Annotated in this window: 46 protein-coding genes, 1 tRNA gene and 3 pseudogenes (2 of these 50 cut by a window edge); 23 read left to right on the top strand and 27 right to left on the bottom strand. The window is 68.5% G+C overall.

Annotated features, from left to right (window positions below):
• From CLV01_RS07940 to CLV01_RS07920, 5 genes are all read left to right on the top strand, one after another.
• Nucleotides 1-25, top strand: partial view of a pirin family protein gene (locus CLV01_RS07940; protein WP_012203489.1) — the 3' end only. 680 nt of this gene lie to the left of the window's left edge; only the last 25 of its 705 coding nucleotides appear in the window; the start codon falls outside the window, past its left edge; its stop codon occupies nucleotides 23-25.
• A 197-nt stretch (nucleotides 26-222) separates the two neighbouring features.
• On the top strand, nucleotides 223-921 hold the full coding sequence (locus tag CLV01_RS07935) for a hydrolase (protein ID WP_013804042.1): 699 nt from the start codon (nucleotides 223-225) through the stop codon (nucleotides 919-921).
• A gap of 40 nt (nucleotides 922-961) precedes the next feature.
• Nucleotides 962-1240 carry a XapX domain-containing protein gene (locus CLV01_RS07930; protein ID WP_099734597.1) on the top strand — a complete coding sequence of 93 codons (279 nt, stop codon included), beginning with the start codon at nucleotides 962-964 and terminating at the stop codon, nucleotides 1238-1240.
• A gap of 122 nt (nucleotides 1241-1362) precedes the next feature.
• Nucleotides 1363-3261, top strand: coding sequence for an amidohydrolase (locus tag CLV01_RS07925; protein ID WP_199136762.1), 1899 nt, complete (start codon nucleotides 1363-1365; stop codon nucleotides 3259-3261).
• A gap of 11 nt (nucleotides 3262-3272) precedes the next feature.
• Nucleotides 3273-4946, top strand: coding sequence for an MFS transporter (locus CLV01_RS07920; protein ID WP_099734599.1), 1674 nt, complete (start codon nucleotides 3273-3275; stop codon nucleotides 4944-4946).
• 50 nt (nucleotides 4947-4996) lie between these two features.
• Here CLV01_RS07920 and CLV01_RS07915 read toward each other — a convergent pair whose 3' ends face one another.
• The 9 genes and pseudogenes from CLV01_RS07915 to mdlC all read right to left on the bottom strand — a co-directional run bounded on the left by CLV01_RS07915 (nucleotide 4997) and on the right by mdlC (nucleotide 17618).
• A complete protein-coding gene (locus tag CLV01_RS07915) occupies nucleotides 4997-5635 on the bottom strand; it encodes a response regulator transcription factor (protein ID WP_013804046.1) in 639 nt (212 codons plus the stop codon).
• Nucleotides 5628-6728, bottom strand: coding sequence for a sensor histidine kinase (locus CLV01_RS07910; RefSeq protein WP_099734600.1), 1101 nt, complete (start codon nucleotides 6726-6728; stop codon nucleotides 5628-5630). Before CLV01_RS07910 ends, CLV01_RS07915 begins: the two co-directional genes overlap by 8 nt.
• Before the next feature lie 62 nt (nucleotides 6729-6790).
• Nucleotides 6791-8109, bottom strand: a pseudogene (locus tag CLV01_RS07905) (TolC family protein).
• An 11-nt stretch (nucleotides 8110-8120) separates the two neighbouring features.
• Nucleotides 8121-11293, bottom strand: a pseudogene (locus CLV01_RS07900) (efflux RND transporter permease subunit).
• Entirely contained in the window at nucleotides 11290-12525 is a 1236-nt protein-coding gene (locus CLV01_RS07895) for an efflux RND transporter periplasmic adaptor subunit (RefSeq protein WP_099734603.1), read from the bottom strand. The pseudogene CLV01_RS07900 and the gene CLV01_RS07895 overlap by 4 nt, the downstream one beginning before the upstream one ends.
• A gap of 447 nt (nucleotides 12526-12972) precedes the next feature.
• A complete protein-coding gene (locus CLV01_RS07890; protein WP_013804051.1) occupies nucleotides 12973-13971 on the bottom strand; it encodes a Bug family tripartite tricarboxylate transporter substrate binding protein in 999 nt (332 codons plus the stop codon).
• A gap of 70 nt (nucleotides 13972-14041) precedes the next feature.
• Nucleotides 14042-15016, bottom strand: a complete 975-nt coding sequence (locus tag CLV01_RS07885) for a Bug family tripartite tricarboxylate transporter substrate binding protein (protein ID WP_099734604.1) — start codon at nucleotides 15014-15016, stop codon at nucleotides 14042-14044.
• Nucleotides 15017-15058: 42 nt separating this feature from the next.
• Nucleotides 15059-15997: a ketopantoate reductase family protein gene (locus CLV01_RS07880; RefSeq protein ID WP_099734605.1), complete on the bottom strand. Its 939-nt coding sequence runs from the start codon at nucleotides 15995-15997 to the stop codon at nucleotides 15059-15061.
• 28 nt (nucleotides 15998-16025) lie between these two features.
• Nucleotides 16026-17618, bottom strand: a complete 1593-nt coding sequence (gene mdlC, locus CLV01_RS07875) for a benzoylformate decarboxylase (protein ID WP_218968203.1) — start codon at nucleotides 17616-17618, stop codon at nucleotides 16026-16028.
• Between the two features lie 184 nt (nucleotides 17619-17802).
• On the opposite strand from mdlC, the gene CLV01_RS07870 reads away from it, so the two are divergent.
• Together CLV01_RS07870 and CLV01_RS07865 are read left to right on the top strand one after the other, a co-directional pair.
• Nucleotides 17803-18732 carry a LysR family transcriptional regulator gene (locus CLV01_RS07870; protein WP_016453174.1) on the top strand — a complete coding sequence of 310 codons (930 nt, stop codon included), beginning with the start codon at nucleotides 17803-17805 and terminating at the stop codon, nucleotides 18730-18732.
• 157 nt (nucleotides 18733-18889) lie between these two features.
• Entirely contained in the window at nucleotides 18890-19672 is a 783-nt protein-coding gene (locus tag CLV01_RS07865) for a 3-hydroxybutyrate dehydrogenase (protein ID WP_012203473.1), read from the top strand.
• A 16-nt stretch (nucleotides 19673-19688) separates the two neighbouring features.
• Here the strand turns inward: CLV01_RS07865 and CLV01_RS07860 are convergent, their stop codons facing one another.
• The 8 genes and pseudogenes from CLV01_RS07860 to CLV01_RS07825 form a co-directional block, all read right to left on the bottom strand.
• Nucleotides 19689-20693: a tripartite tricarboxylate transporter substrate-binding protein gene (locus tag CLV01_RS07860; RefSeq protein WP_043824861.1), complete on the bottom strand. Its 1005-nt coding sequence runs from the start codon at nucleotides 20691-20693 to the stop codon at nucleotides 19689-19691.
• Nucleotides 20694-20842: 149 nt separating this feature from the next.
• On the bottom strand, nucleotides 20843-21724 hold the full coding sequence (gene nadC / locus CLV01_RS07855) for a carboxylating nicotinate-nucleotide diphosphorylase (RefSeq protein WP_016447964.1): 882 nt from the start codon (nucleotides 21722-21724) through the stop codon (nucleotides 20843-20845).
• A gap of 124 nt (nucleotides 21725-21848) precedes the next feature.
• Complete coding sequence (locus CLV01_RS07850; protein WP_034390572.1) at nucleotides 21849-22799, bottom strand: NUDIX hydrolase; 951 nt, start codon at nucleotides 22797-22799, stop codon at nucleotides 21849-21851.
• A gap of 198 nt (nucleotides 22800-22997) precedes the next feature.
• Nucleotides 22998-24147 (bottom strand): annotated as a pseudogene (locus tag CLV01_RS07845) (PDDEXK nuclease domain-containing protein).
• A 431-nt stretch (nucleotides 24148-24578) separates the two neighbouring features.
• Nucleotides 24579-25457, bottom strand: coding sequence for an SMI1/KNR4 family protein (locus CLV01_RS07840; protein WP_099734606.1), 879 nt, complete (start codon nucleotides 25455-25457; stop codon nucleotides 24579-24581).
• Between the two features lie 5 nt (nucleotides 25458-25462).
• Nucleotides 25463-26005 (bottom strand): CbrC family protein, encoded by a 543-nt coding sequence (locus tag CLV01_RS07835; protein WP_099734607.1) that lies wholly within the window; start codon nucleotides 26003-26005, stop codon nucleotides 25463-25465.
• A gap of 159 nt (nucleotides 26006-26164) precedes the next feature.
• Nucleotides 26165-27259: a redox-regulated ATPase YchF gene (ychF, locus tag CLV01_RS07830; RefSeq protein ID WP_012203464.1), complete on the bottom strand. Its 1095-nt coding sequence runs from the start codon at nucleotides 27257-27259 to the stop codon at nucleotides 26165-26167.
• Between the two features lie 69 nt (nucleotides 27260-27328).
• Nucleotides 27329-28195, bottom strand: a complete 867-nt coding sequence (locus CLV01_RS07825; RefSeq protein WP_099734608.1) for an MOSC domain-containing protein — start codon at nucleotides 28193-28195, stop codon at nucleotides 27329-27331.
• Between the two features lie 174 nt (nucleotides 28196-28369).
• Here CLV01_RS07825 and CLV01_RS07820 point away from each other — a divergent pair, with 174 nt between their 5' ends.
• The 5 genes from CLV01_RS07820 (at nucleotide 28370) to CLV01_RS07800 (ending at nucleotide 33488) form a co-directional block, all read left to right on the top strand.
• Nucleotides 28370-29515: an FAD-dependent monooxygenase gene (locus CLV01_RS07820; RefSeq protein WP_170962085.1), complete on the top strand. Its 1146-nt coding sequence runs from the start codon at nucleotides 28370-28372 to the stop codon at nucleotides 29513-29515.
• Between the two features lie 146 nt (nucleotides 29516-29661).
• Nucleotides 29662-30378, top strand: coding sequence for a DsbC family protein (locus CLV01_RS07815; protein ID WP_034390564.1), 717 nt, complete (start codon nucleotides 29662-29664; stop codon nucleotides 30376-30378).
• A 130-nt stretch (nucleotides 30379-30508) separates the two neighbouring features.
• On the top strand, nucleotides 30509-32428 hold the full coding sequence (locus CLV01_RS07810) for a M61 family metallopeptidase (RefSeq protein ID WP_099734609.1): 1920 nt from the start codon (nucleotides 30509-30511) through the stop codon (nucleotides 32426-32428).
• A gap of 74 nt (nucleotides 32429-32502) precedes the next feature.
• Complete coding sequence (locus CLV01_RS07805; protein ID WP_012203459.1) at nucleotides 32503-33282, top strand: enoyl-CoA hydratase; 780 nt, start codon at nucleotides 32503-32505, stop codon at nucleotides 33280-33282.
• A 129-nt stretch (nucleotides 33283-33411) separates the two neighbouring features.
• Nucleotides 33412-33488 (top strand) — tRNA-Met (locus CLV01_RS07800).
• 94 nt (nucleotides 33489-33582) lie between these two features.
• Here the strand turns inward: CLV01_RS07800 and CLV01_RS07795 are convergent.
• The 4 genes from CLV01_RS07795 to CLV01_RS07780 all read right to left on the bottom strand — a co-directional run bounded on the left by CLV01_RS07795 (nucleotide 33583) and on the right by CLV01_RS07780 (nucleotide 38675).
• Entirely contained in the window at nucleotides 33583-34785 is a 1203-nt protein-coding gene (locus CLV01_RS07795) for a DUF1513 domain-containing protein (protein WP_099734610.1), read from the bottom strand.
• Complete coding sequence (locus CLV01_RS07790) at nucleotides 34769-35863, bottom strand: imelysin family protein (RefSeq protein ID WP_099734611.1); 1095 nt, start codon at nucleotides 35861-35863, stop codon at nucleotides 34769-34771. The genes CLV01_RS07795 and CLV01_RS07790 overlap by 17 nt, the downstream gene beginning before the upstream one ends.
• Complete coding sequence (locus CLV01_RS07785) at nucleotides 35863-37374, bottom strand: di-heme oxidoreductase family protein (RefSeq protein ID WP_099734612.1); 1512 nt, start codon at nucleotides 37372-37374, stop codon at nucleotides 35863-35865. The genes CLV01_RS07790 and CLV01_RS07785 overlap by 1 nt, the downstream gene beginning before the upstream one ends.
• A gap of 104 nt (nucleotides 37375-37478) precedes the next feature.
• Entirely contained in the window at nucleotides 37479-38675 is a 1197-nt protein-coding gene (locus CLV01_RS07780; RefSeq protein WP_013804069.1) for an imelysin family protein, read from the bottom strand.
• A gap of 727 nt (nucleotides 38676-39402) precedes the next feature.
• Here CLV01_RS07780 and CLV01_RS07775 point away from each other — a divergent pair.
• A complete protein-coding gene (locus CLV01_RS07775; RefSeq protein ID WP_224986381.1) occupies nucleotides 39403-40560 on the top strand; it encodes an MFS transporter in 1158 nt (385 codons plus the stop codon).
• Between the two features lie 94 nt (nucleotides 40561-40654).
• Here CLV01_RS07775 and CLV01_RS07770 read toward each other — a convergent pair whose 3' ends face one another.
• The 3 genes from CLV01_RS07770 to CLV01_RS07760 all read right to left on the bottom strand — a co-directional run bounded on the left by CLV01_RS07770 (nucleotide 40655) and on the right by CLV01_RS07760 (nucleotide 42466).
• On the bottom strand, nucleotides 40655-41065 hold the full coding sequence (locus CLV01_RS07770) for a hypothetical protein (protein WP_099735201.1): 411 nt from the start codon (nucleotides 41063-41065) through the stop codon (nucleotides 40655-40657).
• A gap of 107 nt (nucleotides 41066-41172) precedes the next feature.
• Nucleotides 41173-41448 (bottom strand): hypothetical protein, encoded by a 276-nt coding sequence (locus CLV01_RS07765; protein WP_012203452.1) that lies wholly within the window; start codon nucleotides 41446-41448, stop codon nucleotides 41173-41175.
• A gap of 190 nt (nucleotides 41449-41638) precedes the next feature.
• Complete coding sequence (locus CLV01_RS07760) at nucleotides 41639-42466, bottom strand: TOBE domain-containing protein (RefSeq protein ID WP_099734613.1); 828 nt, start codon at nucleotides 42464-42466, stop codon at nucleotides 41639-41641.
• A 103-nt stretch (nucleotides 42467-42569) separates the two neighbouring features.
• Between CLV01_RS07760 and modA the strand changes: the two genes are divergently transcribed.
• From modA to CLV01_RS29950, 9 genes are all read left to right on the top strand, one after another.
• On the top strand, nucleotides 42570-43331 hold the full coding sequence (gene modA, locus CLV01_RS07755; RefSeq protein ID WP_099734614.1) for a molybdate ABC transporter substrate-binding protein: 762 nt from the start codon (nucleotides 42570-42572) through the stop codon (nucleotides 43329-43331).
• A gap of 151 nt (nucleotides 43332-43482) precedes the next feature.
• Nucleotides 43483-44163: a molybdate ABC transporter permease subunit gene (gene modB, locus CLV01_RS07750; protein ID WP_013804076.1), complete on the top strand. Its 681-nt coding sequence runs from the start codon at nucleotides 43483-43485 to the stop codon at nucleotides 44161-44163.
• On the top strand, nucleotides 44160-45290 hold the full coding sequence (gene modC / locus CLV01_RS07745; protein WP_099734615.1) for a molybdenum ABC transporter ATP-binding protein: 1131 nt from the start codon (nucleotides 44160-44162) through the stop codon (nucleotides 45288-45290). Before modB ends, modC begins: the two co-directional genes overlap by 4 nt.
• Nucleotides 45291-45342: 52 nt before the next feature.
• Nucleotides 45343-46275, top strand: coding sequence for a formate dehydrogenase accessory sulfurtransferase FdhD (gene fdhD, locus CLV01_RS07740; protein WP_012203447.1), 933 nt, complete (start codon nucleotides 45343-45345; stop codon nucleotides 46273-46275).
• A gap of 73 nt (nucleotides 46276-46348) precedes the next feature.
• Nucleotides 46349-46747 carry a hypothetical protein gene (locus CLV01_RS07735; RefSeq protein WP_099735202.1) on the top strand — a complete coding sequence of 133 codons (399 nt, stop codon included), beginning with the start codon at nucleotides 46349-46351 and terminating at the stop codon, nucleotides 46745-46747.
• 144 nt (nucleotides 46748-46891) lie between these two features.
• The gene (gene miaB, locus CLV01_RS07730; RefSeq protein ID WP_012203445.1) at nucleotides 46892-48220 is read left to right on the top strand and encodes a tRNA (N6-isopentenyl adenosine(37)-C2)-methylthiotransferase MiaB; all 1329 of its coding nucleotides are present in this window, start codon (nucleotides 46892-46894) and stop codon (nucleotides 48218-48220) included.
• Nucleotides 48221-48423: 203 nt separating this feature from the next.
• Nucleotides 48424-50712, top strand: a complete 2289-nt coding sequence (locus tag CLV01_RS07725; protein ID WP_099734616.1) for a tetratricopeptide repeat protein — start codon at nucleotides 48424-48426, stop codon at nucleotides 50710-50712.
• On the top strand, nucleotides 50709-51947 hold the full coding sequence (locus tag CLV01_RS07720) for a hypothetical protein (RefSeq protein ID WP_099735203.1): 1239 nt from the start codon (nucleotides 50709-50711) through the stop codon (nucleotides 51945-51947). Before CLV01_RS07725 ends, CLV01_RS07720 begins: the two co-directional genes overlap by 4 nt.
• A complete protein-coding gene (locus CLV01_RS29950; protein WP_099734617.1) occupies nucleotides 51944-52618 on the top strand; it encodes a DUF1266 domain-containing protein in 675 nt (224 codons plus the stop codon). The genes CLV01_RS07720 and CLV01_RS29950 overlap by 4 nt, the downstream gene beginning before the upstream one ends.
• Nucleotides 52619-52666: 48 nt before the next feature.
• On the opposite strand, the gene CLV01_RS07710 is transcribed toward CLV01_RS29950, so the two are convergent.
• The 3 genes from CLV01_RS07710 to ffh form a co-directional block, all read right to left on the bottom strand.
• The gene (locus CLV01_RS07710; RefSeq protein ID WP_099734618.1) at nucleotides 52667-53071 is read right to left on the bottom strand and encodes a helix-turn-helix domain-containing protein; all 405 of its coding nucleotides are present in this window, start codon (nucleotides 53069-53071) and stop codon (nucleotides 52667-52669) included.
• A 62-nt stretch (nucleotides 53072-53133) separates the two neighbouring features.
• Nucleotides 53134-53688 carry a C40 family peptidase gene (locus CLV01_RS07705; RefSeq protein WP_099734619.1) on the bottom strand — a complete coding sequence of 185 codons (555 nt, stop codon included), beginning with the start codon at nucleotides 53686-53688 and terminating at the stop codon, nucleotides 53134-53136.
• A 106-nt stretch (nucleotides 53689-53794) separates the two neighbouring features.
• Nucleotides 53795-55189, bottom strand: a complete 1395-nt coding sequence (ffh, locus tag CLV01_RS07700; RefSeq protein ID WP_099734620.1) for a signal recognition particle protein — start codon at nucleotides 55187-55189, stop codon at nucleotides 53795-53797.
• A 257-nt stretch (nucleotides 55190-55446) separates the two neighbouring features.
• On the opposite strand from ffh, the gene CLV01_RS07695 reads away from it, so the two are divergent.
• On the top strand, nucleotides 55447-57671 hold the 5' portion of the coding sequence (locus CLV01_RS07695; protein WP_099735204.1) for a response regulator. It continues 1627 nt past the right edge of the window; 2225 of the gene's 3852 nt are visible here — the first part of the coding sequence; the start codon lies at nucleotides 55447-55449; the stop codon falls past the right edge of the window.

Raw genomic sequence — 57671 nt, 5'->3', positions numbered from 1 at the left:
GGTGCTCGTCGACACGGCGCGCTGAAGCGCCATTGCCCCTCCCGGAGCCGCCCCGGCTCCGGCCGGGGCCCGGTGCGCAAACGTTCAAAAACCGCGCAAATCATCTATCCCAAGTTGAGAACGGTTCTTAATATTCACCGCTCTCCGGCAGGGCCTGTCCGGCCCGCCTGTCTTCCTCGAAAAATTTCCCCTACCCGTCCCAACTGCCTCCAGGAGATCACCATGACCGACCGCAAGTACCTCGAAGTCCTGACCCCCGCCAACAGCCAGATCATCTTCATCGACCAGCAGCCCCAGATGGCCTTCGGCGTGCAGTCCATCGACCGCCAGGTGCTCAAGAACAACGTGGTGGGCCTGGCCAAGGCGGCCAAGGCCTTCGGCATTCCCGCCACCATCACCACGGTGGAGACGGGCAGCTTCTCCGGCCACACCTATCCCGAACTGCTGGCCGTGTTCCCCGAGCACCAACTGCTGGAGCGCAGCTCCATGAACTCCTGGGACGACCAGAACGTGCGGGACGCACTGGCCAGGAACGCCGCCCAGGGCCGCAAGAAGATCGTGGTCTCCGGCCTGTGGACCGAGGTGTGCAACACCACCTTCGCCCTGTCGGCCCTGCATGACACGGACTACGAGATCTACATGGTGGCCGACGCCTCGGGCGGCACGTCGCTGGACGCGCACAACTACGCCATGGACCGCATGGTGCAGGCCGGCGTGGTGCCCGTCACCTGGCAGCAGGTGCTGCTGGAATGGCAGCGCGACTGGGCCCGCCGCGAGACCTACGACGCGGTGATGGACATCGTGCGCGAGCATTCCGGCGCCTACGGCATGGGCGTGGACTATGCCTACACCATGGTGCACAAGGCCGCCGAGCGCGTGCAGCATGGCGAGACCATGGGGCCCAACCCCGCCAAGGTCTGAGCACCAGCGCCGCCGCCGGCCCCGTCCACGGAGTGACACCATGAAGCTCTACGCACTTTCCCTTGGGGCCGGCCTGCTGGTCGGTGTGGTCTACAGCCTGCTGCAGGTGCGCTCGCCCGCACCGCCGCTGGTGGCCCTGGTCGGCCTGCTGGGCATCCTGGCCGGCGAGCAGATCGTGCCCGTGGGCCGGCACCTGCTGCAGGGCATGGACCTGCGCAGCGCCTGCAGCAAGACGCAGGCCACCGAGCATGTGCTGGGCCAGCTGCCCGGCCGCAAGAACGCCGATGCCGATGCCGATGCCGATCGGCACCACGGCTGACCCCTCCCCCTCTCCAAGAAAACTGCACCATGACCACGCGCAGAAAAGTCCTGGGCTCCGCCGCCACCCTTGCCATGGGTGGACTGCTGGGTTGCACCACCAACGCTCGCCAAGGAGCCTCCATGTCCGATTCCACGCCCGAAGTCATCTTCCACAACGGCCGCTTCACCACGCTGAACAAGGCCCAGCCCACCGCCACCGCCGTGGCCGTGAAGGACGGCCGGTTCATCGCCGTGGGCTCGGACGCCGAGGTGCTGGCCCTGGCCGGCAGCGGCACGCGCCGCATCGATCTGCAGCGCCGCAGCGTGCTGCCCGGCCTGTTCGACAACCACACGCACGTGATCCGTGGCGGCCTGAACTTCAACCTGGAGCTGCGCTGGGACGGCGTGCGCTCGCTGGCCGACGCGCTGGACATGCTCAAGCGCCAGGTGGCCATCACGCCTGCGCCGCAGTGGGTGCGCGTGGTCGGCGGTTTCACCGAGCACCAGTTCGTGGAAAAGCGCCTGCCCACCATCGACGAGATCAACGCCATCGCGCCCGATACGCCGGTCTTCCTGCTGCACCTGTATGACCGCGCCTTGCTCAACGCCGCCGCCCTGCGTGCCGTGGGCTACACCCGCGACACGCCCCAGCCTGCAGGCGGCGAGATCACGCGCGATGCCAACGGCAACCCCACGGGTCTGCTGCTGGCCAAGCCCAACGCCACCATCCTCTACAGCACGCTGGCCAAGGGACCCAAGCTGCCGCTGGACTACCAGGTCAATTCCACGCGCCACTTCATGCGCGAACTCAACCGCCTGGGCGTGACCGGCGTCATCGATGCGGGCGGGGGCTTCCAGAACTACCCCGACGACTACGACGTGATCCAGAAGCTCAGCGACGCCAACCAGATCACCGTGCGCCTGGCCTACAACCTGTTCACGCAAAAGCCCAAGGAGGAGAAGGCCGACTTCCTCAACTGGACGCAAAGCGTGAAGTACAAGCAGGGCAACGACTATTTCCGCCACAACGGCGCGGGCGAGATGCTGGTGTACTCGGCCGCCGACTTCGAGGACTTCCGCCAGCCGCGCCCCGACATGCCGCCCAGCATGGAGGGCGACCTGGAGGAAGTGGTGCGCGTGCTGGTGCAGAACCAATGGCCGTGGCGCCTGCACGCCACCTATGACGAGACCATCTCGCGCGCGCTCGATGTGTTCGAGAAGGTGCACCGCGACACGCCCATCGACGGCCTGAACTGGTTCTTCGACCATGCCGAGACCATTTCGGACAAGTCCATCGACCGCATTGCGGCGCTGGGCGGCGGCGTGGCCGTGCAGCACCGCATGGCCTACCAGGGCGAATATTTCACCGAACGCTACGGCGCACGCGCCACCGAGGCCACACCGCCCGTCAAGAAGATCCTGGAGCGCGGCGTGAAAACCTCGGCCGGCACGGACGCCACGCGCGTGGCCTCCTACAACCCCTGGGTGTCGCTGTCGTGGATGGTGACGGGCAAGACCGTGGGCGGCCTGCAGATGTACCCCCAGCGCAACCTGCTGGACCGCGAGACCGCGCTGCGCATGTGGACCGAGAACGTGGCCTGGTTCTCCAACGAGGAAGGCCTGCGCGGCCGCATCCAGGTGGGCCAGCTGGCCGACATGATCGTGCCCAGCAAGGACTACTTCGCCGTGCCCGAGGACGAGATCTCCTTCCTCACCTCCGAGCTCACCGTGGTGGGCGGCCGCGTGGTCTATGGCGCAGGCCCCTTCCAGCAGCATGACGACAACCCGCTGCCGCCGGCCATGCCCGACTGGTCGCCCGTGCGGCGCTTTGGCGGCTACGGCGCCTGGGGCGAGCCCGAGGGCGCGGGCAGGAACTCGCTCAACCCCGCGCGCTACCGCAGCCTGGCGGCAGCCTGCGGCTGCGGCACCAGCTGCGGCATGCACGGCCACAGCCATGCCGACGCATGGGCATCGAACGTGCCGGCCTCCGACCCCAAGAGCTTCTTCGGCGCGCTGGGCTGCTCCTGCTGGATGGCCTGAGGAGCAAGGCCATGTCCATCGATTCCAAGCCGTCTGCCCCAGCTGTTTCCGGCAGTTCCTCCGGCAGCTTCGCGCCGCTGCGCCAGCCCGTGTTCGCCGTGCTGTGGGCCGCCACGGTGCTGGGCAATATCGGCAGCTTCATGCGCGATGTGGCCAGCTCCTGGATGGTGACCGAGCTGTCGGCCAGCCCGGCCGCCGTGGCCCTGATCCAGACGGCGGCCACGCTGCCCATCTTCCTGCTGGCGATTCCGGCCGGCGTGCTGTCGGACATCCTGGACCGCCGCCGTTTCCTGATCGGCATCCAGATCCTGCTGGCCGCCGTCAGCGCCAGCCTGCTGCTGCTGGCACGCACCAACACGCTGACCGTGGAGTACCTAGTGGCGCTGACCTTCGTGGGCGGCATAGGCGCGGCGCTGATGGGGCCGACCTGGCAGTCCATCGTGCCCGAGCTGGTGCCGCGCAGTGACCTCAAGAACGCGGTGGCGCTGAACTCGCTGGGCATCAACATCGCACGCGCCCTGGGCCCTGCGGCCGGCGGCCTGCTGCTGGCCAGCTTCGGCGCGGCGGCGGCCTATGGCGCGGACGTGGCCAGCTACGTGTTCGTGATCGCCGCGCTGGTCTGGTGGAAGCGCCCCAAGGCCGAGGCCTCGGCCCTGAATGAGCAGTTCTTCGGCGCATTCCGCGCAGGCCTGCGCTATGCCCGCTCCAGCCGCGAGCTGCATGTGGTGCTGCTGCGCGCCGCCGTGTTCTTCCTCTTCGCCAGCTCGGTCTGGGCCCTGCTGCCGCTGGTGGCGCGGCGCATGCTGGGCGGCTCGGCAGGCTTTTACGGCGTGATGCTGGGCGCCGTGGGCGCAGGCGCCATCCTGGGCGCCCTGCTGCTGCCGCGCCTGCGCAAAAGGCTGGATGCCGATGGCCTGGTGCTGCTGTCCTCCGTGCTCAGCGCCGCCGTGATGGCCGCGCTGTCCACGGCGCCGCCGCAATGGGCCGCCGTGCTGCTGATGCTGGTGCTGGGCCTGGGCTGGATCATTGCGCTGACCACGCTCAACGGCGTGGCCCAGGCGGTGCTGCCCAACTGGGTGCGCGGCCGCGGGCTGGCCATCTACCTGATGGTGTTCAACGGCGCCATGGCGGGCGGCAGCCTGGCCTGGGGGCTGTTCGCGCAGGGCGTGGGCATTCCCACGGCACTGCTGATCGGCGCGGCGGGCCTGGTGGCCATCTCGCTGGTGTTCCACCGCATCAAGCTGCCCACGGGCGAGGCGGACCTGCAGGCCTCCAACCACTGGCCCGAGCCACTGCTGGCAGAGCCCGTGGCCCATGACCGTGGCCCGGTGATGATCCAGGTGGAATACCAGGTGCGCCGCGACGACCTGCCAGCCTTCATCGAGGCCATGCAGCATGTGGCGCGCGAACGGCGGCGCGACGGCGCCTATGCCTGGGGCATTGCCGAGCACACGGGCGAGCCGGGCCGGGTGATCGAGTGGTTCCTGGTGGAGTCCTGGGCCGAGCATCTGCGCCAGCACCAGCGCGTGTCCAAGGCCGATGCCGATCTGCAGGCCCAGGCGCTGCGCTTTCACATCGGCCCCGAGCGGCCCGTGGTCCACCACTTCCTGGCGCTGGATGCCGCCAGTGCTGCCAGTGCCGCAAGCGGGCCTGCGCAGGCACCGGCGCACGGCCACGCCCACTGAAGCGTTGCGGCAGGCCTGCCCCTGGCCTGCGCCCGGCCTGCCAGGACACCTCAGCGGATATCCAGCCGCTCCAGCGCACGCACCAGGTCGGCCAGCGTGCGCACCTGCATCTTGCGCATGGCCTGGCCACGCCGCACCTTCACCGTGATCTCGCTCACGCCCAGGTCCGCCGCGATCTGCTTGTTCAGCAGGCCGCGCACCACGCCCACGACCACTTCCTGCTCGCCCGGCGACAGCGACTGCCAGCAGGCGCGCAGCGCCTGTTCGCCGGCCTCCAGCGCGCGGCGCTGGCGGTCCAGGGCAATGCCCTGCTGGATGGCGTCCAGCAGGTCCTGGTCGCGGAAGGGCTTGGTCAGGAACTCGATGGCGCCGGTCTTCATGGCCTCCACGCTCATGGGAATGTCGCCATGGCCGGTGATGAAGATGGTGGGCAGCTTCAGGCCCATCTCCAGCATCTGGCGCCGGAAGTCCATGCCGCTTTGGCCCGGCATGCGGATGTCCAGCACCAGGCATGCAGGCCCCGCGGGCGGCTGCCGCTGCCAGTGGTCCAGAAACTCGCGCGTGGCGCCGAAGGCGCGCACGCACAGGCCTACCGAAGCCAGCAGGTCCTCGATGGCGGCACGCACCGAGGCGTCGTCATCGACGATGTAGACAAGTGCCTCGGCTTCGGCGGTGGAAGGTTCAGCCATGGCGCAATCCCGTGGAAGACCTGTCGCCCGTGGCCGGGGCGCAGGCAATGGTGATGTGAAAGACCGTGCCGCCGCGCATGTCCTCGCGGTCCGTGGCCCAGATGCGGCCGCCGTTGGCCTCGGCCATGTGGCGGCAGATGTTCAGGCCCAGGCCCATGCCGTCGGGCTTGGTGGTCCAGAAGGCATCGAACAGGTGGGTGCGGGCCAGCGGCGACAGGCCTTCGCCCGCATCGGCCACGGTCAGTACCAGTTGCTGGCCCAGGGCCTGGGTGGTGACGGTGATGCGCCGCTGCGCGGCCGGCGTGCCCTGCATGGCATCCATGGCATTGAGCAGCAGGTTGGCCAGCACCTGCTGGATGTGCACGCGGTCGGCCCAGGCCGGCTGCAGCGCGGGCGCCAGTTGCAGGTCCAGGGCCACGCCGCGCCGGTCCAGCTCGGCGTCCGACAGGCGCGCCATCTCGCGCACGGCGTCGTTGAGGTCGAAGGACTGGCGGCTGGGCACCTCGCCGCGCGCCATGCTGCGGATGCGGGCAATGACATCGCTGGCGCGCTGCGCATCGCCCAGGATGCGCTCCAGCGCCTGGCCGGCCTTGGCCAGATTGGGCGGCTCCTGGGCCAGCCAGCGCTGGCAGGCATTGCCGCTGGTGACGATGGCCGCCAGCGGCTGGTTGACCTCATGGGCGATGGAGGCCGTCAACTGCCCCAGGCTGGTGGTCTGGGTGATGCGCATCAGCTGGGTGCGCGCCTCATGGGCCGCGTTCTGGGCCGCCACCATCTTCAGGCCCAGATAGGCCGTGATGGCAATGGCCAGGATGCTGATCACCATGTTGATCAGTCCGGTGCGATAGGCACCGGCAGGCGTGAGCGCAAAGCTGGCCAGGGTCAGCACGATGCACAGCGCCGTGAGGCCGATGACCACGCGCGGGCTGAACCAGCGCACCGCCACCAGGATGATGGCGGTATGGAACACGGCGGCCGCCACGGCGTAGTCGGTCAGCGTGTCCAGCGCGAAGATCGCGGCCATGGCAGCCACCATGGCCGCCAGGATCAGGGCGCGGGGCCAATGGGGAAAGCGGCGCAGAGCGGTGGTCATGGCGTGCAGGGCTGCGATGAGGGCGTGTCGATTGTGTCGCAAGATGCCCTGCCCTCCCGCGATCAGAGGGCGGGTCGCCGGCCCACGCTCAGTTGGAGCTCCACCGTGGCCTTGGCCAGCTCGGTCTCTGCTTCCAGCGATCCAAGGTAGGCGTCGTCGGCCGAGCGCTGGGCGGACAGCAGCTCCAGCAGCGAAGCCTCGCCATGCCGGTAGGACAGGCGTATGCCCTCGAGCACGCGCTGCGCATCGCGCAGCACGCCGTCGCGGTAGCGCTGCACGTTCTCGCGCGCGGCGGTCAGGCGAAAACGCGCGCCGCGCACATCGGCCTCGGCCCGGTTCTGGGCCTGCTGCAGGGCCAGCATGGCCTGGGTCACGGCCGCCTCGGCCTGCACCAGATCGCCCCGGTCCAGGCGCGACAGCGGCAGCGGCACGCTGACCGAGACCGACAGCGTGCGCGAGCGCCCGCCGCCATCGAAGGGATTGCCCTGGGCATCGGTGCCGGCCGCCGTGGACGGCACGGCGGCCATGCCCACGGCCAGCGTGGGATTGACCCAGCGGTTGGCCTGGGCCAGGCCCGCGTTGTCGCGTGCATGCTCCAGCGCCGCCTGGGCGATGCGCACCTCGGCGCGCGACTGCAGCGCCTGGGCGACCAGGGCGTCGGCATCCTCCAGCCCCGAGTCTTCGGCCAATTCCATGAAGCCGCATTGCAGCGTGTCGCTGGCAAAGACTTCGGACAGGCGGCGCCCCAGCGGGACGGACAGCGCCAGCCGCGCGGTCTGCGCCTCGGCACGCGCCTGCACCACCTCGGCCTGGAAGCGGTCGCGCTCCACGCGCGACTGCAGCCATTCCACGCCGCCGATGTCGCCGGCCTTGCGCCGCAGCTCGTTGGCCTGCACCACGTCGCCCAGCGCCTTCAGCGTCTGCTGCTTGCGCTCCAGCGCCAGCGAGTCGCGGCAGGCCTGGGTGTAGTCCTGGGCGGCATCGGAGAACAGCTGGCTGCGCACGCCTTCAAGGCCGGCCTCGGACAGGCGCACCTGGCTGCGTGCGGACTGGATGCGCGCGGCGCGCTTGCCGCCCGTCTCCAGCTCCATGCTGATCTCGTAGTTGCGCGTGGTGGGCCGGGGCTGGCCGGTGCGCACCTGTTCGCGCGAAGCGCCCAGCGTGAGGCTGGGGTCGGGGCGTATGCCGGCGATGCCGATGCCGGCACGCGCGGATTCCACGCCCTGCTCCTCCGAGCGCAGCAGGGGCTGTGCTGCTCCACGGCGTTGAGGTAGTCGGAAAAGCGCAGGCCGGCGGACGGCGCCGTCTGCGCCTGGGCTGCGGCGCCAAGGCACAGCAGCACGGCCAGGGCCTGCCTGGGGAAGAAAAGGGTCGTTTGCATGGCGACTCGCATCAATGGGGTTGGCTCGTTGCGGTGTGCCGGCGGCCCTCGTCCTCGGCGGCATCCGGTTCGCCGCTCTCACCGCGTTCAGCGGCGCGGCGCTGGCGGCGCTCGGCCGCGCGGGCGGCACGGGCCTCGATCACGTAGTAGAGGTTGGGCAGCAGCAGCAGGGTCAGCAAGGTGGCGCTGAACAGGCCGCAGACCACGACGGTGGCCAGGGGCCGCTGCACGTCGCTGCCCAGGCCCGTGGCCAGCATGGCCGGCGTGAGGCCGAAGGCGGCGACGGTGGCCGTCATCAGCACGGGGCGCATGCGGCTGGAGGCGCCTTCGAGCACGGCTTCGCGCAGGCCCAGGCCGTCCTCGCGGCGCAGCCGGTTGATCTGCGAGACCATGAGCACGCCCGAGAGCACGGCCACGCCGAACAGCGCGATGAAGCCCACGGCGCTGGAGACGTTGAGCGTCATGCCGCGCAGGTGCAGGCCCGCAAAGCCGCCGATCATGGCCAGCGGCACCACGCCCAGCACCAGCAGCGGCTGGCGCAGGTTGCCGAACTCGCCGAACAGCAGCACCAGCATGATGCCCAGCGTCAGCGGCAGAATCATGAGCAGCCGCGCCTCGGCACGCTGCAGGTTCTCGAACTGGCCGCCCCACTCGATGTGCAGCTTCTGGCGGTCGTAGTCCAGGTGCTGGTCGATGGCGGTGTGCGCATCCTTGAGGAAGCCCGCCAGGTCGCGGCCGCGCACATTGAGCTTGACGAGGATGTGGCGCTCGCCGCCCTCGCGCACGATGACGCTCTGGCCCACGGTGGTGGTGATGCGCGCCACGTCGGCCAGCGGCACCTGGGCGCCGTTGGCGGCCGACAGGCGCAGCGCGCCGATGGCCTCGGGGCTGCTGCGCGTGTCGGGCGTGAAGCGCACGGCCATGTCGTAGCTGCGCTCGCCCACGTAGAGCTGGCCGATGGAGGCCCCGCCCACGCCGGTGGAGATGAGCTGCGCCACCTCGGAGGCATTGATGCCGTAGCGCGCAGCAGCCGCGCGGTCCAGCGCAATGCGCAGGTTGGGCAGCGGCGGCTCCACGTCCACGGCCACGTCGGCCGCGCCAGGCACTTTCTCCAGCACGGCCACCAGGGCATCGGCCACGCGCCGGTCCTCGGCCAGGTCCTGGCCGAAGACCTTCACCGTGAGGTCGCTGTGCGCGCCGGACAGCTTGTCCTGTACGCCGTCGATCATGGGCTGCATGAAGCCCACGGAATAACCGGGCAGCTGGTCGAAGCGCGCGGCCATCTTCGCGATCAGCTGCTGCTTGGTCAGGCCCGACTTCCATTCGCCATAGGGATGCAGGCCCACGCTGGCCTCGATGTGCGAGGGCGTCCAGTAGTCGGTGCCGTCATCGTTGCGCCCGGTCTGGGTGACGATGTAGGAGACCTCGGGGAACTCCAGCGCGGCGCTGCGCAGCGCGTCGGCCATGTCGCGCGCCTTGTCCAGCGTGATGCCGGGCGGCATCTGCACCTGCAGCCAGATGGAGCCTTCGTCCAGGTACGGCAGGAAGTCGCGGCCCATGGTGCCCGCCAGCACGCCCAGCGCCAGCAGCGATGCCGCCACGGCCCCGCCAGCCAGCGCACGCGGCCCACGGCCACGCCCAGGAAGCGGTCATAGCCCACGCCCAGCCGGTGCAGCACGGGGTTGTGGAAGATCTTGCGCGGCCTGCGGAAGGCCAGCCAGGCCAGGGCCGGCGTGAGCAGCAGGGCCACGGCCAGCGCCCCGACCAGGGCCGCGCCCACGGCGCTGGCCATGGGCGAGAACAGCTTGTACTCGATGCGCTCGAAGGCGAACAGCGGCAGGTAGGCAGCCGCGATCACGCACATGCCGAAGAAGATGGGCCGCGCCACCTGCAGCGTGGCCGTGATGGCGTCCCTGGGCGTGAGCGGCCGGTTCTGGTCGGCCTCGCGGCGCCGCAGGATGTTCTCGACCACGACCACGGCGCCATCCACCAGGATGCCGAAGTCGATGGCGCCCAGCGACAGCAGGTTGGCCGGAATCTTCGCGTGGTGCATGAAGATGAAGGCCAGCAGCAGCGCCATGGGAATGGTCAGCGCCACGATCAGCGCCGCGCGCGGGCTGCCCAGGAAGACCAGCAGCACCAGGGTGACGACGATCAGGCCTTCGGCCAGGGTCTTGCCCACGGTGTGGGTGGTGCGCTCGATCAGCGTGGTGCGGTCCAGGTAGGGCACGACCTTCACGTCGGGCGGCAGCAGCTTGCCGTTGAGCTCCTCCACGGCGGCGTGGATGCCCTCCAGCGCCTGCGAGGGGTTGGAGCCCTTGAGCAGCAGCACGATGCCCTGCAGGGTGTCGGAGTTGCCGTCCTTGCCCAGGATGCCGCGCCGCTCCACGTTGCCGTAGGTCAGCCGCCCCAGGTCCTTGACCAGCACGGGCGTGCCGCTGTCCGTGGTCTTGACGACCACGTTGCCCATGTCGTCCAGCGAGCCCAGCAGGCCCACGCCACGCACCACATAGGAGACATCGCCCCGGTCGATGACGCTGCCGCCGCCGCTGGCGTTGTTGGCATTGATGGCCTCGATCACCTGGGACAGCGCCAGCCCGTACTGCAGCAGCCGCGCGGGGTCCAGCTCCAGCATGAACTGCGTGGTCAGGCCGCCGAAGTTGGTCACGTCCACCACGGACTGGGCCTTCTTCAGGCGCGGGATCACCACCCACTGCTGCAGCTCGGACAGCTCGCGCAGGCTGCGCACCGGGCTTTCCAGCGTGTAGCGGTAGACCTCGCCCGTGGGCGAGCTGTAGGGGTCCAGCCCGGCGCGGGCGCCATAGGGCAGCGTGACCTCGTCGATGCTCTCCTTCAGGCGCTGGCGCGCCCAGTAGCCGTCCACGCCGTCCTCGAAGACCACGGTGATCAGCGACAGCGCGAACAGGCTGCGCGAGCGCAGCACGTGCATGCCGGGCGTGGCCAGCAGGGCGCGCTCCAGCGGAATGGTGATCTGCTGCTCGATCTCCTCGGCCGCAAGGCCTGGCACCTGGGTGACGATCTGCGAGGTCACGTCGGCAATGTCGGGATAGGCCTCCAGCGGCAGCTGCTTCCAGCTGAACACGCCATACAGGGCCGCGAAGCAAAAGACCAGCCAGACCACGCCGCGGCGCGAAAAGCCGATGTTGACGATGCGCTCGATCATTGCAGCAGCACTCCCCCGTTGACCACCACGCGCTCGCCGGCCGCCAGGCCCGAGAGGATCTCGGCCTGGCCGTCCTGCTGCGCGCCGACCTGCACGTCGCGCGGCTCGAAGCGCCAGCCGCCCTTGTCCACGAAGACGCGCGTGCTGACCTGGCCCTGCAGCAGGGCCGCGGCCGGCACCATCACGGCCTGGCGCGCCGGGGCGTCGAAGCCCACGCGCGCAAACATGCCGGGGCGCAGCCGCCCTTCGGGGTTGTCCACGGCCACGCGCACCTTGACGCTGCGCGTGGCGGTGTCCACCAGCTCGCCCACGTACTGCACGCGGCCCTGCAGCTGCAGGTCGGGATAGGCGGCCAGCGCGATGTGGGCCTGCTGGCCCACGTCCACATGGGCCAGGTCGCGCTCGCTGACGCTGGCGCTGAGCCAGACCTTGCGCAGGTCGGCCACGGTCATGACGGAGGCATTCACATCGTTCCAGTAGCCGCCCTGCGAGCCCGCCATCTCCACCACGCGCCCGCTGATGGGCGACTTGACCACGTAGCTGCCGCGCGAGCCTTCCTGCACGGCTGCGCCCAGCTGGGACAGATGATCGGAGGCGGCGCGCGCGTCGGCCCCCGCGGCGGCCAGCGACTGCTGCGCGGCCTCGTAGTCCTTGCGCGCGGCGATCTCGGCATCGAACAGCAGCTTCTGGCGGTCGAATTCCTGGCGCGCGTGCAGCAGCGCGGCCTGGGACTTGGCGTGCTCGGCACGCACGCTGGAGATCTCGGAGGAGTCCATGGTGATCAGCGCATCGCCGGCCTTCACCGCATCGCCCAGCTGGTGGTGCAGGCGCACCAGGCGGCCCGCCACGGGCGGCGTGATGCGGACCAGCTTTTCGGGCTCGGCCTCGATGGTGGCGGGGGCCGACAGGCGGGTCTGCAGCGGCTGCAGGGCGATCTCGGCCACCTGCAGGCGCTCGCGCAGCGGCGAGCCTTCGGGCACCACGATGAGGTTGCCTTCGCGGCGCACGGGGGCCGGCTGCGGGGCGGCGGTGGCGGGGGTTGCCACTGCAGCCTGGGTTTCGGCCGGGCCGTTGCAGGCGGCCATGGCCACGCTGATCAGCAGCCCGCCCACAGGCCAAGCGGCCGCCAGCAAGGGATGGCGCGGGTGCAGGCCATGGGGTCGGTCATGGGGTCGGCCATGTGGTTGGCCATGGGGTCGGCCTGGTCGTTCAGAAGCGAGAAAGCGGGTCATCCTGAGGTCTCCGGGCGCCACGGACCCGCGCAGACCTCTCGCCCCTTCAGGCGATCACAGGCCTCCGCCCGGGTCCGGGCAGATCAAGAAATGGAAGAAGGGAAAGACGGAAAGGGACGGCGCGGCAGCGCCTGGCAGGATCGGGATCGGAATCAGGATCGGGGTCCATGGGGTACTCCTTTGCGTGTGGGTGGCGCAGTCCCCGTGCAGGCCGGGAGTCCTGTTTGCTGCAGTGCAATATGTGCCCGGAATTATCAAAGGCGAAAGTGCCAGCGGCCAGCCTTTGTTGGGAAGGCTGGCCTGTTCATTGGTGGATGCGGGATATACCTTCGTATAGAAGATGGCCGGCACAAGGCCCCTCGGCCTGGCCCGGCCCGGCCCGGACCGGAAAGCAAAAAGCCGCCAGCGCGGAGCGGGCGGCTTGCGGACGATGGCCTGCAGGAAAGCTCAGTCCACTTTCAGGCCGATGGCTTTCACCAGTTCGCCAAAGCGCTCGCGCTCGGTGGCGTGGTGGTCGATGAAGGCCTTGCGGCTCAGCGGCGCGGGCGTGGCGCCCAGGGTGAGGATGACGTCGTTGACGTTCTTTTGCTCCAGCGCCTTGGCCACGGCAGTGCGAACGGCCTCGATCACCGATTCGGGCGTGCCCGTGGGCGCGTAGATGCCGAACAGCGTGTCCGCATCAAAGCCCGGCAGGCCGCTTTCGGCCAGCGTGGGCACGTTGGGGTACTGCGGCGAGCGGTGCGGGCTGCCGATGGCCAGCAGGCGCAGCTTGCCCGCCTCGACCTGCTTGAGGCCCGGACCCGGGTCGAACCAGAACTGCAGCTGCCCGCTGAGCACGTCGCTGAGCGCCGGGCCCGCGCCCTTGTAGGGGGCGTGCACGGCATCGACACCGGCCATGCGCTTGAACATCTCGCCGGCCAGGTGCGGCGAGCTGCCCTGGCCCGGCGAGCCGTAGGACAGCTTGCCGGGGTTGGCCTTCAGGTGCTTGATGAACTCGGCCACGTTGGTGGCGGGCACGGCGGGATTGGTCTCCAGGAACACATGCACGCGCGCCACGGCAGCCACGGGCGTCAAATCCTTTTCGGGATTGAAGGCCAGCTTGCTGTAGATCATCGGGTTGATGGTGATGGCCCCGCCCGAGCTGAGCAGCAGCGTGTAGCCATCCTTGGGCGCGCGCACGGTCTCGCTGATGCCGATGTTGCCGCCCGCACCGGGCTTGTTGTCCACCACCACCGACTGGCCCAGCACCTGGGACATGGTGGGCGTGATGGCCCGCGCCAGCACATCAGCCGCGCCGCCGGGCGCGAAGTTCACCACCAGGCGCACGGGGCGCTCTGGCCATTTGTCGCCGGCCTTCTGCGCCAGCGCAGGGACCGAGGCCGTCGCGCCCAGCAGGGCCAGCAGGCCCAGGCGGCGCCAGCGGCTGAAGGGGGTTGTCTTGTGCATGAGCTATGTCTCCTTGGGTTATGAGTTCTTGAAAACGGTGAGGGCGCCTGAAGCAGCAGCGGCGCTACGGTCAATCCAGCCGTATGCCCGCCGACTCGATGACCTGGCCCCAGCGCCGGCTTTCGCTGCGCCAGTAGTCACGCATCTGCGCAGGCGTGCCGGGCAGCGGCTCCAGCGACAGCGCCTCGAAACGCGCCAGCACGGCAGGCGAGCGCAGCGCCTGCTGCAGCGCCACGGACCAGGCCTGTACGGTGGCGTCGTCCGTGCCTGCGGGTGCCACCAGGCCCTGCCATGCATGGGCCTCGAAGTCCTTCACGCCCTGCTCGGCCAGCGTGGGCACAGACGGGTGGCTCTTGAGCCGCTCGGCGCTGGCCACGCCGATGACGCGCAGCTTGCCGGCCGCAATGTGCTGGGCCGCCGCCGCACTGTCGGCCAGCATGAAGGGGATCTGGCCGCCGATCACATCGATCAGGGCCGGCCCCGCGCCGCGATAGGGCACATGGGACATCTTCAGGCCCAGGCGCTGCGACAGCAGTTCGGTGGCCAGGTGGTGGGGCGTGCCCAGGCCCGGGCTGCCGTAGCTGACGGGGCCTGGCTGGGCCTTCACCCACTGCGTGAACTCCTGCAGGTTGTGCACCGGCAGCTGGTTGCCGACCACGAGGAACAGCGGAAATCGCGCCAGCAGGCCGATGGGCACGAAGTCCTTCTCGGCGTTGTAGGCCAGCTTGCGAAACAGGTGGGGATTGGCCGCCAGCGTGGCGAAGTCGGCCGTGAAGACCAGGCTGCCCAGCTCGCGCGTGCGCGCCGCGTATTCGGCGGCGATGTTGGTGCCGGCCCCGGGCTTGTTCATGACGACCACGGTGCGGCCCAGGGCCTTGCCAAAGGACTCGCCCACGGTGCGCGCCACGGCGTCCGAGCCGCCGCCTGCGGCAAAGCCCACCACCCATTCGACGGGCTTGCCGGTCTGGGCGCGTGCCGCGCCCATGCCCAGCAGGGGCGGGGCGCCTATGGCCAGTGCGGCCTTGAGTGCTTGTCTGCGCAGCATCTTGTCTCCTTCTTGTAGTGGCTCGTTTTGCCTTGAGCGCGTTCAGCGCGGTGCGACGGCGCCCGCGTTCTCCGACAGGCTGACCAGTGCGTGCAGCGTGCGCGTCACGGGCACGGCAATGCCCAGGCGGTCGGCCACCTGCAGCACGGCGCCGTGGATGGCGCCCGTCTCGGTGGCACGGCCGGCCAGCAGGTCCTGCAGCATCGAGGGCTGGTGGCCCCGGTGGTGGTCCAGCGCATCGCGCACCGCCGCGCCCACGCGCTCGGCGCTGGCGGCGACGCCATGGGCATGGGCGACGGACAGCACCTCGTCCAGCACGCGCTGCAGCAGGGCCTCGCCCTGCGGATTGGCCAGTCCGTCCACGGTCTGGCGCGTCACGGCGCACACGCCGTTGAAGGCGGCATTGAAGGCCAGCTTCTCCCAGATGGCTTCCTGCACCTGCGGGTCGATGCTGCAATGCATGCCTGCGCGGTTGAGGTCTTCCGCCAGCAGGTCGAAGACCGCGCTGCGCTGGCCGTTGCAGGGCATGAAGCGGATACCGCCCTGCCCCATGGAGCTGACCTCGCCCGGCGACATCACGCGCGCAGGCCAGGTGGTCACGCCCACGGCGATGCGTTCGAGCGGCACCATTTCACGCAACACATCGGCATGGCCTATGCCGTTTTGCAGGCTCAGGAAGTGCGTGTCCGGCCCGATGAGATGGGCAATGCCCTGCAGTGCAGCGCGCGTGTGGGCCGACTTGGTGAAGACCAGCCACAGCGCGGGCCCGGCCGTGAGCTGCTCGGCCCGCGCCGCATGCACGCGGGCCTTGAGCAGCCCCTCATCGGTGTGGCAGCGCGCGCCTTCGCGGTTCAGGGCCTGCAGCAGCTCGTCGTTCACGTCGACCAGGGTCACGTCCAGGCCGATGCGGGCCAGCCGCGCCCCGAACAGGGTGCCCATGGCGCCTGCGCCGAGGATGCCTATGCTTCTTGTGTTTTCCATTGCCGTGTCTCCTGCAGGGGGCTTCGCCTCAGGCGACTTCGACCTCGACCACGATGGGCTTGGGATGGGCCAGCGCGCGCTCCAGCACATCGGCCAGCTCGGCCGCGTTCTCCACATGCACGCCGTCGCAGCCCTGGCCACGGGCCAGCGCCACGAAGTCGATGTCGGGCAGTTCCGTGCCCTCGACCTTCTCGCCCTCGCGGTAGCCGAAGACATGGGCGAAGTCCTGCAGCGCTGCGTAGCGGCGGTTCTTGAGGATCACGAAGCTGATGGGCAGGCGCAGCTGGGCTGCGCTCCAGAGGGCCTGGATCGCATACATGGCCGAGCCGTCGCCGATGACGGCGACCACCTTGGCCTCGGGCTGCGCCAGCGCCACGCCCACGGCGGCCGGCATGCTGTGGCCCAGGCCGCCGCTGCACATGGTGTAGAAGGTGCCCGAGTGGAAGATGGGCAGGTAGGTCTGGATGGTGGAGCGCGAGCTGGGCGCCTCTTCCACCACGATGCTGTGGCGGTCGCGCACCTGGGCCAGCGTGTGCATGGCAAAGGCCACCGACATGCGCTCGCCTGCGGCGGGCGCGGCCGGCACGGGCGCTGCGGGCCGGGGTGCGGGCGCCTGGCGCGGGGCGGGTGCGGGGCGCTGCAGCAGCTCCTCCACGCCCATGCGCACATTGCCCACGGCAGCCGTGCCCACGGGGGCCCAGGCGGCAATGGCCGGGTCTTCGATCAGTTGGTAGAGCGCCGTGCCTTCGGGGATGTGCGGGCCCTCGCCTTCCACGTGGTAGGTGAAGGCGGCCGCGCCCACGGCGAAGACCACGTCATGGCCGGACAGCAGTTGCACGATGCGCTCACGCATGGCGGGCAGGAAGCCGGCGAACAGGGGATGGTCCTCGGGGAAGCTGCAGCGCCCGCTCATGGGGGCCACGAAGACGCGGGCCTGGTGGCGCTCGGCCAGCGCGACCACGGCATCCCAGCCCTGGGCCCGGTCCACGGCCGCGCCCACGACCAGGGCCGGGGCACGCGCGGCGTCCAGCGCCTGGCCTATGAGGTCCAGCGTGCGCGGATCGGGCCGCGTCTCGAAGCCCACATGGCGCAGCGTGACGGGCTCGGCCGGCTTGTCCCAGTCATCGGCGGGAATGGAGACCAGCACGGGGCCGCGCGGCTCCTGCATGGCGATGTAGTAGGCGCGCGCCAGCGCCTGGGGCACGTCTTCGGCGCGCGCGGGCTCGCAGCTCCACTTCACATAGGGCTTGGGCAGCTCGGCGGCCTGGTTGGAGTGCAGGAAGGGGTCGAACTGCAGCAGCGAGCGCGCCTGCTGGCCCGCCGTGATCACCAGGGGCGTGCGGTTCTTGAAGGCCGTGAAGATGTTGGCCATGGCGTGGCCCACGCCCGCAGCCGAATGCAGGTTCACGAAGCTGGCATTGCGCGTGGCCTGGGCGTGGCCGTCGGCCATGCCCACGACGACGGTTTCCTGCAGGCCCAGCACATAGGAGAAGTCTTCGGGGTAGTCGCGGAACAGCGGCAGCTCGGTCGAGCCCGGGTTGCCGAAGATGCGCGTCATGCCCAGCTCGCGCAGCATGGCGATCACGGCATGGCGCACGGTGTAGGTCGCGGTGGAGGTCACGGTGGAAGGGGATGCCTCGGCGGGCTGGCTGCGCGGTGTGGTGGGTGCTTGCAAGATAGGGTCTCCTGGGGAATGGGCCGGCCGCCCGGTGCGTGCCGCGCGGTGGCCATGGAAGTCGGTGCCCATGGTGCAGGTGCTTATGATTTCCAGCAATTGAATAAACTATCTAAGAGATATTCACCAAATGGATATCAAGAACCTGGACCTCAACCTGCTGCGCGTCTTTGACGCCGTGTACCGCCACTGCAGCGTCAGCCGCGCGGCCGAGGAGCTGGGCATGTCCCAGCCCGCCGCCAGCCAGGCCGTGACGCGGCTGCGCCTGCTGCTGGGCAATCCGCTGTTCGAGCGCGCGCACGCAGGCGTGCGCCCCACGCCGCGTGCCGAGCGCCTGGCGCTGGCCGTGCGCCAGGCGCTGGAGGTGCTCGAAGTCGCCATGTCCGAGGCCCAGAGCTTCGAGCCACTGCAGGCGCGCCAGCGCTTTCGCATCCACCTGAGCGACATCGGCGAGGCGCGCTTTCTGCCGCCGCTGATGCAGGCGCTGCACCAGCGCGCCCCGCATGTGCAGCTGGAGACCCTGCCCATGCCGCTGGACGGCATTGCCGATGCGCTGGACCGGGGCACGCTGGACATCGCCATCGGCTTTCTGCCGGGTGGCACGCGGACCCGGCAGACCGTGCTGCTGTCCGACCACTACGGCGTGCTGCTGCGCAGCGGCCACCCCGCGCTGGCGCACCTGCCCGAAGACGCGCCACTGGCGCTGGCCACGCTGCGCCAGCTGGATTTCGCGGCAGTGCGCTCGCATTCGGAGACGCTGCGCATACTGCAGGCGCTGCGGCTCGATGAGCGCATCCGCCTGTCGGCCGCACACTTCATGGCCGTGCCCTCCATCGTGGGCAAGACCGACCTGGCGGTGATCATGCCGGCCGAGATCGCGGCCGGCTTTGTCGAGCGCGGCGGCTATGCGGTGCGCGATGCCGACCTGCCCGATCACCGCTTCGACGTGTCGCTGCACTGGAGCTGGCGCTTCGAGCAGGAACCGGCCAAGCGCTGGCTGCGCGAACTGGTCTGCGAGCTGTTCCAGCAGCCCCGGCACCGCGAGGCCGCCGCGCCCTGAAGGGCCGGCCGTCACGGGCATGACTTGCGGGCCTGCCGACTCAGTTTCGTCTAAGAAACCGGCGCCAGACTGGTCCCTGCGCCGACAAGGGCACGCGGCCGGCCGCGCCAAAGATGGACACCGGCCTGTTTCATCCACTCTCCAGGAAAGACTCACCATGCAACTCAAGGACAAGGTCGCCTTCATCACCGGCTCGGCCAGCGGCATCGGCAAGGAGATCGCCACGCTGTTCGCCAGCGAGGGCGCGCGCATCGTCATTGCCGACCTCAACAAGGAGGCGGCCGATGCCACGGCGGCCGAGCTGCGCGCCACGGGAGCGCAGGCCATGGGCGTGGCCGTGGACGTGACCGACGAGGCCCAGGTCAACGCCTCGGTCGAGGAGGCCGCCCGGGCCTTCGGCGGCATCGACATCCTGGTCAGCAATGCCGGGATACAGATCGTGCATCCGGTGGAGGAATTCAGCTTTGCCGACTGGAAGAAGATGCTGGCCATCCACCTGGACGGCGCCTTCCTCACCACGCGCGCCTGCCTCAAGCACATGTATGCGCAGGGCCGCGGCGGCAGCGTGATCTACATGGGATCGGTGCACTCCAAGGAGGCCTCGCTGCTCAAGGCGCCCTATGTCACGGCCAAGCACGGCCTGATCGGGCTTGCCAAGACCGTGGCCAAGGAAGGCGCCAAGCACGGCGTGCGCGCCAATGTGATCTGCCCGGGCTTCGTGCGCACGCCGCTGGTGGACAAGCAGATTCCCGAGCAGGCCCGCACGCTGGGCATCAGCGAGGACGAGGTCATCAAGAACGTGATGCTCAAGGAAACCGTGGACGGCGAGTTCACCACCACCGAGGACGTGGCCCGCGTGGCCCTGCTCTTCGCGGGCTTTCCCAGCAATGCGCTGACCGGCCAGTCGCTGGTGGTCAGCCACGGCTGGTTCATGCAGTAAGTCGCCAGTCGGCCACTCAATCGGCCTTCAGGCCCAGCGCACGCGTCACGGCCGCATAGCGGTCGATGTCGGCCGCGATCAGCGCCTGGAATTGGCCCGGTGTCTGCCGCGCCAGGGTGTAGCCCTGGTCGCGCAAGCCAGCGCTGACGGCGGGATCGGCCAGCGCCTGCTCCAGCGTGTCATGCAATGCCTGCACCGTGGCCCGGGGCGTGGCGGCAGGTGCCAGCAGGCCATGCCACTGCTCCACCGCAAAGCCCGGCAGGCCGCGCTCGGCCACCGTGGGAACGCCGGCCAGCTGCGGCAGCCGCTGCGGCGCCGTGACGGCCAGGGCGCGCACGCGGCCTGCAGCGATCATGGCCGCAGCACTGCTGGCCGTGACCATGCCCGCCGCCACCTGGCCTGCCGCCACGGCCGTGATGGCCGGGCCGCAGCCCTTGTAGGGCACATGCTGCACAAAGCGCTTCGCCTCCCGGGCCAGCATCTCGCCGGCCAGGTGCTGGGGCGTGCCATTGCCGCAGGAGGCGAACAGCAGCGGCCGTTCCTGGCGCGCCTGGGCCAGCGCATCCTCCAGCGTCTGCAGCGCGCTGTCCGCAGGCACGACCAGCACCGAGGCGATGGAGCCCGCGTTGAATACCGCCGTGAAGTCCTTGCGCGGGTCGAAATCCAGGCGTTCGTAGACACCGGGGTTGATGGCGAACGAGCTGTTGGCCATCAGCAAGGTGCTGCCGTCCGCTGCGGCCTGGGCCACGGCATGGGCGCCGATGTTGCCGCTGGCGCCGGGCCGGTTCTCCACCACCACGGGCTGGCCCAGGCGCTGCTGCAGCTGCTCGCCCAGGCGCCGCGCCAGCAGGTCCGTGCCGCCGCCCGGCGGAAAGGTCACGACGATGGTGATGGGCCGCTCCAGGCGCGTGCCGGCCTTGCCCGGCGCCGCCAGCCACAGCCCCGATGCGCCAGCCAGCAGCGCGCAGGCCGCCAGCGTCCAGAGTCTCCGTCGCTTCAAGGTACGCCCTTCAAAAAACATGGCAACTGCTCCACTGGGCTAGGTGCAAAAAACCGGCGCAGCCCAACTCAGGGACACCGAGCAAGGGCCGCCCCGCAGCCAGGGTGTCGTTCCCCTCCCGCGCAGCGAGAGAGGGGGAAGCCGCGCAGCGGCTCAGGGGGTGCCTCATTTCAGGTGTCGAGGCCGATGTCGAGAACCCGGGCGCTGTGCGTGATCCAGCCCACGGCGATCTGGTCCACGCCGGTCTCGGCCACGGCGCGCGCCGTCTCGGGCGTGATGCGGCCCGAGGCTTCGGTCACCGCGCGGCCGCGTGCCATGGAGACGGCCGTGCGCAGCGTGTCCAGGTCCATGTTGTCCAGCAGCACCACTTCCACGCCCAGGGACAGCGCCACCTCCAGCTGCTCCAGCGTGTCCACCTCCAGCTGGATCTGCACCATGTGGCCCACGCCTGCGCGCGCCCGGGCCAGGGCCTCGGCCACGCCGCCGGCCAGCGCGATGTGGTTGTCCTTGATCAGCACGGCATCGTCCAGGCCGAAGCGGTGGTTGCTGCCGCCGCCCACGCGCACCGCGTACTTCTGCAGCGCACGCAGGCCCGGCATGGTCTTGCGCGTGCAGGTCACGCGTGCGCCCGTGTCGGCGATGGCCCGCGCGATCGATGCCGTGGCCGTGGCCACGCCGCTCAGGTGGCACAGGTAGTTGAGCGCCACGCGCTCGGCGGTGAGGATGGCGCGCGCGCTGCCGTGGATGCGCGCGATCTCCTGGCCGGGCGCCAGTTCGCTGCCATCGCGCAGCACCGGCTCGAAACGCGACTGCGCATCCAGCGCACGGAACGCCAGCCGCGCCATGTCCAGCCCGGCCAGCACGCCCTCCTGGCGCGCCACCAGGCGCAGTTCGGCCTGTGCGTCCGCAGGGACGATGGCATCCGTGGTCAGGTCGCCCGCGCGGCCAAGGTCTTCCAGCAGGGCCGAGCGCACCAGCGGCTCCAGCATCAGGTCGGGCAGCGGCGGTACCGGCAGGCGGGCACTGAGGGCATTGGCAATATTAATGCTCATTTTGAGTATATGTAGGTCAAAAAAATGTGGCGCGCGGCCTTGCGGGCTTGAGCGAGGAACTTATGCTAGATACGAGCATAAGTGCTGTCAAGCCATTGTCACAATCGGGCAAGTGCCGTGCGGCTCAGGGAGAACCGTCGATGCCCTTGGCCAGGGGCAGCTTGCTGCCGGAGATGGCCCGCTCCAGCAGCACATCGCTGCGAAAGCGGAACAGCTTGGCGGGCCGGCCCGCCGAGCCCACCGTGAGCTGGCCGGTCTCCTCGACCAGATCCTGCTGCTCGATCAGGCGGCGGAAGTTCTGCTTGTGCAGCCCGCGCCCGGCCAGGGCCTCCACCGTCTGCTGCAGCTGCAGCAGCGTGAACTCGGGCGGCATCAGCTCGAACACCACGGGCCGGTACTTGATCTTGGCGCGCAGCCGCGCCATGCCCGTGGCCAGGATGCGGCGGTGGTCGTGGTGCATGGCCTCGCCAGGCAGCATGGCGGCCGCGCCATGGACGCGGTGGGCCGCCTCCTGCACCAGCCCGGCCTCATACAGCAGCTCGTAGCGCTGCAGCACCATGTCCTCGTTCCAGGGCCCGCCGTCCAGGCCGAAGGCGATGTCCGCGCGCTGGCGCCGCAGCGCACGCTGGGCGCCGCGCGCCTCGGCCATCCAGGCATGCAGGCGCGGAGCGATGTGCGAGCGCAGCAGGGCCGGCTCGCCACTGCGCCAGTCTTCCCAGGGAAAGTAGCGGTACCAGTCCTGCCAGACGGCCTGCCCCGCACTGCGGTCCGCGGATTCGCGCGTCAGCCCCAGATAGCTGACCGAGATCACGCGCGCCCCGCTGGCATCGGTGCGATCGCCATCGGCAAAGGTGTAGAGCTGCTCCATGTAGCCCAGCGGGTGATGGGTCTGCTCCTCCACCCAGGCGCGCAGGCCGGCCTGCAGCGAGCGATGCCCCACCTCGAACGGCCCCGCCGGCAGCAACTGCCCGTCCGCCGTGGTCAGCACGCGCGGTGTGCCCTGGGTCACCGCCGCCAGCACGGCAACGAGTTCGGCATGGATGGGAGAGGCTGCGGGACTGGTGGGGTGGGGCACGAAGGTGAGGGAGGTCGGTTGGCGGGATGGGTGATTATGGTGGGTTGCAGGGGCAGCTTCGAGCCCGGCACAGCAGACCGCCACGGGCTATCAGACGGTCAAATTCAACCTGTTGAGCACTGGCGTGTTTTTCTATCGCATGACTACCCGCGGCGTTCGAGCTGTCGCAGGTGCTTTTCCAGCAGTTCGGCGGTGTGCTCATTCATGCCCGCCTCCCAGCTCGCGCTCGATCTGTTCGATGCTGGGCAGGCTGCTTTGCAGGGTTTCCGGCAAGGCACGGGTGAGCTCGAAACCGGAAACGCCGATGGGCTTGTCCACGCCGCGCAGCGCATATTCGGCCAGCACGTGATTGGGTTTCTGGCACAGGATCAAACCGATGGTGGGTTGGTCGGTTGCGTGTCGCAACCTGTCGTCCACAACGTTGCAGTAGAAGTTCATCTTGCCCGCGTATTCAGGCTTGAAATCGCCCCGCTTGAGGTCGATGACCACGTAGCAACGCAGCTTGAGATGCGTAGAACAGCAGGTCTATGTAGAAATCGTCTCCGCCAAGGTCCAGGTGATATTGGCGCCCCACAAAGGCGAAGCCCTGGCCCAGCTCCAGGAGAAATTTTTCCAGATGGGTGATCAGACCGGTTTCCAACTCACGCTCATGGAAACCTGATTCCAGCGTCAGGAAGTCGAACAGGTAAGGGTCCTTGAGCGTTTGCTGTACCAGGTCGGAATCCGGCGGAGGCAGGCGCAAGGCGAAGTTGCTGGCAGCTCTGCCTTGTCGCAGGTGCGCGGCTGTTTCGATCTGCATCAGCAGGACACTTCGGCTCCAACCGTTTTCGATGGCTGCGCACATGTACCAATGGCGTGCGCCCGGCTCCTTGACCTTGGCGATCAGCTCGGCATGGTGGCCCCACGGCAGGGACAGCAGAACATCAGCAGCAAACACCTGTGCGCCATCTGCCGCCACCCCCGGTGTCTGGCGGCTTTGTGCCACAGCCTGTGGCACTTTTTCGCTGGGGGCAAGTTGTGCCACGGCCTGTGGCACTTTCTCTGTGCTCCCGGCTGTGGCAGCCAGAGAGGGATACTCGCGATAAAAAGCCAGCATGCGCTTGATGTTGCGCTCGGAAAAACCTTTTTCCTCCGGCAGTTCGTTGTGCAGATCCTTGGCCAGCCGAGGGATGACTGCGGCACCCCAGCCTTCCCGCTTCTGGCGCTGGTCGATGAGTGCCCCGATATCCCAATACAGGCGGATCAATTCGGCATTGACCGCCAGCATGGCCCACGTCTGGGCACGGCGGACACGCTGCTTGATATCGGCCAGCAGCGCCGGGTAGTCGGCAGGCAGGTGGGTGCTCATATTGCGCCCCCGCTGGTGGCCCTGAGTGCGTCCGGAGGGAATTCTTCGCGCACCTCGGTCCGGGCGTCCCATCCAGCCTTTTCCATAGCCTGCGTGATGAGCTTGGTACAGATATCGCGTTCGCCAAGCGCCTGCTTATCCATAGGACGTGATTCCTTTCTTGCTGGCGTTACCTTGCTCGGGCCTGTCTTTTCACCCTGTCGGGTGACGACGGGTCATCTTACGGCGCTCGCTCCGAAACAGCCTGGGCCTCTGCCAAGCAATCCAACACGATCGGAAGCTCAATGGCCAGGCACCCCGCGGGACATCTGCATTGCATTCCCGCAGAAGAGTTCGGCACGGATGGGAGGGGCTGCGGAACTGGAGGGTGGAGGCGGTCGGTTGGCGGGATGGATGACTATGGTGGGTTGAAGGCGCCGGTCTGCCCCCGGTCAGGCGCGCGCGTTCACACTGCCGCCGATGTACTGGTCCACCATGGCCTTGGCCTGTCCCAGGCTGCAGCCATGCTCGCTCTGGCAGGCCCTGATGGCCGCCATCTTCTGCAGGGGATCGGCGGCAAGGGTACGCCAGTCGATCTTTGCGGGCTCTGGCGCAGGGCCGTGCCGCGCGTCTCCCTCCTCCACCGAACGCACTTCCCAGCGCGCCACGACGGGAAAGGAAAGGTCCACGGCGGGCAGCCGGTCCAGTTCGGCCGCCAGTTCATCTTGTGAAATCAATGAAGCCACCTGGCGAACACGCGCCCGGGGCCCGTCGCGCCAAGGCCTGATCTCCAAGGGACGCCGGCAGAAATCCTGCAGATAGTCACCCAACTCCTGCGTCATGAAGCGCGCGGCCTGCGCGACATCGGCCCGCAACAGTTGCAAGGCCTCCGACTGCGAGAAGTCATCCAGCTGATCGCTCAGGTCCGCAAAGGCCTGCAGAAATCCCGCGCAGACAAAGTCATCGAAGCAGGCGTGCGAAAGACTGCTGGCCTCGTCATCGTGCAACACCAGCGCCACGCCCACGCCATGCGTGTCCAGCGGCGTCAGGCACCAGGCATCGCCGGCGCCCGACTGGGCGAATGGCAGAAAGCTCCGGCCGTTCTGTGCGCCAGGATGAAGCCAGCCCTCGATGATTTCCCGGCTGGCTTCGGCGTCTATCCATTCGAAGTCCTGCCAACTCATGAACAAGGGCGGGTCCTGCAGGCAGCGCTGGCGCCAGGTGGCGGCCCAATCCGGACCGTAGACGGTCTTTCCCGATGCCAGGAGGTCGCTCAACAGCGGCGGAAGCGCAATGCCGGTCTGGATGGAGAGGTCGGCGTAGGTGGTCATTGGATTCATCCCACGTCCATATGCAGCCGATGCCGGCCGCAATGCACGCACTGGAAAAGGCAGCCGGAAATCATGCCGTCCGTGGACATGCGCTCCAGCATCCACTGCGCATCGTTCCTGTAGCTGCCTTCGATGTCGGGCAGGACTTCTGCGAGGAAAGGCTCGACGGCCTGCCTGTCGGCGTGACCCAGGAAGACACAGGGTGCGTTGCAGTGCGTGAGCCACACAGGCTGCTGCCAGGCCCTGTAGCCGGGCGTGCGCTGCGCGATCTCCAGCAGCAGTTCCCTGGCGATGGTGGGCTCGGGGTCTGCCGGATCAGGCGACACGCCTTCGATATCGGTATATCCCACAAGTTCGCCGTCGTATGTCTCGCAAGCCTGCCCGCTGGCAATGCACCAGGGACACAGGTAGTCGGGGCTTTGCTGGCTGTAGAACGGGCCTTCGTACCTGAGGCTGCGGTTTTGTCCGCAGCAGGAACACACACCCTCTTCTTGCTCGAAGACGGTTTCATAGGCACCGGGATGGAATCTGAAATGCGGGCGGTCCATTTCAAGGTCTCTCTTTCCCCAATGGAAAGGCGCCATTGTCCATGGACGTTCGGTGCGCGGGACCGAATCGATCCAGGCATGAAAAAACCGCGCACAAGCGCGGTTTCCTGAGGTGGGCGAGAGCTGCTTTTCAGCAGTTCTGCCGCGGCATCCGTTGCCTCAGACGTTGAACAGGAAGTTCATCACGTCGCCATCCTTGACGACATATTCCTTGCCTTCGGCGCGCATCTTGCCCGCGTCCTTGGCGCCTTGCTCGCCCTTGAAGGCGATGAAGTCGTCAAAGGCGATGGTCTGGGCACGGATGAAGCCGCGCTCGAAGTCGCCGTGGATGACGCCTGCGGCCTGGGGGGCGGTGTCGCCGACCTTGATGGTCCAGGCGCGCACTTCCTTGACGCCGGCCGTGAAGTAGGTCTGCAGGCCCAGCAGGCCGAAGCCGGCGCGGATCAGGCGGTTCAGGCCGGGTTCTTCCAGGCCCAGTTCCTGCAGGAACATGTCGCGGTCCTCGTCGCTCATCTCGGCCATTTCAGCCTCGATCTTGGCGCAGATGGCCACGACGGGAGCGCCTTGTGCCTCGGCATAGGCCTTGAGGCTGTCGAGCAGCGGGTTGTTCTCGAAGCCGTCTTCGCTGACGTTGCCCACGAACATGGCGGGCTTGGCGGTAATCAGGCAGAACTGCTTGAGCAGGGGCGCGTCTTCCTTGGAGACGGGCACCGTGCGTGCGGGCTTGCCCTGGTCCAGGGCAGCCTGGATGGGGGTCAGCAGCGCCACCACCTTGGCGGCTTCCTTGTCGTTGCCCGACTTGGCGGCCTTGCTGTAGCGGTTCAGCGCCTTCTCGACGGTGGCCAGGTCGGCCAGGCACAGCTCGGTCTGGATGACCTCGATGTCGGCGATGGGGTCCACCTTGTTGGCCACGTGGATGACGTTCGGGTCTTCGAAGCAGCGCACCACGTTGACGATGGCGTCGGTCTCGCGGATGTGGGCCAGGAACTGGTTGCCCAGGCCTTCACCCTTGGAGGCGCCGGCCACCAGGCCGGCGATGTCCACGAATTCGACGATGGCCGGGACGATGCGCTCGGGCGTGATGATGTCGGCCAGCTTCTGCAGGCGCGGATCGGGCACTTCCACCACGCCGGTGTTCGGCTCGATGGTGCAGAAGGGATAGTTCTCGGCGGCGATGCCGGCCTTCGTCAGCGCGTTGAAGAGAGTGGACTTGCCCACATTGGGCAGGCCCACGATGCCGCATTTGAGGCTCATGGCAGGGCTTTCTACAGGGATTCTGGGGACAAACCCCGTATTTTAGTCAACCGGGCATTTCCTGTCGTTTCAGGCGAACTGCCAGTCGCCGGCCACGGACTGGCCAACGACCAGTTCGGCCCCGTCGTGCAGGCCTTCCAGCACGGCATTCATGCCGAAGGTGATGGCGCCATCGACACGGTCGTCCTGGCGGTAGGTACGGATGGCGTCACCCACGGCGGTGCCCTGCACGGCCGTGACGGGGTCGATGTCGGGAATGGGGCAGCGTGTGCAGGGCTTGGCCATGCGCAGCCGCAGGCCCTGGGCATCGAGCACGTCGAGCCCGTCGACCCGGTCCTCGTCATGGGCCTCCAGGCCTTCGATCACGATGTTGGGGCGAAAGCGCCGTGCGTCCACCGCGGCGTGGCCGGCCGCCTGCAGGCGCTGGTTGAGTTCATCCACGGCCGCCTGGCTCAGTACCAGCAGCGGATAGCCGTCCGCGAAGTGCACAGGTGCGGCCTCGCCCCCGGTCCAGCGCGCGCTGGTGCGGCGCGGCGCCGTCGGGTCGAAGCGCACCAGGGCGCAATCCGCGCCCAGGGCTTGCGTCAGCCAGTGGGCGGCCTCGGGACCCATGTCCCAGGCCTGCACCCAGTCCGACCAGACGCGTGCCCGGCGCTCCGGCCCCGTGGCCTGCAGCGCGATGCGCAGCGGCGGCTGCTGGGGAAAGTGCAGCACCAGGTGCCCGGCCTCCAGCTCGGGGCGTATCCAGGCCATGCGCGGATGGTCGCGCTGGGTCAGGAATTCGCCCTGCGCATCGACCACCATCCAGTGGCGGTCCCAGGCCAGGCCGGTGGCGCCGACGCCGCTGCTTTGCAGCGCGATGCCCGCGCAGGATTTGACGGGATATACCCACAACTGGGCAATGCGGCCCTGCACGTCTCTTTCTTGGTCAAACATCGGATAGCTCTTTGTGGGAAATCTGGAGTGTGTATGCCATCCATGGTGCGAATGGCGCCATGCGATGGGCGGCAATATGCCAGATGGCGACGCAGGCTGCGGCAGGTCATGCCAAAGCCGGAGTTTGCGCCAGTTGGAATCCCCGGCATGGCCCGGACTCCTACAATGCCGGCCATGGCGCAAACCTTTGATGTATGTATACGCGGGGCCGGCATTGCAGGCCGGACCCTGGCTCTCCTGCTGGCCCGGGAACGGCTGCGCGTGGCCCTGGTGGTGGCCGCGCCGACCGGCAACGCGCCCGATGTGCGCGCCTACGCGCTCAATGCCAGCGCACGCGGCCTGCTGGACAGCCTGCGTTGCTGGCCCGATGACCAGCACGCCACGCCCGTGACGCAAATGGAAGTCTTTGGCGACCTGGACGGCCATGTGCTGTTCGACGCAGCCAGCCAGGATGTCGAGGCCCTGACCTGGATCGTCGATGTGCCCGCGCTGGAGCAGCGCCTGGCCGAGGCCGTGCGCTACCAGCCCATGGTCGAGGTGGTGGAGCAGCCCGTGGCGGCACCGCTGACGGCCATCTGCGAGGGCCGCGCCAGCCGCACGCGCAGCGAGTTCGGCGTGGACTTCGCCGTCACGCCCTATGCACAGCACGCCATCGCCACCCGGCTGCACTGCGAGCTGCCGCACGGACAGGTGGCGCGACAGTGGTTCACGCCCGAAGGCATCCTGGCCCTGCTGCCGCTGGACGGCCCGCAAGGCCACAGCGTGGCCGTGGTCTGGTCCATCGCCCGCGAGCTGGCCGACGGCTGGCTGGCCGCCGACACACAGGATTTCACCGCGCGGCTGGAAGCCATCAGCCAGGGAGCGCTGGGCCGGCTGGAGCTGAGCGCGCCGCGCATGGCCTGGCCGCTGCAGCAGGCCGTGGCCGACCACTGGTGCGGCTCCATGCCCGACGGCGATGCACGCTCGGCCCGCAGCTGGGTGCTGGTGGGCGATGCCGCCCACAACGTGCATCCGCTGGCAGGCCAGGGCCTGAACCTGGGCCTGGGCGATGTGCAGGCGCTGGCACGCGTGCTGCAGGAGCGCGGCTACTGGCGCAGCACCGGCGATCTGCGCCTGCTGCGCCGCTATGAACGCGAGCGCAAGGCCGCGCTGGCGCCCATGGGCCTGGCCATGGACGGGCTGCAGCAGCTGTTCAGCCGCTCCGAGGTTCCGGTGCAGATGCTGCGCAACTGGGGCATGAAGGGCTTCGAGCGCTTCGGCCCGCTCAAGGACTGGATGGCGCGCCAGGCCATGGGCCTGGACCCGCGCAGCGGCGCCTGAGCCTGGAGCCAAGCCGATCCCGTGCCGTTGAACCCTTTGCCGTTTTGCGACTCGTACCCCTGCTCCGTGGCGCCCCGCGCCGCGCAATCCCCCTCAACCACGGCGCGGCCGGCCTGAACGCGGCCCCGCCCACCCACCGCATTGCCATGAAACTCTTCGCCTGCCTGCTGACGGCCGCCAGCCTGACCTGGAGCCTCGGTGTCCATGCCCAGGACGCCAACCTGCGCAAGACGCTGACCGAGCGCATTCCCCAGCTGGAAAAGATCGACGAAATCCGCCCCACGCCCATGTCCGGCCTCTTCGAGGTGCGCATCGGCACGGACCTGTTCTATACGGACGCCAAGGGCAACTACCTGATCCAGGGCGAGCTGATCGACACCAAGGCGCGCCGCAATCTCACCGAAGACCGCATGAACCAGCTGACGGCGGTGGACTTCAAGCAGCTGCCGCTCAAGGACGCCGTGACCATCGTCCACGGCAAGGGCGAGCGCAAGATGGCCGTGTTCGAAGATCCCAACTGCGGCTACTGCAAGCGTTTCGAGCGCGACCTGCAGACCGTGGACAACGTCACCATCTACCTGTTCCTGTACCCCATCCTGAGCCCCGACTCGGCCGAGAAGTCGCGCAACATCTGGTGCGCCAAGGACCAGGCCGGTGCATGGGCTGACCACATGCTGCGCGACAAGGTGCCGGCAGCCGCCCAGTGCGACACCTCGGCCGTGCAGCGCAACTTGGCCTTTGGCCGCAAGTACAAGATCACGGGAACGCCCACCGTCATCTTCACCAACAACACCCGCGTGCCTGGCGCCATCAGCGCCCAGGAAGTCGAGAAGAACCTGGCCGCAGCCGCAGCCGCGCGCTGACCGCCACCGGGCGGGCCCGGCGCCATGGACGCCGGGCCCGCCCACCTGATCCCCCTCGGCCGGAGCTTCCCGGCTCCAGCCCGCCGCAGCGGGCCCGGGCAGCCTCCAGGCCACACCTGCAGGAGCCCGAATGACCTCTCCCCTCGCCGCCACCGCCACCGCCGCAGCGGACATCCACTACCGCGTGCAGGCCCTTGATGTGGATGCGCACCTGTTCAGCGTGCAACTGCACATCGCCCGCCCGGCCGCTGGCCAGACCCTGTCGCTGCCGGTCTGGATTCCCGGCAGCTATCTGGTGCGGGAATTCTCCAAGAACCTCCAGGGCCTGTCTGCCGAGCAGGATGGCCGCCCCGTCGCGCTGGCCCAGCAGGGCAAGAACCTCTGGCAGGCCGATTGCGCAGCCGGCGTGCCCCTGGTGCTCCACTACCAGTTCTGCGCCTATGACAGCTCGGTCCGCACGGCCTGGCTGGACCGCCGCCGCGGCTTTTTCAACGGCACCAGCCTGTGCCTGCGCGTGCACGGCCAGGAAGATACGACGCATACGCTGCAGCTGCTTGCGTCGGACGCCACGGCATCGTGGCAGGTGGCGACCGGCCTGGACGCCGTGGACACCGATGCGCGCGGCTGGGGCCTGTACCGCGCCGCCCACTACGACGAATTGGTGGACTGCCCCGTGGAGATGGGCAGCTTCTGGCGTGGCGACTTCGTGGCCGCGGGCGTGCCGCACAGCTTCATCGTGGCGGGCGCCGCGCCCAGCTTCGACGGCGCGCGCCTGATTGCCGATGCACGCAAGATCTGCGAGACCGTGCTGGCCTTCTGGCACGGTACGGGCGAGCAGGCCACGCCCGCGCCCATGCAGCGCTACGTGTTCATGCTCAACGTGGTCGATGACGGCTATGGGGGCCTGGAGCATCGCAACTCCACGGCCCTGATCTGCGGCCGGCGCGACCTGCCGCGCGTGGGCGAGCGCAAGGCCGCCGAGGGCTACACCACCTTGCTGGGCCTGATCAGCCACGAGTACTTCCACACCTGGAACGTCAAGCGCCTGCGCCCGGCCGAATTCGCGCGCTACGACTACGGGCAGGAGAACTACACCGAGCTGCTGTGGTTCTTCGAAGGCTTCACCAGCTACTACGACGACCTGCTGCTGCGCCGCGCCGGCCTGATCGACAACGCCCAGTACCTCAAGCTCATCACGCGCACCATCAACCAGGTGCTGCAGACGCCGGGCCGACACCTGCAGTCCGTGGCCCAGGCCAGCTATGACGCCTGGGTCAAGTACTACCGCCAGGACGAGAACACGCCCAACCAGACCGTCAGCTACTACACCAAGGGCTGCCTGGTCGCACTGGCCCTGGACCTGCAACTGCGCCGCGAAGGCCGCAGCACGCTGGACGACGTGATGCGCGCGCTGTGGCAGCGCTGCCAGGGCGGCCCCATGCGCGAGGCCGACGTGCTGGCCGTGCTGCAGGACCTGGGCGGGCGCAGCTTCGCGCCCGAGATCACGCAATGGGTGCACGGCACCGACGACCTGCCGCTGGCCGAGCTGCTGGCCGCGCACGGCGTGCAGGCCAAGGCCGAGCCGGCGCAGACTGCCCAGCGCCTGGGCCTGCGCGTGCAGGAAAGCCAGGGCATCACCATCAAGACCGTGCTGCGCGGCAGCCTGGCCGAACGCGCAGGCTTCATGGCGGGCGACGAATGGCTGGCCATCGAGCTGCCCACCGGCGCCGAGGACTCACAGCCCGCGCGCTGGCGCATCACCCGGCTGGACGACGTGGCGCTTTATGCAGGCACGGCGCTGGACATCGTCGCCTGGGTGGCCCGCGACCGGCAGATCCTGGCCTTGACCCTGCCCTGGGGCTCGGGCCTGCTGTCCGAGGCCGCCGCCATGGTGGAGAAAACGGACAACGGCGATGCAAAAGCTGCCACATCCGGCACCCTGGCGGCGCCCGCCCCCAGCAATCTCGGACTGGAAATCACGGACGAGGAGACCGCTGGACGCTGGCTGGCCGGGCACACGGGCAGCGCGCAGGCGCCTGCCACGCCCTGAACGGCGCATGGCGCCCCGCGCAGCCGGCCGGTTATTCTTGAGGATCACGACGACAACCCCAGCAGGAGACTCCCTTGGCCTACGAAATGATTGAAGTTCGCGTCGAAGCCGACAAGGTCGGCATCATCACGCTCAACCGCCCCAAGCAGCTCAACGCGCTCAATGACCAGCTCATGGACGAGCTGGGCCAGGCCCTGCAGGCCTTCGATGCCGATGAGGCCATCGGCTGCATGATCATCACCGGCAGCGAGAAAGCCTTTGCGGCTGGCGCCGACATCGGCGCCATGGCCAAGTACAGCTTTGCCGATGCCTACAAGGGCGACTACATCACGCGCAACTGGGAAGCCATCCGCTCCATCCGCAAGCCCGTGATCGCCGCCGTCAGCGGCTTTGCCCTCGGCGGCGGCTGCGAGCTGGCCATGATGTGCGACTTCATCATCGCCGCCGACAACGCGAAGTTCGGCCAGCCGGAAATCAAGCTGGGCGTGATCCCCGGCGCCGGCGGCACGCAGCGCCTGCCGCGCGCCGTGGGCAAGTCCAAGGCCATGGACATGGCCCTCACGGCCCGCATGATGGACGCCACCGAGGCCGAGCGCGCCGGCCTGGTCAGCCGCGTCGTGCCCTTCGACAAGCTCATGGACGAGGCGCTGGGCGCCGCCATCATCATCAGCGGCTTCTCGCAGATCGCCGTCATGGCGGCCAAGGAATCGGTGAACCGCGCCTTCGAGGGCTCGCTGGCCGACGGCGTCATGTTCGAGCGCCGCCTGTTCCACGCGCTGTTCGCCACCCAGGACCAGAAGGAAGGCATGGACGCCTTCGTCAACAAGCGTCCCGCCAGCTTCAAGCATCTCTGAGCGGGCTGAAAGTCGCGCTACAATGCGCGTCTTCCGGCAAGGCGCAGCAAGCCTCTCGCAAAGAAATTTCGAGAAATTTGCACAACTTGCCGGACGGGCCGAAAATTCTGCATATAATTTAGGTCTTACGGCGCTTTAGCTCAGTCGGTTAGAGCGATGGAATCATAATCCACAGGTCCGCGGTTCGAATCCGTGAAGCGCCACCAAACAAAGAAAAGGGTCTACGTGCAAACGTAGACCCTTTTTCCGTTGGCGCTGCACTCCGCCAGAGCGCGCCGCTTGCGGCGCCGCCTCCGGCTGCTAGCTGCCGCGCTCCAACCCGATCCAGTGGTTGTCCAGCGCCATGCCGGGAACCGGCACCGTGCGCAGCACCTGGCCGCGCTGGCGCAATTGGGCCTGGCGTGCGCCGCCCATCCACAGCGCGGGCTCGGCAGGCAGGGGCCGGCCCTTGGCATCCAGCGAGACACTTGCGTTGGCCACGCAGTACACGCCCGGCATGGCATCGCCGCGCAGCCAGCGGCCACTGGCCTGGCCGCTGTCGGGCACCTGCCACCAAGTGACGGTGTTCACGCGCGGGCAGCTTACGGCAAAGAGCTGGCCGTCGCAGCCTATGTCGCCGCCATAGCCGGCCAGGGGCTCGCGCCCTTCGGGCAGGGGCACGGCATGCAAACGGTAGCCATCGAACAGGGCCAGCACGGGCGCGGCAGCGCGCGCTTCGGTGTCGCGGTGCTCGGCCTGCAGCGCAATGCCCAGCCAGCGGCGCGCGGGCGCGTGGGCGACCTGCGGCCCCCAGGCCAGGTGGCGCAGGCTCAGGCGGCTGTCGTCCAGCTTCCACAGGCCGGCACGGGCGCCGCCTTCGGCCGGCAACAGCCGTGCGATGGACGAATCCATGTGGTCCAGCTGCAGCTTGCGCCGGCCGGTTTCGGACTGCGTGGGAATGCCGCCGTTGGCGACCATGAGCGTGCCGTCGGCGTCCAGCAGCAACTGGTGCGGGTCCATGCCGCCCGTGCGCCATTCGGCGATCTTCTCCAAGGTGATGGCATCGCGCACGCCGATCAGGCCCTGGGCATCTTCCAGGTCGGTCTCGGTGGTGTAGAGATGGCGGCCATCGGCGCTTTCGATGACATGGCCGTTGAAGAAGCGGTCGGGCTCGATCCACTGCCACTGCGCATCCTCGACGGCCTGTCCCGGCTTCAGGCGCACCAGCCAGTCACCGGGGCGGCGGCTGGCGAAGACCACGGAGCCGTCGCGCAGCGCGGCCATGCCATGGGCGCGCGTGGGCACATCCAGGGCCTGCAGCACCTGCAGCGGCCTGTCCACCTGCGCACTGGCCTGCACGATGCCGACACGCATCTGCTCGCCCTGCATCCAGGCCGCAGCCAGCGACCGTGCCGGGCCAGACGGCCTGGCCGCATGGGAGGTTGCCAGCGGCATGGCAGCCAGCAGCCCCATGCCCTGCAGCCAGCGGCGGCGATTCAGCGCCTGCTCAATCCCCGTCGGCATCCGAGAACCCGATGTTGACTTCCAGCGCAGGCGCCACCTCGCCTTCCATGAGGCGCTTGAGGCGAGACAGCGGCTTGGTCGCGGCATCGACGGCCTTGGCGGTCGGCTCGGTCAGGGCGCGCATGCCGGCATCGGCCTCGTTGACGGCCTTGAGCCAGCGGTCGGCCAGCGGGTTGAGGCCACGGCCGCGCAGGTAGGACTCGATGGGCACGATGTCCACGCCGGGCTGGGGCACCTTGCGGTCCACGCTCACGGCCAGCGTGCGCAGGCCCTGCCAGTGCGCGCGCCAGATCTCAACGGTGCTGCCGCTGGCCAGGTGCTCCCAGGCGGGGGGCTTGCTGCCTGCACTACCCGCACTACGCAAAGGCTTTTCCATGTCCGCCCAGCGCAGGCGCTCCAGGCCGCCGACCCACTGGTTGATGAACTCGGCCATGGCTTCGGTGGTGGCATCGCCGTCCTCGGACCAATCCTGGGCCGCGAGCTTGGCAAAGCCGTTGCTGAGGATGCCCATCTCGGCGCCGATTTCCTCGGCCACCAGGGTGGCATAGGCGCAGGCCGGCGTCTGCGGCTCCACGGGCTGGGTCCACAGCAGGTTCTCGAGCGCCGGGTATCCCTTGGCGGGTGCGCCGATGCGCTCCATGGCAGCCAGATCGGCGGGGGCCGACTGTATGGCCTTCTTGAGCAGGGCCGGGCGCATGGGGCGGAAGTCCACCAGACGTGCCGAGCGGCGCTCCACCAGCGGCCCCAGGGCCACGGCCGAGAGGCTGCTCCACTGCCGCGACGATTGCACATAGGCCTGGCGCGCCGTCTGCAGCGTGGCGGCAGCCGATCCCGCAGGTGCCGCAGGTGCCGTGCAGTGCGCGCGCAGCGCCTGGTTCAGCGCCTGGGCGGATGCCTGCGCGGCCTTGGCCTGGGGTGAGAACCATTGGCCGTACAGCCCCTGCACGGCGTGGGCCGTGTTGTAGAAGGGAATGGCCATGTTGGCATCCACTTCCTGGGCATGGACAGGGGCGGCGGCCAGCAGCGCCAGCGCGGCGGCACAAAGGATTTGGCGAGGGGTCATGCGCATGTCTTGCATCAGAGGGACTCCACAAATTTGACCAGGGCTTCACGGTCTTCGGCGCTGAACTGGCGCACCTGTTCGCGCGCGGCTTCGGCCTCGCCGCCGTGCCAGAGGATGGCTTCGAGCACGCCGCGCGCACGGCCGTCGTGCAGCAGGCGCTGGTGGTTGTTGACATCGGGCAGCAGGCCTATGCCCCACAGCGGCGGCGTGCGCCACTGGCGGCCTGAGGCCTTGAAGTCGGGCCGGCCATCGGCCAGCGCCTCGCCCATGTCGTGCAGCAGCAGGTCGGTGTAGGGCGCAATGGTCTGGCCCGACAACCCCTTGCTGCTGAGTGCCGGCGACAGCGCGGGGAACAGCTCCCCGCCGGTCTTGTACGAGGGCCGGTGGCACTGCGCGCATTGGGCCTGGTGGAACAGTGCCTCGCCACGGCGCACGGCCGGGTCGCTGGCGTTGCGCCGTGCAGGCGGCGCCAGCGTGGCCTGGTAGAAGATCACGTCGTCCAGCACGCGGTCCTCGATCTCCACGCCCTCGGCGCCGTTGCCGTTGGGCGCGGCCAGGCAGTCCTTTTGTGCGGGCGTGCAGGTCTGGTGCGGGAAACGCTTCGATGTGATGCCGATATCGCCCAGGAAGGCCGAGGCCGTCTGGTGGGCAATGGAGGCCACGTTGGCCTTCCAGCCGAAGCGGCCCAGCATCATGCGTTCGCCGTAGGCGTCCCAGACATAGTTGGGCTGGCCCTTGATGGGGCCGCCCAGGGCCGCCTGGGCGGCAGCGTTGGCCAGGATCTCGGACTCCGGGATGTGCTCCAGCAGGCCCAGGCCGATGACCTGGGGCGCAATGCGCGGGCTGGTCATCAGGTTGGCAGCCAGGGGGCCGTAGTTGAGCGCAGCCAGCTCGTAGACCGGCTTTTCCAGCGTGTAGGCCGTGCCGTCGGCAAAGCGGCCATGCACCTGTTCATAGCGGATGCGCAGCTGGCCCTCGCCCTTGACGCCCAGCACGCCCTCGGTGTTGAACTGGTCGCCATAGACCGGGTCCGGCACCGGGCTGCCGTGCGGGCCTTCGCCCGGAATGGACAGCCGCATGAGCAGGCCCGCGAAGGGCTGGGGCTTGAGCGGGTTGTGGAAGTCGGGCGGCTGGGCGCGGCCGTCCTGCACATGGCAGCCGCCGCAGGAGCGCGCCAGGAAGTGCGGGCCCAGGCCATCGCGCGCCGTGGTGGAGGCCGGGGCCTGCACCCAGTTGCGCTTGAAGAAGGAGTTGCCGATGACGAAGCGCGTGCGCTCTGCATCCTCCAGGTTGGCGGCGGGCAGCGAGAAGGCGTTGCGGCCCGTGGCGTGGACCGTGGTCTGGCCGCCCGGGGGCAGGGGCTCGCCGGGTGCCGCGAACAAAAGAGCTGGATCGGGAGCTGGATCGGGAGCAGGCTGCGGTGCTGGCGCGCGCGCTGGAGCGGCAGCCACCGTGTCCTGCTGTTGGGCCGAGCAGCCCATCAGGACCAGGGAGGCAGCGACCAGCAGCGAGGGGGAGAGATTCATGGGTGGGGACGTCCCTGGAAAAGCCAGGGCCGCCGAACCCTTTCGGGGGCGGCGGCCTTGGCACATGGGCGCAGGAATGGATGGACGCTGGCGTGGATGTTCTTTTAGTTGGCCTTGGGGTCCACCAGGTTGAGCTGGGTGATGCCGACGGCATTGGCCGCCTCCACCAGATCCTTGCTCTGCTGGACCAGGCTGTCGATGGTGGCCTGGATCTTGGCGCGCGAGGCCGAGTCGCGTGCGCCCTGGATGGCCTGGTCGAACGGCGCGGGAATGGCCTGGGCCGCCTGCACCGACTGCGTGATCTGGCGCGTGGTCCTGTCGGCCAGCGCGCTGTCCTTGGAGGCCACCCAGTCCTTGATGCCCGGGCCTTGCAGCTCGCTGCCATCCAGGCGCTTGTAGCTGCCCTGCCAGACGTTGAGGATGCCCTGGGCATTGGTCACCGCATCGCGGTGCGTGTTGTCCGAGAAGCAGGAGTGCTCGTCTTCCTGGTCGCGGCTGGCCAGGGCCACTTCCAGGCGCTCGCCGGCCAGCTCGCCGCGCGACAGCGAACCCAGGCCCACGAAGATGCGGCGCAGCGCATCGTCGGGCTTTTTCTCGAACTGGGCGCGGAAGTTCTTGGGCGAGCCGGGCTTCCACTGGTCGGCCACGGACTGCAGGTCCTCGATCAGCAGCGCGGTCACCACCTTCAGGTACTCGCGGCGGCGGTCGGCATTGGACTTCTTGCCATCGACGAAGTCGGTGTACGGACGCGCGCCCGGCCCCTTGTCGTTCAGGTCCTGGCCCCAGAGCATGAACTCGATGGCGTGCCAGCCGGTGGAAACATTCTCCTCGCCGTCATGCTCGTTGAGCTCGGCCAGGCGCTTCTTGGTGATGGCTTCCTTGCGGTTATTGATGATGCCGGCGTTGGGATTGCCTTCCACATAGTCCACATAGGACTCGTCCATGGGCCAGGCGTTGATCTGGCCTTCGGGGCCTTCATCGTTGTCGATGGGACCGGCGTAGAAGCGGAAGGCTTCGGTCTGGCCGTAGTACTCCCGGGCATCCAGCCAGGCCTTGCGTGCCTGGTTCAGGCCCTGCTCGCTGGGCGCTGCCAGAAAGGCCGCAATGGCTTTCTGCATGGTCTTGGCGGAGCTGATGGAGTCCGAGTAATTGGCGTGCACCAGGGTGCCGTAATGCTTGACCACCTCCGCAACGGAGAGGCTCTTCTTCACGGGCTGTTGAACGGTGCCGGCGGCTGCGGCCTGGCTCATCGGGGCGGCCGCGCCCAGGGCCAGGGCGGCTGCAATCAGGATGGGATGCATGGCAGAAAGGATCGGAGGTTGGAGAACTCGGAATGCCAAACTGTAATGAGAATTGTTTTTATTGGCAAAACCTGCGAGATATCGCCGCACTGCACCGCAAGGTCATAGACGGACCCGGGCAGAAATGGGGCGCGCCAGCGGCGCAATGGCCGCAGCGGGCGCCAGCCTAGCACGAGCACCCTTGGCGCCCGGGCCAAAGACCCAGCGCCCTGGCATAAGCCCCGCAGCTTGCCTTGGCTGGCGACTTGCCTTACCATTGCGCCCGCTCGCATGGGCCGCCCTCTCCTCGCAGGGCCTGTCCACTGCCTCAAAGCCCTGATCGCCCGGCCGATTTCAGGGCTTTCGCTTTTTGCAGAAGCGGTCTTTTGGCGCTGCACCTTGCGCTCTGTCTTTGCGCGCAGCCCCTGCCATGCTCCGGCATGCCGGCCGCCCAGCTTGTTTTCCCACCAGGATTTCCCGTGCCCATCGCCACTCCAGGATGCCGCACACGCGCAGCGTGCCCGCACGCCGGCCCAGCCGGCGGCGCAGGCGTTTTGCGTGGTGCCGCACCCCAGCGAGAGCGCGCGCCGTCCTGGCTTTCAAGGATTTTCACGTGACCACCACTTCCTCCGGGGCGCTCGCAGCCAATGCTGCCGGCGCCAGCACAGACACGCATGTCGGCACACATGCCACCCAGGTCAATGGCTACAGCTGGAAGGCCCTGGCCGGCTCGGCCGTGGGCTATGCCATGGACGGCTTCGACCTGCTGATCCTGGGCTTCATGCTGTCGGCCATTTCGGCCGACCTGCACCTCACGCCGGGCCAGGCCGGCTCGCTGGTGACCTGGACGCTGATCGGTGCCGTGTTCGGCGGCATCTTCTTCGGCCTGCTCAGCGACCGCTACGGGCGCATCCGCGTGCTGACCTGGACCATCATGCTGTTCGCAGTCTTCACGGGCCTGTGCGCCTTCGCGCAGGGCTACTGGGACCTGCTGGCCTACCGCACGATTGCGGGCATCGGCCTGGGCGGCGAGTTCGGCATCGGCATGGCACTGGCCGCCGAGGCCTGGCCCGCACGCCACCGCGCCCGCGTCTCGTCCTACGTGGCACTGGGCTGGCAAATGGGCGTGCTGGGTGCGGCGCTGCTGACGCCACTGCTGCTGCCCCTCATCGGCTGGCGCGGCATGTTCCTGGTGGGCGTGATACCGGCCGTGGTGGCCTGGGTGATCCGCAACAAACTGCACGAGCCCGAAGTCTTCGTGAAGCGCCAGCAGTCCGCCACGCCCTCGGCCCGCGTGCCGGTGCTGCAAAGCCTGAAGCTGCTGGTGAAGGACCGCGCCACGACCAAGGTCAGCCTGGGCGTGATCGTGCTGACCTCGGTCCAGAACTTCGGTTACTACGGCATCATGATCTGGATGCCCAGCTTCCTGTCCAAGCAACTGGGCTTCAGCCTGACCAAGTCCTCGATATGGACTGCCGTGACCGTGGTGGGAATGATGGTCGGCATCTGGGTCTTCGGCCAGCTGGCCGACCGCATCGGCCGCAAGCCCAGCTTCCTGATCTTCCAGCTGGGCTCGGTCATCATGGTCGTGCTCTATTCGCAGCTGTCCGACCCCACGGCCATGCTCTGGGCGGGGGCCCTCATGGGCCTGTTCGTCAACGGCATGATGGGCGGCTACGGCGCCGTGATGAGCGAGGCCTACCCCACCGAGGCGCGCGCCACCGCGCAGAACGTGCTGTTCAACATCGGCCGCGCCGTGGGCGGACTGGGCCCGGTGGTGATCGGTGCGCTGGCCATGAGCTATTCGTTCCAGGTGGCCATCGCCCTGCTGGCGGCCATCTACGTGCTGGACATGCTGGCCACGGCCTTCCTGATCCCCGAACTCAAGGGACGCGAGCTGTCCTGAGCGGCTCAGATTCTCTGGCTCGGAACGATGCCCCACAATGCAAAGAGCTGCCGATGGCAGCTCTTTTTTTGTCCGGCAACCGGCGTGCCCAGGCTCAACCGCCTTCGCTGCACTCCAGGTTTTCGATGCGGTCTGCCGCCTCGCGGATGTCTTCCTGGAACATCTGGTCTCCCAGCATCACGGAGACCTGGCCCTCAAAGCCGCGCAGCTTGACCAGCGCAGCCTCGTAGCCGCCGCTGCCCATGCGCTTGAGCCCGCACAGCGCATAGAGCTTGGCCACGGGAGATCGGTGCGGATCGTCGATCACCGACAGCAGGACAGCATTGGCCTCGGGCCGCCTGAGCATGGCCTCCAGGTGCCGCTCCGCAGGCGAGATCTCGCCCGCGAACCCGACCAGCCCCAGGTTGAACTGCGAGACGTCCAGCGGCGCCGGGTCCAGCGGACGGGACATGGCCGGGGTGGACAGGAGCAGGCAGATCAGGGCGGCGGACAGGGTGGTCTTCATGGCAGGGGCAAGGCCGTGGATGGCCTGGTGAGGCAGTCGAAAAGGATCTTCGATGCAAAGCGTGGCGGCAGGTTCCCCCACCACCGCTTTCACCGCCTTCACCGCCTTCATCCGCCAAACAGCCACCCTGCGGCCAGCGTGCCGGCATAAAACAGCAGCAGGGTCACAGGCACCAGGTGCCAGCCCCAGACCCGGAACCACCAGTGATTGAACCAGGTCACCAGCGCACCGATGACGGCGCAGATGGCCAGCGCATCCAGCCGCTGCCGAAAACTGTCAGCAACACCTTCGGACGCGAAGAAGATGAACGCCGCGATGAAGGAACACAGCAAGGCGGTGTATACCGCCACTTTCTCTTGCCTGCGCAATTTCAGGATGCTCATGGAGGGCCAGGGAGGTTTCGATGATTCGGTCGCCAGAAAAGCCCGCGCCGCCAGAGCGCGCAGGTTTCACAGCGGCGCAATTCTTCGTATACCGCCCTGAATGCGCCATCAGACCCGTCCGAATCTGCAGCCACTGCTGCGCATGCGCAACGCGCTGCTGCTCCTTCAACACTCCATCCGCTCCATCCGCTCAATCAGCCACGGCCAGCACCACGGCGGACTCCGGCACCGTCAGCCAGACCTTGCGCCCTGCGCGCAAGGTCCAGGACTCGCCCTCTGCCGGCTCGGCCGCGTAACCCACGCCGCTACCGCCCCAGGGCAGTTGTGCCACCACTTCACGCGGCCCCGCCCTGTCGGCCCGGGCCACGCGCTGCACCTGGGCGGGCCAGGCATTGGCCTGGGCATGCACATCGGAGCGTGGCGCCGAAGGCAGCACCTGCACGGCTGCGGCCTTGCACAGCGCCATCAGGGGCAGGCCCGGCGCCAGGCCCAGCAACTGGGCGCTTTCTTCGGTGATGCGTGCGGCAATGCCTGATGCATCCCCGCCGCCGTCGGGCAGCAGCCAGACGCGGACCTGGGCGCCCTGCGCCTGCAGGGCGCCAACCCGGCAAGGCCACAGATTGCGCATGCTGGTGCGCAGGCCCAGGCCCAGCCCGGGAGCCGCCGAAGAAACGCCGGCGGGCCCGCCAAAGCGCTGCAGCACCTGCGCGCGCGCCTGCTCCAGCGCATCGGCCATGGCCAGCAGGGACTGCCCGGCCTCGGTGATGCGCGCGCCGCCACCGCCGGCGCCGCCCACCGAGCGCTCCACCAGGGCACGGCCCGCCAGATTGGTCAGCACATCCAGCGCCTGCCAGGCCGCCTTGTAGCTGACACCCGCCTCGCGCGCGGCCTGGGAAATCGAATGCCCTGCCGCGATATGCCGCAGGATGGCAATGCGCCGGTCGGCCAGGTCATGGCCCAGCGCGGGCACCAGGTCTGAGGGAGAAGCGGGGGTTGCGGCAGTCATGCGCAGCATCATGCCCGCCAAGCGTTATTTCCCGCCAAGCAAAACGCCTGCACCCTGCATGCGCATTTTCAGGTCGTTACACTGCGCTATTCACCAACGGAATAGCGAGAGACCCATGAACGTGAACCAGCCCCTGCGTGCCACCGCCTTCGCCGCCCTTGCCCTGTTCGGCTGGGCCGCCGCGCAGGCCGCCGAAGTGTCGGTGGCCGTCGCCGCCAACTTCACGGCGCCCATGCAGAAGATCGCCGCCGAGTTCGAGAAGGACACCGGCCACAAGGCCCTGCTGTCCTTCGGCGCCACGGGCAAGTTCTATGCGCAGATCGTCAACGGCGCGCCCTTCCAGATCCTGCTGGCCGCCGACGACACCACGCCCGAGAAGATCGCCAAGGAAGGCCGCGGCCTGCCCGATTCGCGCTTCACCTACGCCATCGGCCAGCTGGTGCTGTGGAGCCCCAAGGCCGGTTATGTGGACGACAAGGGCGAAGTCCTCAAGACCGGCGACTACAAGCACATCGCCGTGGCCAATCCCAAGCTGGCGCCCTACGGCACGGCAGCCATGGAAGTGCTGAACAAGCTGGGCATCACGGCCCAGGTGCAGCCGCGCATCGTCATGGGCGAGAACATTGCCCAGACCTACCAGTTCGCGGCCACGGGCAATGCCCAGCTGGGCTTTGTGGCCCTGTCGCAGGTGATGGAAAACGGCAAGCTGCGCGAAGGCTCGGCCTGGCAGGTACCCGGCTCCATGCACGAGCCCATCCGCCAGGACGCCATCGTGCTCAACAACGGCAAGGACAACGAAGCCGCCACCGAGCTGATGAAGTACCTGCGCGCCGACAAGGCCCGTGCCATCATCCGCTCCTACGGCTATAGCTTCTGACACCTGTTGAGGCGCACTTGCGCGCCTTCCCTCTCTCCTGGGGAGGGGTCGGCCGGCACGGGCCCGTGCTCAGCGTCGCTGAGCCGGGCCGCGCCGGTTTCGTGCGTTGAGTGAGATCCAACAGCGCTGCGAACCACTGAATTCTTCCCGCATGATTCTTACCGCCGACGACTACGCCGCCATACGGCTGACGCTGAAACTTGCCAGCGTGACCACGGTGCTGCTGCTGACGCTGTGCACGCCGCTGGCCTGGTGGCTGGCGCATACGCGCTCGCGCTGGCGCGGCCCGATTGGCGCCGTGGTAGCGCTGCCCCTGGTGCTTCCGCCCACGGTGATCGGTTTTTACCTGCTGGTGACCATGGGTCCCAACGGCCCCGTGGGGCAGCTGACGCAGGCGCTGGGGCTGAGCACCCTGCCCTTCACTTTTCCGGGCCTGGTCATCGGTTCGCTGGTCTATTCCATGCCGTTCACGGTGCAGCCGCTGCAGCGTGCCTTCGAATCCCTGGGCACGCGGCCCATGGAGGCTGCGGCCAGCCTGGGCGCGGGGCCGCTGGACCGCTTCTTCACCGTGGCGCTGCCGCTGGCGCGGCCGGGCTTCATCACGGCGGCCGTGCTGACCTTTGCGCACACCGTGGGCGAGTTCGGCGTGGTGCTGATGCTGGGCGGCAATATTCCCGGCGTGACGCGCGTGGTCTCGGTACAGATCTACGACCATGTGGAGGCCATGGAGTACGCCCACGCCCACTGGCTGGCGGGTGGCATGGTGGTGTTCTCCTTCCTGGTTCTTCTGGCCCTGCACCTGTTGCAGCCGCGTGAGGAGCGCCGCGCATGATGACCGCCTTCTCTCCCTCCCTGATGTCCGACGCCGCGCACTCCCACCCCTCCTCGGAAATCATCGCAAACCTGGCGCTGGAGCGCGCCGACTTCCGCCTTGACGTGCAGCTGCAGTTGCCCGGGCGCGGCGTCACCGCCCTGTTCGGCCCCTCGGGCTGCGGCAAGACCACCTGCCTGCGCGCCCTGGCGGGACTGGAGCGCGCGCGCGGCCGCGTCGCCGTCAACGGCGAGGTCTGGCAGGACGATGCGGCCAGCCAATGGCTGCCCACGCACCGCCGTGCGCTGGGCTATGTGTTCCAGGAAGCCAGCCTGTTCCCGCACCTGACCGTGCGGCGCAACATCGACTACGGCATGCGGCGCACGCCGGCCGCGCGGCGCAAGGTATCCCAGGACCAGGCCGTGTCACTGCTGGGCATAGGCCACCTGATGGACCGCATGCCCTCCACCCTGTCGGGCGGCGAGCGCCAGCGCGTGGCCATTGCGCGGGCGCTGGCCACCAGCCCGCGGGTGCTGCTGATGGACGAGCCCCTGGCCGCGCTGGACGCCCAGCGCAAGGCCGAGGTCCTGCCCTACCTGGACCAGCTGCGCCGCGAACTCGACATTCCCGTCCTCTACGTCAGCCACTCCATCGACGAGGTCGCTCGCCTGGCCCAGCACCTGGTGCTGCTCAAGGCAGGCGGCATCGTCGCGGCCGGCGCCACCAGCGAGCTGCTGGCACGGCTGGACCTGCCCCTGAGCATGGGCGACACGGCAGCGGCCATGGTCAGCGCACAGGTCCAGCAGCACGATCCCGATGCACACCTGAGCACGCTGTCCTTCGATGGCGGGCGCCTGCGCCTTGTCATGGCCTCCCCGCGCCCCGTCGGCGAAACCGTGCAGTTGCGCGTGCAGGCACGCGATGTGAGCCTGAGCCTGCAGCACCCGCAAGACAGCAGCATCCTCAACATCCTGCCTGCCACCGTGCAGGAGCTGCGCGAGGACGGCCCGGGCCAGGTCATGGCCTCGCTGCAGCTGGGCCCGTCCCGCCTGCTGGCACGCATCACCCTGCATTCCGCCCGGCAGCTGGGCATTGCGCCGGGCATGCATGTCTTCGCCCAGATCAAGGGCATGGCATTGCTGGACTGAGCACGCGCGGCGGCGCCGATATCATGCGGAGGCCGCCTGCGCGGCCCACGCCATGAACGCCACCACCGAACACGCCCCCGCACCCGTCCCCGCCCCAGACGCAGGCCCCGGCGCAGCAGATGCTGCATGCGCCGCCCCGCCTGCCATTGCCGCGCTGCGCACGCATGCGGTGGCGCGCCACCGGCTCGGTGAAGGCGGCGCCGTCAGCATCCAGGCCGAACCGCAGGTGCTGGCCAGCGAAGTCCCCATCGCCCTGGTGTTCAATGGCATCTCTCACGCCGTGATGATGGGCACGCCCTCGGACCTGGAAGACTTTGCGCTGGGCTTTGCGCTCACCGAAGGCATTCTGGACAGCGCTGCCGACTGCTACGGCATAGAGGTGCGCACCGTGGCTGCACAGGCCGCAGGCCTGCCGGCCGGCATGGACGGCATCGAGGTGCAGCTGGACGTGGCCTCGCGCTGCTTCGCCCGCCTCAAGGACCGGCGCCGCAGCATGAGCGGGCGCACGGGCTGCGGTGTCTGCGGCGTGGACAGCTTCGCGGCGCTGGACCTGTCCTTCGACCCCCTGCCCGCGCACGACTGGATCGCCCGTGTCGATGCCGACACCGTCTGCGCAGCCATCGCGGCACTGCCGCCGCTGCAGTTGCTCAACGCCGAAGCCGGCGCCGTGCATGCCGCAGGCTGGGCAGGGCTGGACGGGCAGCTGACGGATGTGCTCGAAGACGTGGGCCGCCACAACGCGCTGGACAAGCTGGTCGGCCGCCTCTCCCGCACAGGCCGCCTGGGCGAGGCCGGCTTTGTCGTGCTCTCCAGCCGCGGCAGCCATGAGCTGGTGCGCAAATGCGCCAAGGTCGGCATCGCCGCCCTGGCCACCATCTCCGCGCCCACGGCCATGGGCGTGCAGATGGCCGAACTGATCGGCCTGCGCTTCTGGGGCCTGTGCCGCCCGCCCAAGGCGGTGCTGTATGCGCCGGGCCGCACCTGAACCAATGCCCGAGTGCCGCGCCTGCGCGGCGGCAAGTTCGTAGAATCGCGGGTTCAGCCCCTGGATGTACACCATGAACCGCTGCAAGCCCCATTTCTCTCCCGTCCGCCGCCTGTGTGCCGGCGCCCTGCTCGCCGGCCTGGCCTGCGCCAGCCTGGGCGTGGCCGCGCAGGGCCTGCCGTCCAACGAGACGCGCAATTTCCCGCCGCAGGCCCAGTTCGGCGAGCTGGTCGTGACCCAGTTCCCCGAGGTGGAGATCGACGGCAAGACCATTCGCACCAGTCCGGGCTTTCGCCTGTTCAGCCCTGAACGCACGCTGGTGCAGGCCATCAATTACCGGGGCAGCAAGCTCGTGGTGGGCTATGTGATCGAGCCGCAGACGCAGTGGCTGCACCAGGCCTGGATCCTGACCAAGGCCGAGGCCGACAAGCACTACAAGCCCAAGTCGATGCTGCAGCGCATCTTCAACTGAGCACAGCACGTACACGGCTGACGCGGCCCGCGCCTCGCAGGCCGCAGCGGCCCGGCCATGGGGCACGCCGCCCCCTGGCCGAGCCACCTTCATTTTTTGCAGACCGCCGCTTGCAGTGCGGCGGCTGCCTGACGGAACCCCACCATGTCCAAGAAAGTCTTTATCAAAACCTTCGGCTGCCAGATGAACGAGTACGACTCGGACAAGATGGCCGATGTGCTGGGCGCAGCCCAGGGCTACGAATCCACCGACGATCCCGAGCAGGCCGACCTGATCCTGTTCAACACCTGCTCGGTGCGCGAGAAGGCGCAGGAGAAGGTGTTCAGCGACCTGGGCCGCTACAAGCACCTGAAGGAACGCGGCGTGCTCATCGGCGTGGGCGGCTGCGTGGCCAGCCAGGAGGGCGAGGAAATCATCAAGCGCGCGCCCTATGTGGACGTGGTCTTCGGCCCGCAGACCCTGCACCGCCTGCCCGAGCTGCTCAATGCACGCGCCGCCAAGCACAAGCCCCAGGTCGATATCAGCTTTCCCGAGATCGAGAAATTCGACCACCTGCCGCCCGCGCGCGTGGAAGGCTCCTCGGCCTTCGTCTCCATCATGGAAGGCTGCTCCAAGTACTGCAGCTACTGCGTCGTGCCCTATACGCGCGGCGAGGAAGTCAGCCGCCCGTTCGAGGACGTGCTCATCGAGGTCGCCGGCCTGGCCGACCAGGGCGTGAAGGAAGTCACGCTGCTGGGCCAGAACGTCAACGCCTACCTGGGCAAGATGGGTGACACGGCCGAGATCGCCGACTTTGCCCTGCTGCTGGAGTACGTGTCCGAGATCCCCGGCATCGAGCGCATCCGCTACACCACCAGCCACCCCAACGAGTTCACGCCGCGCCTGATCGAGGCCTACGCTCGGCTGCCCAAGCTGGTCAGCCACCTGCACCTGCCCGTGCAGCACGGCAGCGACAAGATCCTCATGGCCATGAAGCGCGGCTACACGGCCATGGAATACAAGAGCACCATCCGCAAGCTGCGCGCCATCCGGCCCGAGATGGCCATGAGCAGCGACTTCATCGTGGGCTTCCCCGGCGAGACGGAGGAAGATTTCCAGAAGATGATGAAGCTCATCCACGACGTGCGCTTCGACAACAGCTTCAGCTTCATCTTCAGCCCCCGCCCCGGCACGCCGGCCGCCAACCTGCACGACGACACGCCGCACGAGGTCAAGCTGCGCCGCCTGCAGGAGCTGCAGGCCGTGATCAACAACAACATCAAGGACATCAGCGACGAGCGCGTGGGCACGGTGCAGCGCCTGCTGGTGGAAGGACTGTCCAAGCGCGATGGCAGCGAACTCATGGGCCGCACCGAGTGCAACCGCGTGGTCAACTTCCCGGGCAACGAACGCCTGATCGGCCAGATGATCGATGTGAAGATCACCGAGGCCCGCACCTTCACGCTGCGCGGCGAAGTCGTGGTGCGCCACTGACCCCAACCCGGCCCCGGCGGCCCAGCGACCTCCTGCGTAACCCAAGCCCGGCAATGCCGGGCTTTTTTGCATGTAACAGGACGTGAAAACAGCCCGGCCACTCTGGCAGGGTGCCGGCTGGCCCGCTAGCATCGCGGGGTCGCCGCCCTGAGGTCCGTCGGCCTGCATGGCTTTTCCAGCTTCGCTTGCTTGCTATCGATTCCATGAACACCTCCCAGCCCGCCACCGCCCAGGCCGTCCTTGAGGGCGAAGCCCTGCATGCCTTCATGGACCAGGCGCACGACCTGCTGCAGCAGGAGGATGATGCCAGCCCCATCGCCCCGGCCGAACGCCAGGCGGCCGTCATGGAGCTGCTCTCCCAGCAGCGTTTCGCCCCGGCCACGGTGGGCGAGCTGGAGCGTCTGCACGATCTCTGGCTGGACCTGGAACGGCCCGAAACCGCCAACGCACTGCTGCGCGAACACCGCGCTGCCACGCTGCAGCCCTTGCAGGGCGACAACCACCTGCTGGCCACGGCCAGCCTGGCGCTCAGCGACATCCAGAGCCGGCTGCGCTTTGACCGTGAAGGCGGCGTGGCCCTGCTCGCGCCCGCCGCCGATCTCATGGGCCGGCTGCCGCACACCGGCGAGCCCTATCGCTACTGGAACGGCTGGCACTACCTGGCCCGCGAAGCCCAGGCCTGGGAGCTGGCCGAGCAAGGCGTGGACCTGCAGCGCAGCCACGAACGCAGCGACCCGGATGGCGAGGCCTCCCCCGCGCGCCGCGACGCGCGTGCCTGCCTGCGCAAGGCCGAGCTGGCCCGTCTGCGCGGCGATGTGCCCGCCACCGTGCGCCAGGTGCAGGCCGCCACGACGCTGCTGACCCAGGCCGATGCAGAGCAGAACGTGGACTTCGACGACTGGCTGCACCTTGCGCGCGAGGTCCTGCCGCTGGCCCCGCAAAGCGTTCCGGCCGTGCTCATGGCGGCGGAGCAGCACCTGGCCCGCACCGAAAGCCCCGCCGCATCGCAGGCGGTGCGCACGCACCGCAAGGTCCATGCGGCCCGGCTGCAGGCCATGGCCTGCCATGCCATGGGCCAGCCCGAGGCCGCGCTGCAGCTGGCCGCGCTGGGCCGCTTCGGCCTGGTGGATGACTCCGACGATGCCTTCAGCGGCCTGGTGCTGCGGTGGCTGGAAGAGGCGGGGCGCCTGGCCGATGCGGCGGACCTGGCGCTGGAAAGCGTGCTGCACAGCCGCCCCGGATCGGCCCGTCAGGGCTATGAACTGGCCTTGCGCAGAGTGGACAGCGACACCGCCCATGCACCGGCCTGGGCGCTGATCCTGGCCTGGGCGGGACTGGATTCCGACATGCAGGAGATCCTGGAAGACAGCCCGGCTGCTCCGCGCAGCGCCGACGACTACCTGGCCCTGGCGCGCACCCAGGCGCCCGGCCACCCTCTGCTGGACCTGATCGACGGCTGGCGCCTGGCCAAGGACCGCCAATGGGAGCAGGCCCTGCCTCTGCTGGAGCGCGGCGTGACCGACCAGCCCCGGCACGCCAACTCCGAGCTGCTGCCCATGCTCTGGGCCGCGCGCTTCGCCGTGCTGCCCGCCGCGCAGGCGCTGCAGCGCCCCTTTGCGCAGGGCCATGGCGCCCACTGGTGCTATGCAGCGGGCGTGACCCTGGACGACGAGGACGACCTGGCCTCCCTCATGGGCGAAGGCCGGCAGGTGCCGGGCGACGAGGTGCGCGAGCCGCTGGTGCAGCGTTACTACGAAGAGGGCCTGGCCCGCTTCGAAGCCTTCTGGGCCACCGGCCAGGGCCGGTACAAGGACGCGCACCTGCACGTCTACTCCATGCTCTGCAACAATCTGGCCATCAAATACCGCTCGCAGCAGCGCTATGACGAGGCGGCGGCCCTGCACCACAAGGGCCTGTCCAGCAGCCCCTTTGCCGAACACCACGACGGCCTGCTGTGGTGCGCCATCCGCCGTGACGACCGCCCCGGCATCGTCACGGCGGCCGAGCAGCTGTGGCACTTCACCCAGGACTACGGCTACAGCCGCCACTGCCCCACGGACTACTTCCCCAGCGCGGCACTGGCGCTCTACCAGCTGGGCCGCGCAGGCGAAATCGGCATCTGGCTGGAGCGCCTGGACCAGTGGTTCGAGGAACTGGACGAGGACGACCAGCGCGAACAGCGGCGCGACTACCTGGCCTCGCTGATGTCCCTGCTCGACTTCTTCTCCGAAAACCATGGCGAACTGGTGCGCCCGCGCCTGGACGCCCTGCTGCCCGAAGTGCGCGCCCTGGGCGAGTGCTACACGCTGCGCCGCCTGGCCTGCGCCATGGAAAGCTGCGGCCCCATCGACCAGGCCGTGGCCCTGCACCGCGAGGCCATCGCCAAGCTCACGCCCGACGACGGCGAGGCCGAGCACAGGATGGCCAAGGACGGCCTCAAGCGCTGCCTCAAGCTGCGCTCGGACAGCAAGCCCTGGTGGAAGCTGTGGTGAACCCGGGCGCCGGTGCCAACGCCGCCAGTGCCTATCGGCCGCGCGACGTGGTCAATGCGCCTGCCATCAAGCAGCGCATCCGCGAGCGCAGCGCCGCACGCGGCGACAGCGAGGAGATCGCCGCCTGGCTGGCCAACCACTTCTACCGCCATGTGATCGGCAACCTCGACGCCGATCCGCCTGCCGTGCAGCCCGTGTCCACGCAGGCCGAGCTGCTGCGCCTGCACCGGCGCGCCGAGCCCGCCGCCTGGGCACTGGAGCGCCTGCGCGAACATGCGGCCCGCCAGCCGCTGTCACCGGACAGGCCGGCGGCTGACGGCAGCGCGCCGCTGTGGTGGGTGGAGCCCGACAGCGCACCCCTGCTGGCGCTGGAGAGCCGGCTGCTGGAGTTCCTGTCCACCCGGCGCGGCACCGCGCTGGAGGGCAAGCTGCAGCGCATCAACTGCCCGCAGGCGCTGGCGCGCTGGACGCTGGAGCACCTGGCCTTCGCCCGGAGAAGCGACAGCGGCTGGGCCGAGCACCGGCCCGGCGCCGTACGCCCGCTGCTGCGTGGCCAGCTGGGTGTCTTCGTCGAATTCGATGCCCAAAGCCCGGACCTGCGCGCCGAAATGGCCTATGAAAGCCAGATGATGCGCCACTGCCTGGGCCAGTTCAGCGAGCGCGGCGCACTGCGCGGCGGCTATGGCGAGCACTACGCCGAAGCCTGCGAGCAGGGCCGGCTGCGGCTTTTCAGCTACCGCACGGGCACGGCCCAGCCGCGCATCACCGTCAGCGCCCAGGTGCGGGAAGACGGGCGGCTGCGCATCGACCAGATCAAGGGCAAGCAGAACCGCCCGCCGATTGCGCGCTACCTGGCCGATGTGCTGGCCCTGCTCAATCACCTCGATACCGATGGCGAGGCGCCGGCGGACGCCCTGGCCATGGGCATCGTGCGCCGACCGGCACAGCTGCTGGCCACGGGCAGCGCGGCTGCCTGGTGCGCGGCCAGCGAGCTGCACACCGAGGTCGAGCAGCTGTGGCTGCTGCAGTCCCACCCGGCGCTGCTGGAGCAGCTGGACATCCGGTCGCCCCTGATGCAATGGCTGGTCGCGGCACGCCGCGACACCGTGCCCGTGCCCGCCTTCGAGCGCATGCCGCGCAGCGCGGCCCTGCAGCAGTCACTGGAGCTGGCGCGCCGCCGGGCGGGATCGCCGGCAACACCGGGAACGCCGGGCAGGACAGGAAATCCGCGATGAACGCCTTCACCCTTGTTGTGCTGTCTGCATTGGTCTGGTGGGCAGTGCGCGCCGGCCTGCGGCGCATGCGTGCGTCGCGCCAACGCGGCGACTTCAGCAGCTACCGCAGCGGTGACGCGGCACTGGACTGGGCCCTGGCCCTGGCCCATCCCATGGCCTTTCACGCCATCCAGGGCGGCTTTGCGGACCGGCAGCTCAACGGCGCCGACTCCGCACTGACCACCCAGCTGCGCCCCATGGTGCTGCACCACCTGGGCCTGCGCACCGACCTGGACGATACCCAGATCGCACGCCAGTTGCCCGACGGCCTGCGCCAGCGCTGGTTCACGCTGGACCTGCAGCGCCTGCAGGCCGGTGACGATCCCCATGCCGCCATGGCCTTTGCCTGCGCGCGCGTGGCCTTCCATGTGCGCTGTGCCTGGCTGCTCGGCTGGGTGGACGAGGCCCTGCACCAGCAGATCCTGCACCTGAACGCATGCCGTGCGCGGGACTGCTTTGACAGCTGGCAGGCCTTCGGCCTGGCCTACGCACGCGGCCGCAGCCAGTGGCTGGCCCGTGGCCGCGCCGACGTGCTGGGGCGCAGCGTGACGCCCGAGCAAGTGCAGCAGTGGGTGGCCGATCCGCGCCACCCCTGGCATGCCATGCCCTGGCAGCAGCAGGCCGTCCGGTGACTGCCGCCAGGCGGGAGCGCCGCCTGCCCTGCCTGCCCTGCCCGGTGCTCAGCCTTCGCCATGCACCTTGGCGAAGGTGAGGATCACCTCCCGCACCACCTGGCGCTGAGGCGCGGGCAGCTTCAGAAAGGCATCGAAGGTTTCTCGTTCGAGATAGCCCACGTCCGGCTCCTGGCATTCGAGCGGCGACGGCAGGGACGGCGGGGACCGGTGGGCCGACTCGCCATAGCGCAACACATCGGGCTCGACCTCGAGCAAACCCGCCAGCAGCACCAGCTTGTCCTGCTCGGGAACGGCCTCGCCGTTCAGCCAGCGCGAGACCGCCTGGAACGAGATCGGCCGCCCCCAGTAACTGGAATTGAACAGCTTCAGAAGCACGCTGGGCCGGGGCTCCAGTCCCGCAGCCTCGATGGCCTGGCGCAGGCGCAGTGCGAATTCGAGCTTGTTACGCATTCCGACACCCTGGATTTCCCTGGAATCTTGATTGAATCATCAGCCCGTCGCCCGGCCAGCGTTCAGGCGAAGATGCTGCGCGCCTCGGTGAAGCGCTTGGCGAAATAGGTGTTGTCCATGCGCACGCGCTGCACCGTGCCGCCGCTGGACGGTGCATGCACGAACTGGCCGTTGCCCACGAAGATGCCCATGTGCGAATAGCGCGCGCCCAGGGTGTTGAAGAACACGAAGTCGCCGCGCTGCAGGCTGCGGCTGCCCACGGGATTGCTGAACTGCGCCCACTGCGCCGTGGTGCGCGGCAGGCGGTTTTCGGTGATGCCGCCCACGGCCCACTGGATCAGGCCGCTGCAGTCGAAGCCGCCTTCGGGCGAATTGCCGCCATAGGTATAGGGCGTGTTGACCACAAGCATGGTGCGCGCCAGCAGCGCCTCGCGCAATTCGCCGTCCAGATTGAGCGCCTGCGGCGAAGGCACCGGCGCCGGGCCCGCGCCCTTGCGTGGTGCGGACGAGCAGCCAGCCAGCAGCACGGCGGCCGCCAGCAGACCCCAGTCACGGCGCGAGAGCCGCGCCCCGGTCACCGGAGACACCGCAAGGGAAGTCGAAACACCAGCCTTCATGGCGCTGCATGTTCTCACAAAGCCCTCGCGGCCAAAAGAAAAGCCGCAGGCTGCGCTGCGGCTTGGCGGGAAAGAGCGCGCGGCCCGGCGGCTCAGGCGGTGCCCATCAGAACGGGAGCTTGGGCATGCCGCCGCCACCGCCCATCATTCCCTTCATGGCCTTCATGCCGCCCATGCGCTTCATCATCTTCATGAGGCCGCCGCCCTTCATCTTCTTCATCATCTCCTGCATCTGCTCGAACTCCTTGAGCAGGCGGTTGACTTCCTGGACCTGCACGCCCGCGCCGTCGGCAATGCGCTTCTTGCGCGTGGCCTTGATGATCTCGGGCTTCTTGCGCTCCTTGGCGGTCATGGAGCAGATGATGCCTTCCTTGCGGCGGATCTCGCGCTCGGCCTTGTCCATGTCCACCTGGCCGGCCTTGGCCGTGAGCTGGGCCGGCAGCTTGTCCATGAGGTTGGACAGGCCGCCCATCTGCTTCATCTGCTGGATCTGGGCCAGGAAGTCGTTGAGGTCGAAGCCGTCGCCGCTCTTGACCTTCTCGGCCAGCTTCTGCGCGGCCTCCATGTCCACGCCCTTGGTGACCTGCTCGACCAGGGCCACGATGTCGCCCATGCCCAGCACGCGCTGCGCGTGGCGTTCGGCGTCGAACACCTCCAGGCCGTCGATCTTCTCGGACACGCCGGCGAACTTGATGGGGGCGCCCGTGATCTGCCGCACCGACAGCGCCGCGCCACCGCGCGAGTCGCCGTCGAGCTTGGTCAGCACGATGCCGGTCAGGGGCAGCGCTTCCTTGAAGGCCTTGGCCGTGTTGATCGCATCCTGGCCCTGCATGGCATCGACGACGAACAGGGTCTCGACCGGCTTGAGCGTGGCGTGCAGATCCTTGATCTCGGCCATCAGCAGCTCGTCGATGGCCAGGCGGCCGGCCGTATCGACCAACAGCACGTCAAAGAAGTGGCGCTTGGCGTAGTCCAGCGCGGCCACGGCGATGTCGTGGGGCTTCTGGTCGGGCGTGGAGGGGAACCACTCGGCACCTGCCTGGGCGGTCACGGTCTTGAGCTGCTCGATGGCGGCGGGGCGGTACACGTCGCCCGACACGGTGAGCACCTTCTTCTTGCGCCGCTCGATCAGGTGCTTGGCCAGCTTGGCCGTGGTCGTGGTCTTGCCGGCGCCCTGCAGGCCGGCCATGAGGATGACGGCCGGCGGCTGGGCGTTGAGGTTGATGTCGGCCACGCCCTCGCCCATGGTGGCGGCGAGTTCCTTGTTGACGATGGACACCAGCAGCTGGCCCGGCTGCAGCGAGCCCAGCACCTCCTGGCCCAGCGCCTTTTCCTTGACGCGCGCAACGAAGTCGCGCACCACGGGCAGAGCCACGTCGGCCTCGAGCAGGGCCATGCGCACTTCGCGCAGCATGTCCTGCACGTTGGATTCGGTGATGCGGGCCTGGCCGCGCATCTCCTTGACGAGTCGCGAAAGTTTGTCGGTCAGAGCGGAGGCCATAAGCGGGGAGGAACTGGAGTCGTCGGAAAGGAAAAGGTGTGCTGCAGCGAGCCAGCCGGGGCCAGGTGGCCAAGTGGGGCCGGGTCGCGGCACGGACCCTGCAGATCCCGATGATTCTACCCGCTGCCCCTGCCGGGGTAAGTACCGGCCTTCCGTGCCCCACGGCAGGCATCGGCCAGCAGTAACATGCGCAATGTTTCCATAGTTTATGGCTATCACATTCCGCAATGCTGGCTTGCTACCGCCTGGGAGTCTTCATGCCTGATACGCCGTATCGCCAGTTCCTGGACCGTGTGCCAGACGGGTTTCTTCTGTTTGACGAGCAGGGCGGCCTGCTCGATGCCAATGCCCAGGCCTGCGCCAGCCTGGGCCATCACAAGGCCGCCATGCTGGGGCTGGGCATCATGGACGTATGGCTGGACCTGGATGGACGGCCGCGTGACTTCTGGCGGGACATGGTCGTGGACAGCCAGGCCCGTCTGCGAGGCCGGCTGATCCGCCGCGATGGCAGCAGCTTGCCCGCCGAGATCCATGTCCATTGCCTGTCACTGTCGGGCAGGCGGCTTTTCTTCACTACCTGGCACGACCTCGGCGAGCGCACCGGCCAGGACGAGCCGATCGGCCAGCCCAATGCGCAGCGCCTGCTGGAGACCGTGATGCGCGAGACGCCCGACCTGGTCTTCGCCAAGGACCGGCAGGGCCGCTACACCTTCGCCAACCCCGCCACAGCGCGCTTTGCCGGGCGCGCGCCCGAAGACATCGTGGGCAAGACCGACCAGGAGCTTTTCTCCGACAGCAGCTTCACCGACAGCGACCGCCGGGTGCTGGACAGCGATGCGCCCGTGGTGATGGACGATCATCTGCTGGTCGACGGGCAGCGCCGCATCTTCCAGTCCACCAAGATCCCCTATCGCGATGCCGAGGGCCGGACCGTGGGCGTGCTGGGCATTGCGCGCGACATCACCCTCATGCGCCAGACCGAGTCCCAGCTGCAAAAAAGCTACGACGTGCTGCGCCAGGCCGAACAGCTGGCGCGCCTGGGCAGCTGGACATGGGAGCTGGACACCGGGCACTTTCAGGCCTCGGAGATGATGTATGTGATGAACGGCCTGGACCCCCAGGGTCCGCCACTGAAGCGCCATGCCCTGCGCGCCATGCTCGGGCCGCAGGATCTTGCCCGGCTCACCGCTGCCGTGGATCTGTGCATCAGCACCGGCCAGTCCTACAGCATCGATGTGGTCCAGCGCTGCCCGGACGGCCGGCAGTTCGCTGCCCGCCTCATGGGCCGGGCCCTGCGCGACGAGCAAGGCCGCATCGTCGCGCTCAGCGGCACGCTGCAGGACCTGTCCGAACGCGAGGACGCACGCATGCGCCTCGAAGCCCTGGCCGACAACCTGCCCAGCGGCGCCATCTACCGCCTGGAAGGCGGCCTGACGCAACTGCGGCTCAGCTACATCAGCGCCGGCATAGAGAACCTGATCGGCGTGCCGGCCCACGCCATCATGGCCGATCGGCAGGTCTACCTGAATGCCATCCATCCCGAGGACCTGCCGCTCTACCAGGGGATGATGCAACGCTCGATCGATACGCTGCGGGTCTTCGATTGCCGCTTTCGCGCGCTCAAGCCCGACGGAGAGATCCGCTGGCTGCGCTGCCGCTCGGCCCCCCGGCGCTGTCAGGAGGGCATGGTCTGGGACGGCATCATGCTGGACATCACCCGCGAGCGCGAGGCCGAGCAGGCGCTGCATCAGGCCAAGGAAGCCGCCGAAGCGGCCGAACGCGCCAAATCGGATTTCCTGGCCATCATGAGCCACGAAATCCGCACACCCATGAATACCGTCATCGGCATGACGCGCCTGGTGCAGCAGACCGCGCTGACATCGCGCCAGCGCGGCTACCTGGAGAAGGTGGAGCGCTCGGCCAGCGCCCTGCTGGCCGTGATCAACGACATCCTCGATTTCTCCAAGATAGAGGCGGGCATGCTGGCGCTGGAGGAAGTGGACTTCGCCCTTGACGATGTGCTGGAGACCGTGACGGCCTCCACGGCGCTGCGCGCAGAGGAAAAGGGGTTGGAAGTGGTCTATGCGCTGGACCCGCACCTGCCGCCCCGTTTGCGCGGCGACCCAATGCGCCTGGGCCAGGTGCTGACCAACCTGGTCGGCAACGCCATCAAGTTCACCGAGCATGGCGAGGTGGTGATCTCCCTGCATCTGGCGCCGCCACCGGTGGACGCGCCTGCGGATGCCGATGCGGACACCACGGCAGCGCCCCTGCACCACCTGTGCGTGAGCGTGCGCGACACCGGCATAGGCCTGGATGCATCGCGGGCCGAGCGGCTGTTCCAGCCCTTCACCCAGGCCGACATCCAGACCACGCGCCGCCACGGCGGCACCGGCCTGGGCCTGGCCATCTGCCACAGGCTGGTGCAGCTCATGGGCGGCGAGATCGGCGTGTGCAGCCAGCCCGGCCAGGGCAGCGACTT

This window comes from Delftia sp. 60 (assembly GCF_002754395.1).
In the GTDB taxonomy this organism is placed as follows: domain Bacteria; phylum Pseudomonadota; class Gammaproteobacteria; order Burkholderiales; family Burkholderiaceae_C; genus Comamonas; species Comamonas acidovorans.
The sequence above is the reverse complement of the archived record's forward strand: the minus strand, read 5'-3'. Positions and strand labels throughout refer to the sequence as shown.

Coding starts and splice junctions, on each gene's coding strand:
- CLV01_RS07860 (WP_043824861.1), bottom strand. CDS start 20,693: ATGTTTTTTGAAGGGCGTACCTTGAAGCGACGGAGACTCTGGACGCTG.
- CLV01_RS07735 (WP_099735202.1), top strand. CDS start 46,349: ATGAACCGCTGCAAGCCCCATTTCTCTCCCGTCCGCCGCCTGTGTGCC.
- modC (WP_099734615.1), top strand. CDS start 44,160: ATGATGACCGCCTTCTCTCCCTCCCTGATGTCCGACGCCGCGCACTCC.
- CLV01_RS07725 (WP_099734616.1), top strand. CDS start 48,424: ATGAACACCTCCCAGCCCGCCACCGCCCAGGCCGTCCTTGAGGGCGAA.
- CLV01_RS07835 (WP_099734607.1), bottom strand. CDS start 26,005: ATGGACCGCCCGCATTTCAGATTCCATCCCGGTGCCTATGAAACCGTC.
- CLV01_RS07770 (WP_099735201.1), bottom strand. CDS start 41,065: ATGAAGACCACCCTGTCCGCCGCCCTGATCTGCCTGCTCCTGTCCACC.
- CLV01_RS07760 (WP_099734613.1), bottom strand. CDS start 42,466: ATGATGCTGCGCATGACTGCCGCAACCCCCGCTTCTCCCTCAGACCTG.
- CLV01_RS07810 (WP_099734609.1), top strand. CDS start 30,509: ATGACCTCTCCCCTCGCCGCCACCGCCACCGCCGCAGCGGACATCCAC.
- modA (WP_099734614.1), top strand. CDS start 42,570: ATGAACGTGAACCAGCCCCTGCGTGCCACCGCCTTCGCCGCCCTTGCC.
- CLV01_RS07780 (WP_013804069.1), bottom strand. CDS start 38,675: ATGCATCCCATCCTGATTGCAGCCGCCCTGGCCCTGGGCGCGGCCGCC.
- CLV01_RS07710 (WP_099734618.1), bottom strand. CDS start 53,071: ATGCGTAACAAGCTCGAATTCGCACTGCGCCTGCGCCAGGCCATCGAG.
- CLV01_RS07765 (WP_012203452.1), bottom strand. CDS start 41,448: ATGAGCATCCTGAAATTGCGCAGGCAAGAGAAAGTGGCGGTATACACC.
- CLV01_RS07930 (WP_099734597.1), top strand. CDS start 962: ATGAAGCTCTACGCACTTTCCCTTGGGGCCGGCCTGCTGGTCGGTGTG.
- CLV01_RS29950 (WP_099734617.1), top strand. CDS start 51,944: ATGAACGCCTTCACCCTTGTTGTGCTGTCTGCATTGGTCTGGTGGGCA.
- CLV01_RS07790 (WP_099734611.1), bottom strand. CDS start 35,863: ATGCAAGACATGCGCATGACCCCTCGCCAAATCCTTTGTGCCGCCGCG.
- CLV01_RS07890 (WP_013804051.1), bottom strand. CDS start 13,971: ATGCACAAGACAACCCCCTTCAGCCGCTGGCGCCGCCTGGGCCTGCTG.
- CLV01_RS07895 (WP_099734603.1), bottom strand. CDS start 12,525: ATGACCCGCTTTCTCGCTTCTGAACGACCAGGCCGACCCCATGGCCAA.
- CLV01_RS07785 (WP_099734612.1), bottom strand. CDS start 37,374: ATGAATCTCTCCCCCTCGCTGCTGGTCGCTGCCTCCCTGGTCCTGATG.
- CLV01_RS07910 (WP_099734600.1), bottom strand. CDS start 6,728: ATGACCACCGCTCTGCGCCGCTTTCCCCATTGGCCCCGCGCCCTGATC.
- miaB (WP_012203445.1), top strand. CDS start 46,892: ATGTCCAAGAAAGTCTTTATCAAAACCTTCGGCTGCCAGATGAACGAG.
- CLV01_RS07840 (WP_099734606.1), bottom strand. CDS start 25,457: ATGACCACCTACGCCGACCTCTCCATCCAGACCGGCATTGCGCTTCCG.
- ffh (WP_099734620.1), bottom strand. CDS start 55,189: ATGGCCTCCGCTCTGACCGACAAACTTTCGCGACTCGTCAAGGAGATG.
- CLV01_RS07925 (WP_199136762.1), top strand. CDS start 1,363: ATGTCCGATTCCACGCCCGAAGTCATCTTCCACAACGGCCGCTTCACC.
- ychF (WP_012203464.1), bottom strand. CDS start 27,259: ATGAGCCTCAAATGCGGCATCGTGGGCCTGCCCAATGTGGGCAAGTCC.
- CLV01_RS07775 (WP_224986381.1), top strand. CDS start 39,403: ATGGACGGCTTCGACCTGCTGATCCTGGGCTTCATGCTGTCGGCCATT.
- CLV01_RS07820 (WP_170962085.1), top strand. CDS start 28,370: ATGGCGCAAACCTTTGATGTATGTATACGCGGGGCCGGCATTGCAGGC.
- CLV01_RS07865 (WP_012203473.1), top strand. CDS start 18,890: ATGCAACTCAAGGACAAGGTCGCCTTCATCACCGGCTCGGCCAGCGGC.
- modB (WP_013804076.1), top strand. CDS start 43,483: ATGATTCTTACCGCCGACGACTACGCCGCCATACGGCTGACGCTGAAA.
- CLV01_RS07915 (WP_013804046.1), bottom strand. CDS start 5,635: ATGGCTGAACCTTCCACCGCCGAAGCCGAGGCACTTGTCTACATCGTC.
- CLV01_RS07920 (WP_099734599.1), top strand. CDS start 3,273: ATGTCCATCGATTCCAAGCCGTCTGCCCCAGCTGTTTCCGGCAGTTCC.
- CLV01_RS07815 (WP_034390564.1), top strand. CDS start 29,662: ATGAAACTCTTCGCCTGCCTGCTGACGGCCGCCAGCCTGACCTGGAGC.
- CLV01_RS07935 (WP_013804042.1), top strand. CDS start 223: ATGACCGACCGCAAGTACCTCGAAGTCCTGACCCCCGCCAACAGCCAG.
- CLV01_RS07885 (WP_099734604.1), bottom strand. CDS start 15,016: ATGCTGCGCAGACAAGCACTCAAGGCCGCACTGGCCATAGGCGCCCCG.
- CLV01_RS07705 (WP_099734619.1), bottom strand. CDS start 53,688: ATGAAGGCTGGTGTTTCGACTTCCCTTGCGGTGTCTCCGGTGACCGGG.
- CLV01_RS07880 (WP_099734605.1), bottom strand. CDS start 15,997: ATGGAAAACACAAGAAGCATAGGCATCCTCGGCGCAGGCGCCATGGGC.
- fdhD (WP_012203447.1), top strand. CDS start 45,343: ATGAACGCCACCACCGAACACGCCCCCGCACCCGTCCCCGCCCCAGAC.
- CLV01_RS07825 (WP_099734608.1), bottom strand. CDS start 28,195: ATGTTTGACCAAGAAAGAGACGTGCAGGGCCGCATTGCCCAGTTGTGG.
- CLV01_RS07795 (WP_099734610.1), bottom strand. CDS start 34,785: ATGCCGACGGGGATTGAGCAGGCGCTGAATCGCCGCCGCTGGCTGCAG.
- nadC (WP_016447964.1), bottom strand. CDS start 21,724: ATGAGCATTAATATTGCCAATGCCCTCAGTGCCCGCCTGCCGGTACCG.
- CLV01_RS07870 (WP_016453174.1), top strand. CDS start 17,803: ATGGATATCAAGAACCTGGACCTCAACCTGCTGCGCGTCTTTGACGCC.